This is a genomic window from Mesorhizobium sp. L103C105A0, from assembly GCF_000502215.1.
Taxonomy (GTDB): Bacteria; Pseudomonadota; Alphaproteobacteria; order Rhizobiales; family Rhizobiaceae; genus Mesorhizobium.
Genome location: NZ_AYXF01000010.1, coordinates 285889 through 340484 on the forward strand (window position 1 = coordinate 285889; position 54596 = coordinate 340484).

Annotated in this window: 51 protein-coding genes and 2 pseudogenes (1 of these 53 running past the window's edge); 27 read left to right on the forward strand and 26 right to left on the reverse strand. The window is 61.4% G+C overall.

The genetic code is table 11. The features are described 5' to 3' along the window. The 4 genes in view from X727_RS141195 to X727_RS141180 are tightly spaced (at most 43 nt apart) and all read left to right on the forward strand, a layout consistent with a single transcriptional unit that may run on beyond the window. Positions 1–956, forward strand: partial view of an NAD(P)/FAD-dependent oxidoreductase gene (locus X727_RS141195; protein WP_023834930.1) — the 3' portion only. 616 nt of this gene lie to the left of the window's left edge; the window shows 956 of its 1572 coding nt (coding positions 617–1572); its start codon lies off the left edge, out of view; its stop codon occupies positions 954–956. Beyond that, positions 956–1438, forward strand: coding sequence for a MarR family transcriptional regulator (locus X727_RS141190; protein ID WP_023834931.1), 483 nt, complete (start codon positions 956–958; stop codon positions 1436–1438). The genes X727_RS141195 and X727_RS141190 overlap by 1 nt, the downstream gene beginning before the upstream one ends. Before the next feature lie 43 nt (positions 1439–1481). Next, positions 1482–3635, forward strand: coding sequence for an indolepyruvate ferredoxin oxidoreductase subunit alpha (locus X727_RS141185; RefSeq protein ID WP_023834932.1), 2154 nt, complete (start codon positions 1482–1484; stop codon positions 3633–3635). After that, the gene (locus X727_RS141180; protein ID WP_023834933.1) at positions 3628–5220 is read left to right on the forward strand and encodes an indolepyruvate oxidoreductase subunit beta family protein; all 1593 of its coding nucleotides are present in this window, start codon (positions 3628–3630) and stop codon (positions 5218–5220) included. Before X727_RS141185 ends, X727_RS141180 begins: the two co-directional genes overlap by 8 nt. Positions 5221–5353: 133 nt before the next feature. On the opposite strand, the gene X727_RS141175 is transcribed toward X727_RS141180, so the two are convergent. Further along, a complete protein-coding gene (locus X727_RS141175) occupies positions 5354–6250 on the reverse strand; it encodes a LysR family transcriptional regulator (RefSeq protein WP_023834934.1) in 897 nt (298 codons plus the stop codon). A 228-nt stretch (positions 6251–6478) separates the two neighbouring features. Between X727_RS141175 and X727_RS141170 the strand changes: the two genes are divergently transcribed. The 4 genes from X727_RS141170 to X727_RS141155 all read left to right on the forward strand — a co-directional run bounded on the left by X727_RS141170 (position 6479) and on the right by X727_RS141155 (position 9412). Next, positions 6479–7213, forward strand: coding sequence for an SDR family oxidoreductase (locus X727_RS141170; RefSeq protein ID WP_031204609.1), 735 nt, complete (start codon positions 6479–6481; stop codon positions 7211–7213). Positions 7214–7263: 50 nt separating this feature from the next. Further along, entirely contained in the window at positions 7264–8016 is a 753-nt protein-coding gene (locus X727_RS141165) for a glucose 1-dehydrogenase (RefSeq protein ID WP_023834936.1), read from the forward strand. A gap of 33 nt (positions 8017–8049) precedes the next feature. Then, positions 8050–8649 (forward strand): NADPH-dependent F420 reductase, encoded by a 600-nt coding sequence (locus X727_RS141160; protein WP_023823598.1) that lies wholly within the window; start codon positions 8050–8052, stop codon positions 8647–8649. Positions 8650–8782: 133 nt separating this feature from the next. Beyond that, the gene (locus X727_RS141155) at positions 8783–9412 is read left to right on the forward strand and encodes a class I SAM-dependent methyltransferase (RefSeq protein ID WP_023823599.1); all 630 of its coding nucleotides are present in this window, start codon (positions 8783–8785) and stop codon (positions 9410–9412) included. A 268-nt stretch (positions 9413–9680) separates the two neighbouring features. Here the strand turns inward: X727_RS141155 and X727_RS141150 are convergent, their stop codons facing one another. Both X727_RS141150 and X727_RS141145 read right to left on the reverse strand, forming a co-directional pair. Next, positions 9681–10274, reverse strand: coding sequence for a DJ-1/PfpI family protein (locus tag X727_RS141150; RefSeq protein ID WP_023686902.1), 594 nt, complete (start codon positions 10272–10274; stop codon positions 9681–9683). A gap of 160 nt (positions 10275–10434) precedes the next feature. Continuing rightward, entirely contained in the window at positions 10435–11133 is a 699-nt protein-coding gene (locus tag X727_RS141145) for a GntR family transcriptional regulator (RefSeq protein ID WP_023729141.1), read from the reverse strand. Between the two features lie 174 nt (positions 11134–11307). On the opposite strand from X727_RS141145, the gene X727_RS141140 reads away from it, so the two are divergent. From X727_RS141140 to X727_RS141130, 3 genes are read left to right on the forward strand one after another with little or no spacing between them, the layout of a single operon-like run. Next, positions 11308–12534, forward strand: coding sequence for an iron-containing alcohol dehydrogenase (locus X727_RS141140; RefSeq protein ID WP_023834937.1), 1227 nt, complete (start codon positions 11308–11310; stop codon positions 12532–12534). Between the two features lie 58 nt (positions 12535–12592). Then, a complete protein-coding gene (locus X727_RS141135; protein ID WP_245271347.1) occupies positions 12593–14041 on the forward strand; it encodes an NAD-dependent succinate-semialdehyde dehydrogenase in 1449 nt (482 codons plus the stop codon). A 41-nt stretch (positions 14042–14082) separates the two neighbouring features. Beyond that, on the forward strand, positions 14083–14901 hold the full coding sequence (locus tag X727_RS141130; RefSeq protein WP_245274197.1) for an alpha/beta hydrolase: 819 nt from the start codon (positions 14083–14085) through the stop codon (positions 14899–14901). Positions 14902–15178: 277 nt separating this feature from the next. Here the strand turns inward: X727_RS141130 and X727_RS141125 are convergent, their stop codons facing one another. Then, positions 15179–16075, reverse strand: a complete 897-nt coding sequence (locus tag X727_RS141125; RefSeq protein WP_023745682.1) for an NAD(P)/FAD-dependent oxidoreductase — start codon at positions 16073–16075, stop codon at positions 15179–15181. 129 nt (positions 16076–16204) lie between these two features. On the opposite strand from X727_RS141125, the gene X727_RS141120 reads away from it, so the two are divergent. The 3 genes from X727_RS141120 (at position 16205) to X727_RS141110 (ending at position 19107) form a co-directional block, all read left to right on the forward strand. Next, positions 16205–16834: a TetR/AcrR family transcriptional regulator gene (locus tag X727_RS141120; RefSeq protein ID WP_023745683.1), complete on the forward strand. Its 630-nt coding sequence runs from the start codon at positions 16205–16207 to the stop codon at positions 16832–16834. Between the two features lie 538 nt (positions 16835–17372). Then, a complete protein-coding gene (locus X727_RS141115) occupies positions 17373–18548 on the forward strand; it encodes a zinc-dependent alcohol dehydrogenase (protein WP_023834939.1) in 1176 nt (391 codons plus the stop codon). Between the two features lie 10 nt (positions 18549–18558). Next, complete coding sequence (locus X727_RS141110) at positions 18559–19107, forward strand: hypothetical protein (protein ID WP_023834940.1); 549 nt, start codon at positions 18559–18561, stop codon at positions 19105–19107. A 255-nt stretch (positions 19108–19362) separates the two neighbouring features. On the opposite strand, the gene X727_RS141105 is transcribed toward X727_RS141110, so the two are convergent. Continuing rightward, positions 19363–19587, reverse strand: coding sequence for a hypothetical protein (locus tag X727_RS141105; RefSeq protein ID WP_155923607.1), 225 nt, complete (start codon positions 19585–19587; stop codon positions 19363–19365). A 996-nt stretch (positions 19588–20583) separates the two neighbouring features. On the opposite strand from X727_RS141105, the gene X727_RS141095 reads away from it, so the two are divergent. Then, positions 20584–20841: a hypothetical protein gene (locus X727_RS141095; RefSeq protein ID WP_245274198.1), complete on the forward strand. Its 258-nt coding sequence runs from the start codon at positions 20584–20586 to the stop codon at positions 20839–20841. A 289-nt stretch (positions 20842–21130) separates the two neighbouring features. Here the strand turns inward: X727_RS141095 and X727_RS141090 are convergent, their stop codons facing one another. Continuing rightward, on the reverse strand, positions 21131–21598 hold the full coding sequence (locus tag X727_RS141090) for a hypothetical protein (protein WP_023753939.1): 468 nt from the start codon (positions 21596–21598) through the stop codon (positions 21131–21133). Positions 21599–22012: 414 nt separating this feature from the next. Between X727_RS141090 and X727_RS0134460 the strand changes: the two genes are divergently transcribed. Further along, positions 22013–22612 carry an EF-hand domain-containing protein gene (locus X727_RS0134460; protein ID WP_031204614.1) on the forward strand — a complete coding sequence of 200 codons (600 nt, stop codon included), beginning with the start codon at positions 22013–22015 and terminating at the stop codon, positions 22610–22612. A gap of 209 nt (positions 22613–22821) precedes the next feature. On the opposite strand, the gene X727_RS0134465 is transcribed toward X727_RS0134460, so the two are convergent. Beyond that, entirely contained in the window at positions 22822–22986 is a 165-nt protein-coding gene (locus tag X727_RS0134465; protein ID WP_023667766.1) for a hypothetical protein, read from the reverse strand. A gap of 1011 nt (positions 22987–23997) precedes the next feature. Between X727_RS0134465 and X727_RS141085 the strand changes: the two genes are divergently transcribed. Together X727_RS141085 and X727_RS141080 are read left to right on the forward strand one after the other, a co-directional pair. Continuing rightward, positions 23998–24657, forward strand: a complete 660-nt coding sequence (locus X727_RS141085; protein ID WP_023682764.1) for a L,D-transpeptidase — start codon at positions 23998–24000, stop codon at positions 24655–24657. 10 nt (positions 24658–24667) lie between these two features. Next, the gene (locus X727_RS141080) at positions 24668–25180 is read left to right on the forward strand and encodes an OmpA family protein (protein WP_023667764.1); all 513 of its coding nucleotides are present in this window, start codon (positions 24668–24670) and stop codon (positions 25178–25180) included. Between the two features lie 305 nt (positions 25181–25485). On the opposite strand, the gene X727_RS141075 is transcribed toward X727_RS141080, so the two are convergent. From X727_RS141075 to X727_RS141040, 9 genes are all read right to left on the reverse strand, one after another. After that, positions 25486–26355 (reverse strand): SDR family oxidoreductase, encoded by an 870-nt coding sequence (locus X727_RS141075; RefSeq protein WP_023707232.1) that lies wholly within the window; start codon positions 26353–26355, stop codon positions 25486–25488. 1 nt (position 26356) lies between these two features. Next, positions 26357–26521, reverse strand: a complete 165-nt coding sequence (locus tag X727_RS1000000168625; protein WP_023834944.1) for a hypothetical protein — start codon at positions 26519–26521, stop codon at positions 26357–26359. A 23-nt stretch (positions 26522–26544) separates the two neighbouring features. Beyond that, positions 26545–28311: a thiamine pyrophosphate-dependent enzyme gene (locus X727_RS141065; RefSeq protein WP_023834945.1), complete on the reverse strand. Its 1767-nt coding sequence runs from the start codon at positions 28309–28311 to the stop codon at positions 26545–26547. Positions 28312–28320: 9 nt separating this feature from the next. Further along, the gene (locus X727_RS1000000168630; protein WP_023751762.1) at positions 28321–28464 is read right to left on the reverse strand and encodes a hypothetical protein; all 144 of its coding nucleotides are present in this window, start codon (positions 28462–28464) and stop codon (positions 28321–28323) included. 493 nt (positions 28465–28957) lie between these two features. Then, positions 28958–29203, reverse strand: coding sequence for a hypothetical protein (locus X727_RS141060; RefSeq protein WP_023699894.1), 246 nt, complete (start codon positions 29201–29203; stop codon positions 28958–28960). Between the two features lie 13 nt (positions 29204–29216). Beyond that, positions 29217–29432 carry a hypothetical protein gene (locus tag X727_RS141055; RefSeq protein ID WP_023667757.1) on the reverse strand — a complete coding sequence of 72 codons (216 nt, stop codon included), beginning with the start codon at positions 29430–29432 and terminating at the stop codon, positions 29217–29219. A 187-nt stretch (positions 29433–29619) separates the two neighbouring features. Next, positions 29620–30747 carry an FAD-binding oxidoreductase gene (locus X727_RS141050; RefSeq protein WP_023834947.1) on the reverse strand — a complete coding sequence of 376 codons (1128 nt, stop codon included), beginning with the start codon at positions 30745–30747 and terminating at the stop codon, positions 29620–29622. A 60-nt stretch (positions 30748–30807) separates the two neighbouring features. Then, positions 30808–32349 (reverse strand): amino acid ABC transporter permease/ATP-binding protein, encoded by a 1542-nt coding sequence (locus X727_RS1000000169650; protein WP_023695154.1) that lies wholly within the window; start codon positions 32347–32349, stop codon positions 30808–30810. Positions 32350–32443: 94 nt separating this feature from the next. Continuing rightward, complete coding sequence (locus tag X727_RS141040; RefSeq protein ID WP_023834948.1) at positions 32444–33286, reverse strand: ABC transporter substrate-binding protein; 843 nt, start codon at positions 33284–33286, stop codon at positions 32444–32446. A gap of 213 nt (positions 33287–33499) precedes the next feature. On the opposite strand from X727_RS141040, the gene X727_RS141035 reads away from it, so the two are divergent. Further along, on the forward strand, positions 33500–34594 hold the full coding sequence (locus tag X727_RS141035; RefSeq protein WP_023834949.1) for a LacI family DNA-binding transcriptional regulator: 1095 nt from the start codon (positions 33500–33502) through the stop codon (positions 34592–34594). Between the two features lie 186 nt (positions 34595–34780). Here X727_RS141035 and X727_RS141030 read toward each other — a convergent pair whose 3' ends face one another. The 8 genes from X727_RS141030 to X727_RS140995 all read right to left on the reverse strand — a co-directional run bounded on the left by X727_RS141030 (position 34781) and on the right by X727_RS140995 (position 43320). After that, the gene (locus X727_RS141030; protein ID WP_031204616.1) at positions 34781–36199 is read right to left on the reverse strand and encodes an FAD-binding oxidoreductase; all 1419 of its coding nucleotides are present in this window, start codon (positions 36197–36199) and stop codon (positions 34781–34783) included. After that, positions 36196–37059 (reverse strand): PfkB family carbohydrate kinase, encoded by an 864-nt coding sequence (locus X727_RS141025; protein ID WP_023834951.1) that lies wholly within the window; start codon positions 37057–37059, stop codon positions 36196–36198. Before X727_RS141025 ends, X727_RS141030 begins: the two co-directional genes overlap by 4 nt. Further along, a complete protein-coding gene (locus tag X727_RS141020) occupies positions 37056–37910 on the reverse strand; it encodes a sugar phosphate isomerase/epimerase family protein (protein WP_023699901.1) in 855 nt (284 codons plus the stop codon). Before X727_RS141020 ends, X727_RS141025 begins: the two co-directional genes overlap by 4 nt. Before the next feature lie 21 nt (positions 37911–37931). Next, a complete protein-coding gene (locus tag X727_RS141015; protein ID WP_023834952.1) occupies positions 37932–38792 on the reverse strand; it encodes a carbohydrate ABC transporter permease in 861 nt (286 codons plus the stop codon). Beyond that, positions 38789–39748, reverse strand: a complete 960-nt coding sequence (locus X727_RS141010; RefSeq protein WP_023682778.1) for a sugar ABC transporter permease — start codon at positions 39746–39748, stop codon at positions 38789–38791. Before X727_RS141010 ends, X727_RS141015 begins: the two co-directional genes overlap by 4 nt. A gap of 11 nt (positions 39749–39759) precedes the next feature. Further along, complete coding sequence (locus X727_RS141005; protein ID WP_023834953.1) at positions 39760–41082, reverse strand: extracellular solute-binding protein; 1323 nt, start codon at positions 41080–41082, stop codon at positions 39760–39762. 28 nt (positions 41083–41110) lie between these two features. Beyond that, positions 41111–42124, reverse strand: a complete 1014-nt coding sequence (locus X727_RS141000) for an SIS domain-containing protein (protein ID WP_023686869.1) — start codon at positions 42122–42124, stop codon at positions 41111–41113. Positions 42125–42297: 173 nt separating this feature from the next. Further along, a complete protein-coding gene (locus tag X727_RS140995) occupies positions 42298–43320 on the reverse strand; it encodes a LacI family DNA-binding transcriptional regulator (protein WP_023686868.1) in 1023 nt (340 codons plus the stop codon). Between the two features lie 1013 nt (positions 43321–44333). Between X727_RS140995 and X727_RS140990 the strand changes: the two genes are divergently transcribed. The 6 genes from X727_RS140990 to X727_RS140965 all read left to right on the forward strand — a co-directional run bounded on the left by X727_RS140990 (position 44334) and on the right by X727_RS140965 (position 51236). Beyond that, complete coding sequence (locus X727_RS140990) at positions 44334–45413, forward strand: LacI family DNA-binding transcriptional regulator (RefSeq protein ID WP_023667744.1); 1080 nt, start codon at positions 44334–44336, stop codon at positions 45411–45413. 365 nt (positions 45414–45778) lie between these two features. Continuing rightward, a complete protein-coding gene (locus X727_RS140985) occupies positions 45779–46771 on the forward strand; it encodes a substrate-binding domain-containing protein (protein ID WP_031204618.1) in 993 nt (330 codons plus the stop codon). A gap of 80 nt (positions 46772–46851) precedes the next feature. Further along, positions 46852–48366: a sugar ABC transporter ATP-binding protein gene (locus tag X727_RS140980; RefSeq protein WP_050591314.1), complete on the forward strand. Its 1515-nt coding sequence runs from the start codon at positions 46852–46854 to the stop codon at positions 48364–48366. Then, complete coding sequence (locus tag X727_RS140975; protein ID WP_023667741.1) at positions 48359–49366, forward strand: ABC transporter permease; 1008 nt, start codon at positions 48359–48361, stop codon at positions 49364–49366. Before X727_RS140980 ends, X727_RS140975 begins: the two co-directional genes overlap by 8 nt. After that, positions 49363–50388, forward strand: a complete 1026-nt coding sequence (locus X727_RS140970) for an ABC transporter permease (protein WP_023667740.1) — start codon at positions 49363–49365, stop codon at positions 50386–50388. The genes X727_RS140975 and X727_RS140970 overlap by 4 nt, the downstream gene beginning before the upstream one ends. After that, positions 50385–51236 carry a sugar phosphate isomerase/epimerase family protein gene (locus tag X727_RS140965; protein ID WP_031204621.1) on the forward strand — a complete coding sequence of 284 codons (852 nt, stop codon included), beginning with the start codon at positions 50385–50387 and terminating at the stop codon, positions 51234–51236. Before X727_RS140970 ends, X727_RS140965 begins: the two co-directional genes overlap by 4 nt. Positions 51237–51440: 204 nt before the next feature. On the opposite strand, the pseudogene X727_RS140960 reads toward X727_RS140965, so the two are convergent. Next, a pseudogene (locus X727_RS140960) lies at positions 51441–51722 on the reverse strand (ABC transporter permease); the annotation flags it as partial. 246 nt (positions 51723–51968) lie between these two features. Here X727_RS140960 and X727_RS140955 point away from each other — a divergent pair. Both X727_RS140955 and X727_RS1000000169155 read left to right on the forward strand, forming a co-directional pair. Next, the gene (locus X727_RS140955; RefSeq protein WP_023834958.1) at positions 51969–53315 is read left to right on the forward strand and encodes a family 1 glycosylhydrolase; all 1347 of its coding nucleotides are present in this window, start codon (positions 51969–51971) and stop codon (positions 53313–53315) included. A 454-nt stretch (positions 53316–53769) separates the two neighbouring features. Then, positions 53770–53895: pseudogene (locus X727_RS1000000169155) on the forward strand (MucR family transcriptional regulator); the annotation flags it as partial. A 197-nt stretch (positions 53896–54092) separates the two neighbouring features. Here X727_RS1000000169155 and X727_RS1000000169160 read toward each other — a convergent pair. Then, positions 54093–54596, reverse strand: a 504-nt coding sequence (locus X727_RS1000000169160; RefSeq protein ID WP_245274199.1) for a hypothetical protein, incomplete at its 5' end; no start/stop codon positions are given.

Here is a 54596-nt window from a genome sequence, read left to right on the forward strand (position 1 = left end):
GACCGGAAGACGCCTTCTCAGGGCAGATCGCCAAGGTCATTGCCTTCGCGCTGGAAGCGGCCGGGGCGCCGATCGTCAAGGGTGGAGCGAAGACCCTGCTCACCGCCTTCGAAGCTCTGATAAGGGAACGTGGTGGCGACATCCGCACCGCCGCCGATGTCGCCTCGATCGTCCAGAGCGGTGGCCGCGCGACCGGCGTACGGCTCGCCTCGGGCGAAACGATCACTGCCAACAAGAGCGTCATCTGTTCGGTCACGCCGACGCAGCTTTACGGCCGGCTGGTCGGCAGCGAAGCTCCCGAAGCCGATGTCGAGGCGACACAGAAATACCGCTACGGCAAAGGCAATTTCCAGATCCACTATGCGCTGAACAAGCCGCCGGCATGGCGCGGCGAAGGCCTGGACCAGGTGGCATTGTTGCACCTGACGCCGGGGCTCGATGGCGTCTCGAAAGCCTGCAACGAGGCGGCGCGCGGCATGCTGCCCGAAGTGCCGACCATCTGCGTCGGCCAGCCGCATGCGCTCGATCCGTCGCGCTGCCCGGAGGGCAAGGCGATCCTGTGGCTGCAACTGCCCGAGGCGCCCCGTCACATCAAGGGCGATGCTGCCGGCACGCTCCAGGCACCCACCGACGGGCAATGGACCGAGGCGTTGCGCGAAGCCTATGCTGATCGTGCCGAAGCCATCCTGGCCAACCACATCGATGGTTTCAAGGACAGCGTGATTGCGCGGCGCGCCTATTCGCCGGCCGATCTCGAAGCGATGAATATCAATCTGGTCGGCGGCGACCCCTATGGCGGGTCTTCGACCATCGACCAGTCGTTCCTGTGGCGGCCGTTCAAGACCAGCCGCAACCATCAGACCGGCATCAAAAACCTCTATCACATCGGCGCGTCCACCCATCCGGGCGCGGGCCTCGGTGGCGGTTCCGGCTTTCTGCTGGCGGGGAGGCTTTGATGGAGCAGAAGGTTCCGGAAAAGCGCCAGCGCATTTCGACGCTTGGCCAGATCGGCCTGCAGCAATTCGCGCCCTATCTGATGAACCGCATCATGGGGCGCTACAACGCCACCTTGCGCGACGATTTCCGCAAGCAGGGCCTGACCATTCCGCAGGTCCGCACGCTGGCCGTGCTGTCGGTCACCGACGGCGTCACCGTCAACGACCTCTCGGTCTACACCGTCATCGAGCAGTCGACATTGAGCCGCACGCTCGACACGCTGGAAGGGCAAGGTTTCGTGCGGCGCGAGCAGGGCGTTACCGACAGCCGCATCCGCCATGTGTTCCTGACCGATGACGGCCGCGCCGAGTTCACCCGCGCCTGGCCGGCCATGCATGATGCGTTCGAGGCGATGTTCAACGGTGTCGACGACGCCGAATACGCGGCTCTGATCGCCACATTGCAGAAGATGCTGAAGAACATTCGCAAGCACGACATCTAGACGCAGGCGCCGGCCGCACCGCCGGCAACGGAAGGTTGGAAAAATGGCCGAACGGTCTTTTGCCAAGGAAGTCGAAAAGCTCCGGCTCGGCGCCGGCGAGGAGTTTGCGGGCGAAGGCATTCTCGCCATCACCAAGGCGCTGCTGCAATGCGGCGTCGGCTATGTCGGCGGATACCAGGGCGCGCCGATCAGCCATCTGATGGACGTGCTGGCCGACGCACAGGAGATTCTGGGCGAACTCGGGGTGCATTTCGAGGCGAGCGCCTCGGAAGCCACCGCCACCGCCATGCTGGCGGCCTCGGTGCATTACCCCATTCGCGGTGCGGCGACCTTCAAGTCGACCGTCGGCACCAATGTCGCGTCCGACGCACTGGCCAACCTCGCCTCCGGCGGCGTCACCGGCGGCGCGCTGATCATCGTCGGCGAAGACTATGGCGAAGGCTCCTCGATCATGCAGGAGCGCAGCCATGCCTTCGCCATGAAGAGCCAGGTCTGGCTACTCGACCCGCGCCCCAATTTGCCGTCGATCGTCAAGGCGGTGGAGGATGGTTTCGAGCTGTCCGAGGCATCCAACACGCCGGTGATGCTGCAGGTGCGCATCCGCTGCTGCCATGTGCATGGCCATTTCATCGCCAAGGACAACAAGCGCCCGCCGATGACGGTGGCCGATGCGCTCGACGCGCCGCGCCGCGACACCGGCCGCATCGTGTTGCCGCCCGCCTCCTTCCTGCACGAGAAGGAGAAGGTGCAGAAGCGCTGGCCGGCGGCGGTGGAGTTCATCGCCAAGAACAAGATCAACGAATTCTTCGGTTCGGACCATGGCTCGGTCGGCATCGTCATGCAGGGCGGCATGTACAATTCGGTCATCCGCGCCTTGCAGCGGCTCGGCCTTGCCGACACCTATGGCGAGACGGATGTGCCGCTCTACGTTCTCAACGCCGTCTATCCCCTGATCGATGACGAGTTCCTCACCTTCTGCGAAGGCAAGCAGGCGGTGCTCGTGGTCGAGGAGGGCCAGCCCAACTACATCGAGCAGGCCTTTGCCGCCATGCTGCACAAGGCCGGGCGCGGCACCAGGCTGGTCGGCAAGGAGTATCTGCCGATGGCCGGCGAATATACCGGCCAGGTCATGCTGGACGGCATCGGCGCCTTCCTGCGCGCCGAGGCCCCGCATCTCTTGCCGGGTGAGGTGCGCGCGCCCAACAAGGTCGGCGACGGCGTTGACGCCGCGGACCTGATCAACGTCGTGCCGGGACGTCCGCCAGGCTTCTGCATCGGTTGCCCGGAGCGGCCGATTTTTGCCGCGACAAAGCTGGTCGAGCAGGAACTCGGGAACCACCACATCGCATCCGACATCGGCTGCCATTTGTTCTCGATCATGCCGCCTTTCGAGCTCGGCGCCACCACCATGGGCTACGGGCTGGGGCCGGCATCGGCATCGGCGTTCAATTCGCCCGACGCCAAACGGCGGTCGATCTCTTTCGTCGGCGATGGCGGCTTCTGGCACAATGGCCTGACCTCCTCGATCGGCAACGCGGTCTTCAACAAGAACGACGGCGTCATCGTCATCGTCGACAATTTTTACTCCGCCGCCACCGGTGGGCAGGACATCCTGTCGTCGCGTGCGGGCAACAAGACCAAGTCGACCAAGCATCCGATCACCGAGGCGGTGAAGGGCATGGGCGTCAAATGGCTGCGCCATGTCGACCGCACCTATGACATCACCAAGATGCAGGACACGTTACGTGAGGCGCTGACGACGGACGAAAAGGGTCCCAAGGTCATCGTTGCCTCGTCTGAATGCATGCTCAATCGCCAGCGCCGCGAAAAGCCGCTGGTCGACAAGGCGATCAAGGATGGGACTCGCGTCGTCAAGCCGAAGTTCGGCGTCGATGAGGATATCTGCACCGGCGACCATGCCTGTATGCGGCTGTCCGGCTGCCCGTCGCTGTCGGTAAAGTCGCTCGACGATCCGTTGCGCGACGATCCGGTGGCATCGATCGACCAGAGCTGCGTCGGCTGCGGCAATTGCGGTGAAGTGGCGGATGCAGCGGTGCTGTGCCCTTCCTTCTACCGCGCCGATGTCGTGCACAATCCCCGCCGCTGGGATCGTTTTCTGGAAGGCACGCGCCGCGCCGTGATCGGCCTGCTGCAGCGGCGCCGTGAAAGCCGCAGGTTGACGTTCGCCGATGCTTGACCAGGCTTCGCCCTTGCGCCCGAAATCCGATGCCGCCGATACCGAGCCGGTGATCAAACTCGCTTTGCTCGCGGTCGGCGGCCAGGGCGGCGGCGTGCTCGCCGACTGGATCACCGATGTCGCCGAGCGCAATTCCTATGTCGCGCAATCGACCTCGGTCGCCGGCGTCGCCCAGCGCACCGGCGCTACGATCTATTACGTCGAGATGGCCCGCGACACCGGCCGGCTGCCGGTCTTTGCCCTTTCGCCTTCGCAAGGCGATGTCGACATATTGATCGCCGCCGAGCTGATGGAAGCCGGCCGCGCCATCATCAGGGGCTTCGTCACGCCCGATCGCACCACGCTGATCACCTCCTCGCACCGTATCGCCGCGGTGTCGGAAAAGATCGAGCCGGGTGACGGCCGGGCCTCGTCTTCCAAGGTACGCGCGACGGCGGAAGCTGCATCGAAACGCTTCATCGCCTTCGACATGGAAAAGATCGCCGCGGACAATGGCTCAATGATCTCGGCCAGTCTGCTTGGCGCGCTGGCCGGCTCCGACGCATTGCCGTTCACGCGTGAAAGCTATGAGCAAGCGATCGGCGCCGGCGGCCGGGGTGCGAAAGCCAGCCTTGCTGCCTTCGCCGTCGCCTACGACCGCGCGCGCGGTACGACGGCCCCCGCGCCACAGCCGGCAGAACCGGCCACGGTCGACCCCGCTCCGGGTTCAGGGCGCGTGAGCGGTCCGCCGAACCTGCTGCAGGGTTGGCAGGCGCTGGCCGCCCGCATCGACCTGATGCCCGCGGCGGTGCGCGACATGGCGCTCCGGGGCCTGAGAAAGGTCGTCGACTACCAGGACATCTCCTATGGCGGCGAGTATCTCGACCGGCTCGACCAGGCGGTCGCGCTGGATAGCGCTGAACATGCCCATGCATTGTCCATCGCTGCCGCCAAGCATCTGGCCAACGCGCTGTGCTACGACGACATGATCCGCGTCGCCGATCTCAAGACACGTTCGACGCGTGACCGGCGGGTGCGCAAGGAGGTGGGCGTCAAGGACGGCTCCATCCTGCAAGTGACCGAATATTTCCATCCGCGCATCGAGGAGTTCTGCGGCACCTTGCCGGCGGGGTTTGGCAGCTACATCGAGAACCGGCCGAAACTTGCCGGCTTTCTCGACCGGCGCATCAATCGCGGCCGGCGCATCCGCACCGACAGCTTTGCCGGCTTTGCGGTCCTCTGGTTGATTGGCGGCCTGCGCCGCTGGCGGCGGCGCCTGTTGCGCCACAAGGTCGAGACGGCGCATCTGGAGCGCTGGTTTGCGCTGGCGCTCAGCCACGCGCCTCAGGACTACGCGCTCGCCGTCGAAATCTTGAACTGCCGCCGGCTGATCAAGGGCTACAGCGACACCCACCTCCGCGCCCAGTCCAAATTCGATCGCGTGCTGTCGGCGCTCGATCTGGTCAGGAGCCGCGATGACGCTGCCGACTGGATCAGGCGGTTGCGCGAAGCTGCGCTGAAAGACGAGAAAGGCGACATGCTCGATGGCGCGCTGAAGACGGTGGCATCGTTGTCTGATCATGGTGTGGGAAGAGGTCGAGCTTAGGCTGGTACCTCTACGCTACTGCCGCCGTTTCCCTACTCCCACTGGATTCGCGGATTGAACACGCCGCTTCAAGCGATCGCAGCTCGGCTTCCACCCGGATTGCGGGAAGCGTTGCCGGCGGATCTGCCGGGCGTCAGTCGCGCGATATGGACAGCCCCGAGAGAAGCGGAGCGTACGCGGCGAGCCTGCGGGATACGAACTCTGTGAAGAGCCGCACCCGCTTCGTCTTGCGTGTCTCGCCTTGCGTGAGAAGCCAGAGTGTCCCATGCATGGGCACGTCGATCCCCGGCACCCTCACCAGCAGGGGGTCGGTATCTCCGACGAAGCACGGCAGTTTCGTTATCCCAATCCCCTGGTGCGCCGCGATGATCTGCGTCTCGGCGTCAGGTGTCCTGAACGGTACTCCCGTGACGTGAACTTCTCCCTCGCGCGCCCAGTCCGGAATTCCATGATTGTCTATGCCTATCCATCGGATAGGATCAGGCGTGCCCGCACGCCACGCGGCTAGTCGATCGCGAGACATGTAGACGCCGCTGAACAGCTCCGGTCCCTTCAGGCCGTGAAGATTGAGCGGCAGGGTCTTGCGGTCGGCGACAATGCGGATCGCGACGTCGGCCTCTCGGTTGGTCAGATTTGCCAGCTCACCGGACGACAAGATTTCCATCTCGATGTCGCGATGCAAACGCGCGAAGTCGGCGAGATCCGGCATGAGCAGGTGTGTGGCGAGGAACGGTGGAAGCGTCACCCGCAAAAGTCCGCGCGCGCTCTGGTCACGACCGAAGACGCGCGTCTCCAGCAGGTGCGACGACGCTTCCATCTGGGTCGCGAGATCGAGGACCTCTTCGCCCGCAGCCGTCAGGCGGTAGCCGGAAGGCAGCTTTTCGAACATCTGCGCCCCGAGGCGTTCCTCGAGCTGAGCGATGCGTCGCAGCACGGTCGAGTGGTTCACACCGAGGCGCGCGGCGGCGGCACGCACCGAGCCTCCGCGCGCGGCGGCAAGAAAGTAGCGAACGTCATCCCAGTCGATCATGGTGCATTCCTGCGCAGCGCAGTGCGGCTTGCAAAGCCCATACTAACACGATCAGCCGTAGTTCGTGCGGTCATCGTGGCCTTCAATCATCTAGCTGGATCGTTTTCGCACCAGCGATGTGCGCGATTGCGCACTCACCGCCCGACTTCGGCGAACCCATCTTGAGGCTCTCGCGGGACTTTCCCGTACAGCCAAAGATACGAGACGGCGAAACGAAGGATGCATGACATGAACAGACTGAATGGAAAGACCGCTGTGATAACCGGCGGCGCTACGGGCATCGGCCGCGCCGCAGCCAAGCGCTTTATCGAGGAGGGCGCCTTCGTCTTCATCTTCGGCCGCCGGCAGGAAGCGCTCGACGCAGCCGTGGCCGACCTTGGGCCTAGTGCCCGCGCGGTTAAGGGCTCGGTCTCGGATGAGGCCGACCTGGACCGACTCTACGCTGCGGTGAAGGCCGAGCGCGGAAGCCTCGATATCGTCTTCGCCAATGCCGGGGCAGGAAGCCCGCTTCCGCTCGGCCAGATCACCGCCAGGCACATTGACGAAACCTTCGACACCAATGTGAAGGGTACGATCTTCACGGTCCAGAAGGCGCTGCCGCTGATGAGCCAGGGCGGTTCGATCATCCTGACCGGGTCGAGCGCCGGCACCACGGGCGCTCCGGGGTTCACTGCCTATAGCGCGAGCAAGGCGGCAGTGCGCAACCTGGCGCGGACCTGGGCGGAAGACCTGAAGGGCACCGGCATCCGCGTAAACGTGCTGTCGCCCGGAGCGACGGCGACCGAACTCGCGAAGGAGGCGTTAGGCGAGGAAGGCCAGAAGGCCTACGGCGCGATGACCCCGCTCCAGCGCATGGCCGATCCGGCGGAGATCGGCGCCGCGGCCGCCTTCCTCGCGTCGCCGGACAGCAGCTTCATGACCGCCAGCGAGGTCGCCGTCGACGGCGGCCTGGCTCAACTCTGACCCCCAGCGCGGTCCGTACCTGGCCCGTGCGCAACGAAAGACAAAGAATTATGAAAAAACTCGAAGGCAAGATCGCAGTCATCACGGGCGGAAGCAGCGGGATCGGATTGGCCACAGCCAAGCGCTTCGTAGAAGAAGGAGCGCACGTCGTGATTACCGGGCGAAGAGAGAAGGAGCTGAAGGAGGCCGCAGCCTTCATCATGAAAAACGTTACGACGGTCGTGGGTGACGTGTCGCTCCTGGAAGATCTGGATCGCCTCTATGCCGTCGTGAAGGAGAAACATGGTCATATCGACATTCTCTTCGCCAACGCCGGCGCGGGGACGATCGCACCGCTCGCCGTCGCTACCGAGGCACATTTTGATCAGACCTTCGATGTGAACGTGAAGGGTCTGTTCTTTACGGTGCAGAAGGCCCTTCCCCTGTTCAAAGACGGCGGTTCGATCATCCTGAATTCTTCAGTGTCGAACGTGTTGGGGCTTCCAGGGTTTAGTACCTACGCCGCGAGCAAGGCGGCTGTACGCAACTTCGCGCGCGCTTGGACACTGGAATTCAAAGACCGCAAAATCCGCGTCAATGCAATGAGTCCGGGACCAATCGAAACGCCGGCCTTGGAGACAACGGCTGGCCTTACGCCTGAGCAAGCCGAGCAAGCGGCCGCCCAGTTTGCGTCACAGATCCCAATGGGCCGCAGGGGCAAACCAGAGGAAATCGCTGCTGCCGTCACGTTCCTCGCCTCCGATGAAAGTTCTTTCGTCACCGGCGTGGATCTCGCCGTCGACGGAGGCATGGCGCAAGTCTGATCCCGGCATTAGCACCAAGATCGGAGAAGCACTATGAACTATGCAATCGTAGGATTCGGCAATATCGGACAGGCCCTTGCCAAGGCGTTTGCCCGAAACGGCATCGAAGTTTCCGTTGCAACCACACGCGACCCGGAAAGCTTTGCCGCCGATGCGGCCGCGATCGGACCCACGATCATCCCCAAAAAACTGGCGGAAGCCATCAAGGCAGACATCATCTTTTTGGCTGTCCGCTTCGAGGCGCACCCGGATGTCGCGAAGGCGCTCCCCACCTGGCAGGGGAAGACGATCATCGATGTGACCAATGCCTATGGCGTGCCCCCGGAGGAACTGGGAGGACAACCTTCTTCCAAGTTCATCGCGCAGGCCTTCTCTCGCGCAAAACTGGTCAAGGGCTTCAACCATTTGGTCGCCCCGGTGCTTGATCAGGATCCGGCCGTACATGGTGGCCGGAGGGTCGTGTTCCTGGCAAGCGACGATGACGCTGCCGCAACACAGATTGGGGAGCTTGCGGAAAATCTCGGTTTCGCGCCGATCAAGCTTGGCGGGGTGTCGGAAGGTGGCCTGCTGGTCCAGGCGCGCGGAAACAGCTGGGGTCATCTGATCTTCAAGGACCTGGTCAAATTCGACTGACGAGCGCGACGTCCTCGGCAAAGAGACGACGCACGCGATCGGAACTCGGATCGGATCAAGCCCGATCCGATCCGAGCAAATGGAGAAATCACTATGAGCACCGAGAAGAATATCCACTCCTAAGGAGATTTCGATGTACGACCAATCCAAGGTGTCCGAATTAATCCGGTTCGCACGAATCGAGGCGGGCTCCACCGTGATCGACGTCTACCCTGGCGACGGAGACTGGACGCGCCTCTTCTCCGACATCGTCGGATCAGAGGGGCGGGTCTACAGCTTCGTGCCGGCCGAAGTCGCCCACTTCAAGAACGATCCGGTCGGCCTCATGCGGACGCTCGCGAAGGAGCCGGGCCGAGAGAACGTCGAAGCCGCCTCGGCGGACCTCGTCGCGATGCCGGAGGTCACGCAGGCAGCCGATGTCCTATGGCTGCACCTGTTTTACCACGATCTTCACACCGCCCTGATCCAGAAGAAAGGTGCGACGGCGGCCGACTTCAATCGAGCTGTCTACAAGCGGCTGAAACCCGGTGGGTCCTACGTCATCGTTGACCACGCCGCCGCCGCTGGGTCGGGCACGAGCGACCTCAGTCGCTGCATCGGATCGACTGCATTCGTCCGCGAGGAGGTGGAGGCGGCCGGCTTCGTACTGGACGCGGAAAGCACCGTGCTGGTGAATAATGATGACCCGCACTCGATCAAGGTGTTCGATCCCGCGACCAAGGGCGAGACCGATCGCTTCGCGTTTCGGTTCGTGAAGCCCTGACAGCTCCCGGGCGCCGACTTCATGTCGACCTCCCATTGAGTCCATCAACTCGGGTTCGCACCCGTCAAGCTGGGAAAGCTCAACGAGGATGGCGCGCTGTGCACGCACGCGATGCGGCAGCGCCTTGAAGGCGTCCGAGGTGATGATGGCCACAGGTTCTGGAGCACACCTGCCGCAGGTTCCTGATCTGAACCTGATGAAATGACGGAAGTCGCCGCGCCGTTTAGGGAGCCGGCGCATCCCCTCAGGATGCGCCGGGACAAACGGTTCAAGAATGGTGGATTTCCGTTCCCAGCACCTTCAGGCATTCACGGATGAATGCCGCAAGCGCGGTCCAGCCTTTGGCTGAAACCATGGTCCCATCGACATAGGCGTCGGTGGGAGACAAATCGATATAAGTGCCGCCGGCAAGCGTCACCTCCGGCTCGCAAGCGGCGAGCGCCGCCACCTTCTTGCCGCGCACGACGCCGTCCACCGCGATCAGAATCTGGACGCCATGGCAGATCGTGAAGATCGGCTTTTTTGCCTCGTGGAAATGGCGCACCATCGCTTGTATCCGCTTGTCGGTGCGGATGTATTCGGGGCCACGACCGCCGGCGCAATACACAGCGTCGTACTGGCTCAGCTGCCTCTCGGCGTCGGCGAAGGTCTTGTTGATCAGCGCATTGTGGCCGGGCTTTTCGGTGTAGGTCTGATCGCCCTCGAAATCGTGCAGCGACGTCTTGATCATGTCTCCGGCGCTTTTGTCGGGGCACACGACATGAACGGTGTGTCCCACCGCTTCCATCGCCTGCTGATAGACGAAGATTTCATACTCCTCGGTGAAATCACCGGTCAGCATCAGGATTTTTTTGGCTGGCATGTCTTTTCCTCTCGGCTTGTTTCAGGGGCGAGGTGCACTGCGCGCCTCCTTCCCGGTATCGAAATCGGCTCAGAACGGGGAGTAGAATTCGTAGGCGGCAGGCTGGGCGAACAGCGGCGCGCCGCGCTTGAGGGTGCCTCGGGCAAGCAGCATCGCCAGGCTACTCGAACGCAGGCAGGAGCCTGTCCCGCGAATTTTCGATGTGCGCACGCATGGCTTTTTCGGCGGCGTCCGGATCGCCCGCGGCAAAGGCAGCGAGAATAGCCTCGTGCTCGTCGAGCGCCTCTTCGGTCACCCTGGAGTGATACATCAGCCGGAAGATATGGAAGTGGGTATGCTGGTGATTCAGTGTCTCGCGAATGAGTTCGTTTTGGGCGAACTCGACGATCTTGTCGTGGAAGATCGCATCCTGACGGGCGAAGTTCGAATAGCGCAGGCGTTCGTCTTTCCCCACCCGTCGGGCCATGACGCCAGCCGCCTCCTGCAGCGCGGCAAGGCGCTCGCCGTCCATTGTTGCGGTGGCTTTGGCCGCGGCGGCAGGTTCAAGCAATAGACGCAGCTCGTAAAGTTCGTCGAAGCGCCGGCGGGTGATTTGTGGGGCGGCGCGATAGCCGATCAGGTGGGTTTTCAGAACCAGCCCTTCCCCCTCCAGCCTGCCAAGCGCTTCACGAATGGGGGTATGTGAGACGTTGAATTCCTTGACGAGATTGTCGACGGTGATGCGCGATCCCGGAGCAATCCTCAAGGACATGAGCTGCGCGAAGATTGCTTCGTAAACGTCGCCGGCCAGACTGTTGGCGCGCTGGATACGACCCCTGGCACGGGCTTCATTGTCAACCGTCAGGTCCGTGTTCTGCATCGTTTGCCTCTTGACAGAACCACCCACTAACACGATGCTCCGCGAAACTCAATCCTATATCCTATACGATTTTATTAGAGGGCATCGCATGATTATGACCTGCAGCGCCGAGGTCGGCCTCTGGCACGAAGCCAAGCCTGTCGGCTTCCAACCCGTCTTCGCAGGATCTTGTGCATGAGCTTGTTTGCAGCGGCGCGCCTGCCGAGCGAGATTCTGTTCGGCAAAGGCCAGCGCCATGTCCTGCCTGCCATCGCCGCCAAATATGGGCGCCGCGCGTTCGTCTGTACCGATGTGCGCTTCGCGGCGACGTCGCAGTTCGCCGAGATTCTCGCTGGCTTGCACAACGCGGCGATCGAGACGTTGGTCTTCGACCGAACGCTGCCGGATGTGCCGCGCGACAGCGTCGCCGCCTGCATTGCGGAGGCGAAGGGTTTCAAGCCCGACGTGGTGATCGGAATCGGGGGCGGCAGCTGCCTCGACATGGCCAAATGCGCTGCACTTCTGCTCAGCCATGGCGGCAAGCTCGAGGACTACTATGGCGAGTTCAAGGTACCCGGCCCTACCCTTCCGGTAATCGCAGTGCCGACGACGGCTGGAACAGGCTCCGAGGTGACCCCCGTCGCCGTGATCTCCGACCCGGATCGGACGCTGAAAGTGGGTATCGCCAGTCCGCATCTCATCGCGGCAGTGGCGCTTTGCGATCCGGATCTGACGGTGACCTGTCCACCGTCCTTGACGGCGATCGCCGGCGCCGACGCGCTGACGCACGCAATCGAGGCCTATACAGCGGCCAAACGCGGCGTCGACCCTCATTTGCCGCAACAGCACGTGTTCATCGGCAAGAGCGCTCTGACCGACCATTTCGCGCTTCTGGCCATCAGGCTGCTCGGCCGCAGTCTGGAAAAGGCATATCGCGACGGATCGGACGAGGATGCGCGCGCCGACGTCATGATGGGAGCGCTGGCCGCCGGTTGCGCCTTCGGTACGGCGGGAACGGCCGCCGCCCATGCGGTGCAGTATCCCGTTGGCGCGCTTACCCACACCCCGCATGGCCTGGGAGTGGCCACGATGCTGCCCTATGTGATGGCCTACAACCTGGCCGCAGCAGCCGCGGAGATTGCGGAAGTCGGCACTGCTCTTGGCCTTTCCCTTCAGGGCGGCGGCGCCGATGCCTTGGCGCACGCCACCATCCGGGAGGTGAGCCGGCTGTTTGGCGCCATCGGCATCACGCCGACATTGGCCGAACTGGGTCTTCCCGAAGACAAGATCGACTGGACGGCCGAGCAGGCGCTGGGCATCGACCGGTTGATCAAGAACAATCCCCGCCGGTTCGACCTTGCCGCGATGCGACGGCTGGTCAGGGCTGCTTATGACGGCGACATGTCCGCCACCATGATGTGACCGACCAGGAGTTCATCCAATGAACATTGCCGCAGGCATATCCGACGAGGATCAAGATATGTTCGACTACGCCACGGTCTCGCACGGTCTCTACATTGGCGGACGCTGGCGGCCTTCATCGGAGGGTCGCGTGATCGAAGTGGTCGATCCCTCGACTGAAGCCGTGATCGCTGCGGTTCCCGATGCAACGCTCACTGATGCCGCCGCCGCCGTCGACGCTGCCGCGAAGGCGGCGGCCGGCTGGCGCGAGACCCCGCCACGCAGGCGATCGGAAATCCTGCGGCGCTGCTTCGAACTGATGACCGAACGGATGGAGACGTTGGCTGCGCTGATCTCGCTGGAGAACGGCAAGGCGCTGCGCGATGCGCGCGGTGAAGTCGCCTACGCCGCTGAGTTTTTCCGCTGGAACGCCGAGGAGGCGGTCCGCATCAGCGGCGAGTTCGGCCTTGCACCCTCGGGCGCGAACCGGATCATTGTCGACTACCAGCCCATCGGCATTTGCGTGCTCATCACGCCATGGAATTTCCCAGCCGCCATGGCGACACGTAAAATCGCTCCGGCGCTGGCGGCCGGCTGTACGGTGATCCTGAAGCCCGCCAGCGAGACACCGCTGACGGCCTATGCGCTTGCGGCGCTCTACGAGGAAGCCGGCGTGCCGCCCGGCGTCGTCAACGTCCTGACGACCTCGACCCCCGGACCGGTGACGGCGGCCATGCTGGCCGATCCGCGCGTGCGAAAGCTGTCCTTCACCGGCTCGACCGGCGTCGGGCGCGTGCTGCTGGCCGAAGCCGCAAAGCACGTCATTTCCTGTTCCATGGAGCTTGGCGGCAACGCACCCTTCATCGTCTTCGACGACGCCGACCTGGAAGCCGCCCTCGACGGTGCGATGGTTGCCAAGATGCGCAACGCCGGCGAAGCCTGCACGGCCGCCAACCGGCTTTACGTCCAGGCCGGCATCCATGATGCCTTCGCGGAAGGCTTGAGCAAACGCATGGCGGCACTCAACCTGGGCCCGGGCACAGACTCAGACACAGAATGCGGGCCGATGATCACCAGGAAGGCTGTGCACAAGATCGACCGGCTTGTGCAGGACGCCGTTGCCCGCGGCGCCAAAATCCTGTGTGGCGGCGGCGTATCTGAAGGCAGAGGCTTTTTCTATCCGCCAACGGTGCTCAAGGACGTGCCGGCCGACGTTGCCATGGCTCACGAGGAGATCTTCGGTCCCGTGGCGCCGATCAGTCGCTTCGACAGCGAGGCGGAGGTCATCGCCAAGGCCAACGACACAGAATACGGTCTCGCGGCCTACATCTACACGCGCGACCTGGCCAGAGGAATGCGCGTGGCATCAAAGATCGAGTCGGGCATGATCGCGCTCAACCGCGGCCTGATGTCGGATCCGGCGGCGCCCTTCGGCGGAGTCAAGCAAAGCGGGTTGGGGCGAGAAGGCGGCCAGAAGCATGGCGTTGCCGAGTTCATGGAGGCCAAGTACATCGCCGTGACCCTGTGAGCGGACATCACGCCAAAGATCCGTTTCGCATTCGCGATCATGTGGTCGAGTTCGACGACATGGTCGCCGAGATCGTTCGCAGAAGCGAGGACACCAGGGCGAATGTTCCCATGGTCGCCGATGTCGCCTACGGGGCTGACGCCACCGAAACCGTGGATCTGTTCTTTCCCGAGGGCAAACGGGACCGCCTGCCGGTGCACATGTTCATCCACGGGGGCTATTGGCGCATGTTCTCCAAGCGCGACTATTCCTACGTCGCCGAGACCGTTACGAACGCAGGTGCGATCGCGGTCATTGTCGACTACGCGCTGATGCCGACCGTCAGGATGGCCAGGATCGTCGACCAGGTGCGCCGCGCCAAGCGATGGGTATTTGACAATGTCGCACACCATGGCGGCAATCCCGGCCTGCTGACCGTTAGCGGTCATTCCGCCGGTGCGCATCTGGCAACAATGCTTTTCGACGGTGACGAGCGGGCTTCCGGCATCAAAGCTGCGCTGCTGCTTGGCGGCCTTTACGACCTGAAGCCATTGCAGATGTCGTTCCTTGCCGCCGAGATCGCGATCACCGACGAGGAGGCCCGCCGATTCTCGCCCATCGATCACAGTTTCGATCCATCCGTGGGCGTAGATATCTTGGTCGGCGCCGATGAAACGCCGCCGTTCCACAGCCAGGCCGCACTCTTCACCGACCACCTTGACACACAGGGACTGACTGTTTCGCGCACGACCCTTGGCGGGGCCAATCACATGAGCAGCGTCCGTGACCTTGGCTTGGCTGGTACCGACTGCTGGCCCGCGTCGTGGCCGCCTGAGACTTCCGCCAGAAGCGCTGCTGGACGCGACCGTTCAGCAAAGTAGCGTCGCAGCATCGGGTACCGACAGCGGTGGCCAATCTCCCGCCACCGGTCCCCATACCGTAAGCCCGCCGTCGATGTCGACGTCGACGTGGTTCATGCTTTCCAGCGTGATTGAGCTTGATAACCGATGTCGGCGATCGCCGCCATGCCGGCAGCGCAGTTGAGTTCTCAAAGCCAACCGGCCAAAGATGCCCCTCAGGGGAGAGCGGGCCGGCGTTCCGTAACCTCGCCTTCAGAATATGATAGCCCGCGGCACCCGGAGAAGGGAATCTGCGCTCTCAAACCAGCATCGACTGCTGGGCGGAGATCCCAGCCGTCGCGCCGTGCGATATTGCCAGGGTGACCGATGGCGGCGTGAGGGGGTTGGCGAGGTCGCCCGCGGCGTAGATGCCGGGCATGCTGGTTTCGCGGCGCTCGTCGACCTTGAGGATTACGCCGAGGGGCGTATCGACCGTGGCGAGGCCCAGTGATTCGTGCAGGCTTGCGGACGGCTTGTTGCGCGGATGCGCGAACAGGATGTCGACCGCGACATTGGGGCCGGTATCGAGCTTGACGGTGGCGTTATGCCCCCCGTGATGGGCGATCTCGCTGATCCGGCCGTCGACGACAGGTATGTTGCGGCGCGCCAGACCGGCCCGGATATCGGGCGGAATGTCGTGACCATCAGCGAAGACCGTCAACCTGTCGGTCCAATCGTGGAACAGCCTGACCTGACTCATCGACTGTGGGCCGGACCAGACGAGGCCCCAATGCTGGCCGGCGACTTCAAAGCCGTCGCAATAGGGGCAGGGCACGATGGACGTGCCCCAACCTTCGGCAAAGCCCGGAACATCAGGCATCTGGTCGGCGACGCCATAGCTCAGGATCAGGCGGCGCGCGCCGAGGCTTCCGCCATCGCCAGTGAGGACGGAGAAATCGTCGATGGCCCCGGAGAGGCTGTCGGCCCGGGCATTGACCAGCTTGATCGTGGGATAGCGCGCCAGCTGCCGCCGCGCCTCGGCCAGGATGTCCAGCGGTGGCTTGTGATCGTGGCCGAGCAGGCCATGCGAGTGGCCGGCGAAGCGGTTGCGCGGCAGGCCGGTATCGAGAACGGTGACCTTACGGCGGGCACGGCCGAGTTGCAGGGCGCCGGCGAGACCGGCAAAGCTGCCGCCGATGATGATGACGTTATCCATGATGGGCTCCGTGTTGTGGATGAGGGGCTGGTTGGACCTGGTTGAAACCTACCCATCGGCTTGCGCATTTCAGAAACTACATGGTATCGTAATCCGATAATTAGGATACTGTCAAGGACTGGAATTGTCGTGACCGAAAATAGCCAGGGCCGGCGCGGCCGGCCCGCCAACGAGGCGCTTGGCCAAACGATACTCGACGCTGCGTCCGAACTCTTTGTGGAATTGGGTTTTCAAGCGACCACATTGGACAAGGTCGCCCAGCGGGCGAAGATATCCAAACTCAGCATCTATCGGCACTTCGAGAACAAGGAGGCGCTGTTCAGCGCGGCCATCGCGTCCGGCTGCCATCAGTTGTTTGCACCACAGGCCCTTCTTGAAGGCGTCGGCGGTTCGGTCGAAGATCAGCTCATGGCGGTGGGATCATCCCTGCTTCGGACGCTGTTGAGATCAGACGTCCGCAGTGTCGAAGCCATGGTCATGGCCGACCAGACGAATCCAAGGTCGTTAAGCAAGCTCTATTTCGAAGCCGGCCCCGCCCATGTCATCGCCCAAATCGAGGTCCTGTTGCGTCAGTTGCACGCGAAGGCGGTTCTGAACGTGCCCGATCCTCTCCGGTCCGCCCGCTTGTTTGCCGCGCTTTTCAAAGGATCCGATCTTTTGATTATCGCACGCTTCGATGAGGCGAGAGCGGCGGACGACAACGAAATCGAATCCTATTGCCGGTCGGCCGTCGCCATGTTCATGGCTGCGCACGGCTAGCAGTCTGCCCTGCCCGCTAATCGTTGTATTTCTGCGAAATACTCCGCTAGAGCCGCCGTCGCGATGGCGCCCATCCACCTCGTGTCGATCGCGTCGGGGTCGGACTGCGCGCCCGCCGGTGATCGGCATCTCCTACCTGCTCCGGTCACACAGCGCTGACCCTTGAGCGCCTCGGCCGACCTGTGAGGGAGAGGAAGAGAATGCCGGTTATGGCCGCGAGAATCGAGCAGATGAGGTGTCGATCGCCGCGAAGGGACACCTGCGGACGGACCTTCTTTGGTACACTTGAGTACGTCCATTCGTGGGTGGGGCTCCAGCGGTTCGTGCCCCGACGCGCCCGCGAAGGCCGCTGGTGCCCGCGACAGATCCTTCCAAGGTGCGGGTCTGGAATGGCCCAAAAATTCTCTCGAGCTCCCGGAACATCGGTCCGCCCCTGTGGTTCGACAAGCAGCGGCACAGTCGATCCAACCAGGCATCGGCCCGCTTAGGACAGGCGCGAGGTCCCTACCCACAGATCTTGCGAAAATAGGAGCAAGCTATGCGAGCGTTGGTCTGGCACGGCAAGGAAGACATACGCTGCGATCAGGTTTCGGACCCGGAAATTGAGGATGAACGTGACGCGATCATCAAGGTGACGAGTTGTGCCATATGCGGCTCCGACCTTCACCTCTACCACAACTATGTGCCAGCCATGCTGCCTGGCGACATCATGGGCCACGAGATGATGGGAGAGGTCGTTGAGGTCGGCAAGGGCGTCAACGGCGCTCTGAAGGAGGGAGACCGCATCGTCGTGCCGTTCACCATAATCTGCGGTGAGTGCGACCAGTGCAAGCGACAGAACTTTTCGGTTTGCGAACGCACAAACCGCAAGAAGAATCTCGGTGACAAGGTGTTCGGGCACACCACCGCGGGTCTGTTCGGCTACACTCATTTGACCGGCGGCTATCCCGGGGGACAGGCGGAATACATGCGTGTGCCGTTCGCCGATGCCACGCACGTAAAGGTGCCCGACAGCCTTACCGACGAGCAGGTCCTCTTCCTCGGCGATATTTTTCCTACCGGATGGCAGGCGGCGGCACAGTGCGACATTGAGCCCACCGATACGGTTGCGGTGTGGGGCTGTGGCCCAGTCGGGCAGATGGCCATACGCAGCGCCCTGCTGCTCGGCGCGAAACAGGTGGTGGCGATCGATTGCCTGCCGGAGCGGCTTTCCATGGCCGCGGCCGGCGGCGCCATCGCCATCAATTTCGCCGAGGAAAGTGTCGTCGAACGACTGCGGGAACTCACCGGCGGAAAGGGCCCGGAGAAGTGCATCGATTGCGTCGGCATGGAAAGCCACGTCTCGCTGGCCCAGCCCGATACCGTCTACGATCGCGCAAAGCAGTTGATGCTGATGGAAAATGATCGACCGCACGTTTTGCGTGAGATGATCTATGTCTGCCGGCCGGCCGGCGTGATCTCGATCCCCGGCGTCTACAGCGGGCTGGTCGACAAAATTCCGATGGGACAGGCAATGAACAAGGGGCTCGCCTTCCGAATGGGGCAGACCCATGTCAACCGTTGGACCGAGGATCTGTTGCGCCGCATCGAAGATGGCCAGATCGACCCATCCTTCGTCATCACCCATACCGTGGGGCTCGAGCAGGGACCCGAGATGTACAAGGTGTTTCGCGACAAGCAGGACAGCTGCATCAAGGTTGTACTGAAACCGTAGGGAAATCGTCATGAACGTGATTGCCAAACTTACCAACATCACCCGATCGCCTGGCGATCCCAAAGTGCTGAAGACTGGGCAGAGTGCGGTCGCGGCCTCCGATGGCCTTGCCCGCAAGCTCGGCTGGTTCAGCATCGCGCTTGGCGTCGCCGAGCTGGTTGGCGCCGAGCGGATTGCCGGCGCGCTCGGCATGCGCGGCAAGGAAGACCTGATCCGCGCTTATGGGGCGCGGGAAATAAGCAGCGGCATACTCTCGCTTTCAGTGGACAAGCAGGCCGGGCTTTGGAGCCGGGTGGCCGGCGACGGCCTGGATATCGCGACATTGCTGACAGCATATCGGCATGGCAACCCAAAGCGCGATAATGTAGGCCTTGCGCTTGCCATGGTCGTCGGCATCACATTGCTCGACATCATCGGTGCGAAAAGCGTGACCGCGCGCCACTCTCGGAGGGGGACCAAGCCACGCGACTACAGCGATCGAAGCGGCTTTCCCGGAGGCACTGCCGCAGCCCGCGACCGTGCCCGCTCGCAGCGCAGCCAGAAGGCCGGCGCAGCCTGATAGAGATTGCGGAACCCTGGCGGCATGCGACCTGAACAGGTGGCATCTCGTCAGGCCCTAACGCCAGAGGTGGTAGCTCTCGGCGAGCCGAGTTTGCTGGAACAGAGTGGACCGTCGCGCGGCCGTTCTCGCCGTCTCCTGGGTGACCGCCGCGCATGGGTTGTGTGGCCGGTGCGTTAAAGGCACGAAGCAAGCAGCGATCCGACCGGCATCGAGCCTTCCATGTCTCTTGCCTTGGCAAGGTTCCGGCGATCCTCAGGCCGAGCGGCGTTCGGGAAGCTCGGTCTCTTCCGCCACCCCTTTCCGCAGGTCTCGGCGCAAGCGTTCCGCTTCGTCGGAATTATTATCGTCGTCTGTCCGCTCGAGTTCGCGATCGATTGTCTCGCGCGACCCCTCTGCCGGATCCTGTTGCGGAGATGTGTTCGGGCCGGTTTCGATCTTGCCGTCGCCGGGAACGGTGCGGTCGCGAGACTTCGTCATCTTCAGCTTCCCTTTCATCTGTCATCTGCCTCGGCATCTCCGATGGCATGAATTTTGGCCGCTTCCCTGCCGAACCGGATCGTCGACGCTTTGTTCCGGGAAAGCCCCCGCAGGTTCGTGCTGGTCGGCCCCGGGGCATTGGTCGATGCCCTTGCCGGGAAGCATCCTATGCCAACGAGGTCGGCGGCAGCCTCATCGATGTCGTATCAACATGTGGGCTGTGAAGGCGTTTTCGGCCCGGACACGCGAGCACGCCAGGCTCGCGGCGAGTTTTCGAACCGAAGCAGATGCGCAGCGTAACAGCTGGATGTATACGGAAAAGGCTGCCTCATCCACGACATCGCGCTTTCGGTAATGGCCGGCGGCATGCTCGCCTGGGCGGTCCGGCAGCTGGTAGCGAACTGGTCATAGGCCTTTGCAAAGCCGCGTCGATGAAGCGGGTGCGGTAGCGCTGGTCGGTGTAGCGTCGAGGCATCTGTCAACCGGAGACAAGCGCGACCGCTTTTGGGACCTCACTGTTTTTTCCACCGGGACTCGACATCTCACTATCATAGTTGATTGTGGCTGCCGGTGACCCTGCGTAATGGATAGCCATTCCAACTCTCCAACAGGAAAACGGTATGTTGTATCCGGGTCGGTTTTTGGGGCCAAGCGAGATTGAGATGCTCGCCCAGGTTTGTCACACGGTCTGCAAAGAGCGCGCCCTACCTCTTGCTTCGCAGAACGGAGAGCGCATAGCTGCGCATATACTCAGGCTGTTTATGAATGGCTTGATTGAGCAGAATGAACTGCTCGATGCTGAGAGGAACTGGGCTCTTCGGCTTGACCGTTCGGTCCAGCAGACGATGTCAACTACACGCACATGAGAGGCCGCGGGACCCAGTTTGGTAGTCGGAAAGCCGCCAAGGCCGGTTGGGAACAAACCTGACATTTGAGCGTTTGTAGAGCCCTTTCACCGGGCAACTCACCGAAATGCTTCTTGCCGTGCATGATGCGATGTCTACGGCCGTTTTGGCGGGCAGGAGCGCCAATGCGGAAGTATTCGGTGTGGTCGACCTCACCAACAAGGCTGAGGTCGACATCGGCATCACCAGCTTGGGAAGAGCCATCCAGTTCGTGGCCAACGCCTCGGTGCTTGGCTATGACATTCGCGGCGCCATGGTCTTCTATGGCTCGCCCGGCACCCCGAGCCTAAGGGCGAGAGAGTGCGAGCGCTTGTGGGCGCAGTTTGGCGGCGCGCTTCTACAGCCGTAGCTCTATCAGGACGTTCGCCCCACCCGTTTCATGGTATGAACGCGTACGGAGCTGAGGCGCTACCCAGCCAGAGCGGGAATGGCTCAGTGCTAGGTCTAGCGCGCGACCGCACCAAGCAGCTTTTCGGTGAACGGCTTTGAGCGGTTGGGCCAGCGTGAGAGCGTCCGGCCGCATACCTGCCGCTGCCTGCTTTCATGTGACTGGGCGGGGCTATCGGGGAGCCCGGTTTACCGCTGGGTCGGGCCCTTAGCCGAGGGAAGCACAGTACGGCAACCCCGCTCTTTGCTGGCTAACATCCTTCCGCTCTCAGGGACCGGACCATGCGCACAACAACAGGGTCATACGGTTTCTTTTCGGATTTCCGATAATTCATTGTGAAAAGCGCGGCACGCCGGTTGCAGACCATAATTGCACGGACGTAGCGAATCTCGCCATTCTTGACCCCGGAGTAGCTGGCCCATTTCGGGGCTAGGCGCCGATAGGTCAGTCGCCAACCGGCCTTTTCGTCCTCGATCATGCGATGTTCAATCTCGGCGCGAAAACTTGCTTTGCCCAGTCGCGCGCCCCAAACGACCAGAAACGCGTCTCTTGGGCCCTGAAAAGCCGCGCCCTGCTCCGAATTCTGGGTCAGGACGAAATTCGGAGGAATATCGAAACTAAAGCCAAGCTGTCGGACGCCGAAGGGCTGCCACGCCTCGGCCTGAAGCAACGTGGTCCAAAAGAGAAAAACTGTAAGTCCCAGCAGGAGGCGTCGCATTGCTCTGATTTAGCGCTGGCTACCATGGTGTCCAGACGACAGAGGTCCGTGACATAAAAGATATGCATCATGGCCGCGCAGCATATGGACGCGGGATTCGCGATTGACGGCGTGCGGTCGAAACGGCTTCCGTCCCACGAAAGGAGAGGACGCAGAGGGAATTGGTGCGTCGGTATGATCGACTGGCAGAAAATTGGCGAGGCCGAATGTCCAACGTTCATTGCCCGCAAAATGGGCGCCGGCTTCCTCTTGTGCCTAGGGAAGAAGAGCCGAAATTATTCCCTGGCGAAGACCCTGATCTACCTCAGACGGGGGGCATGCCCTGTAACTTCGCCGTGACCTGATCCCCTTCGGGGAACAATCAGATCGAGCTCCAGTTTGGCCTTCCAAGCGAAGGCACTGATGGAGCATGCCATGAGATTTCCACACAGCACGACGGCCGCGGCCGCCGTTTTCATTGCCCTGACCTCCCCCGCGCTCGCCCAGAAAAGCGGAACACCATCACCCTCGACACCTGCACCCGCTCCGGCAACCGAACCGCCGGCCGCCGGACAGTTGCCGGATGCGACCGGACAAGCGGATGCACCAACACGCGAAATGATCCGCCAGATGGTTGAGCAAGCTGTCCGGGAGAGAATGCAGCAGGATCGCGGTTCCGAAGAAGGTTTCCGCGAGGAAGATAGTCGCAACTATCAAGGCGATCGCAACGAGGGTGCTGACCGCCACGATGAAGATGGCGGCCGTTGGCAGAACCACGGTGGCCGCGATCGTGGACACAGAATGGCTGGACGCTGGCATCATCAGCTGATGCGCGGTGCCGGCATGCGACTGATGTTCGGGCTGTTGGACACCGATGGCGACGGATCGGTTTCCGAGGACGAGGTTCAACGCGCGGTGGGCAGGATGTTCAGTAGCATTGACGAGAATGGTGACGGCAAGATCGATGCGGACGAGATCCAGTCCTTCATGCATGGCTCCAGCATGCATGGCACTGATAGCGAGGACACGCCGTAGCTGCCTTCAAAGTGAATGCCCTCCCTCGGACAAAGCGGGCGAGCGCCTGGCGGTCGAATTCGAAGCGGTGTCTCTTGGCTATAGGCGCGGCGGCCCTAACAGCACCCTCCAGCCTTGCGTTATTCCCGCAGTCCCGCGAGACGCCAGCCGTGACAAAAAAAGGCTGCGCAGTGCTGATCAAGGAACGATCGAAGCCGACCAACGCAGGGTCACTCGGGCGCCCGGTCCTCCAGCAGAACGAAGGATGCGGCGATCAAGTCGTCGCCATTGATACGTCCTTGGCTGTCCTCCAACATAGTTGCAACCTTGTGGAAGGCCATCATTTCACCCGCGTCAATCTGCGCTTCACGCATCTTGGCTGTGAGATCAGCCACGCGATTTCCTAACGAATGTGATTTTGCAGTCTCGCAATTCGACATGATTAGTCATCCTTTGCCTTGGGGTTTCACGCTGCCGAACGCAATGCTTCAGCGGATGTTCCGAATTTGGCCATCAGTCTTATGGGATAGGACTTGCGTCTGATGGCGGTTGGAAGAAGCCCGAACGGCGGAACACGCAGCCGGACGCCGAATTGGAAACCCACCGTCGATCGAAGTCCCTTGTCGCCGGTTGAGATCCCGCCATCTTCACTGTCGAGAGGGTGGCGGGATCGCCTTCCGAGGAGCGAGCGCATATGAGGTAATAGATATTTGGCAGATGTACTCACGGCCATCCTGCTCGCTTCTTTTGTCTGCGCATGTTCATTCTTTTCGGGAAACCCCATCTCTCCAACAACACGCAACAACCGCGTTGCTACCCACGATTGATGCGATGACAACTGCATCAACAAAGCAAAGCCTCTTCGCCTAAGGTGCGATTGCCGCGGGCTTTTTCGACTTGAAGGTCGTCCAACGCGCCCGGTGGTCAGGCCATGGCGTTCAGCGGGAGCCAGGTAGACTCATCGCGAAAATCCCGCAGCGAGGCATGTCGCAAGTCCTCCTCGCCGCGTGCGGATACTGGAATCCGCCTGGCTCGTTGTGACAGGCATGCGAAGATGAGTGTCGGCGCATGGACGCGGAAAAACCCGCCAGCGTGAGCCAGCGGGCCTTGTGATGGGATGGCCCGCGCGTGCGGTCAAGGCTGCGCGGGCCGACCATGATGAATGAGGGGACATCTTGGTCACCGGCACGACCGATGAAGAACGAGCCGGGTGTGACAGAACACCCTTGGAGCGAGGATGTTCCCGTCCGCACAAAAAAGCTCGCCGGCGTGAGCCGGCGGGCAGTCGCTATTTTGCCGTCAAGCGGACAGACCGCTTGCGGCCCACCCACTGCAGCATTTTTCCACTTTGAGCCGAAATCATTCTCAACTATGGTTCGCCAGGCTTAAGGCATGGGGGATTGCCGATGGTTTTATCACGCAGGGGTGTCGTGCTCGGCGGTCTGGCGCTGGTCGCGGTCGGCGGAACCAGCAATATTGTTCAAGCCGCGGGGGCAAAATCCTTTTTCGCCGGTACCGCCAGCGATAACGATTTCGTCTATCGCAAGACCAACTTCGCCAAGATCGACAAGAGATGGCATCGCCAGATCGTCAAGTATTTCAGCAGCGAGCCGGTCGGCACCGTCGTGGTCGATACCCGCCACCACTTCCTCTACCTCATCATGGAAAATAAGACTGCCATCCGCTACGGCGTCGGCGTCGGCAAGGAAGGCTTCAAATGGTACGGCCGCGCGACGATCGATCGCCGCGCGCTGTGGCCGCAATGGGTCCCGCCCCCCGAAATGCGCGAGCGCAAGCCGGACCTGCCGCCCATGATCGCGGGCGGCGCGTCCAACAATCCGCTCGGGCCGCGAGCGCTCTATCTGTACCGCGACGGCGCCGACATCGGCTACCGCTTGCATGGCACGCTGGAGCCATGGAGCATCGGCACCGACGCTTCCAGCGGCTGCATCCGCATGTTCCCCGAAGACATCATCGACCTCTACCAGCGGTGCCCGATCGGCACCGCGGTGGAGGTCCTGCCGCACATCGCCGACCAGGCGCCCGCTTCCACCACTGTCGAATGATTGGCGCATCATGAACCGCATGATTGAAAACACGCGCCGGCTGCTCGCCGCCGGCCTGCTGGTTGTGGCCACATCCTGCTCGACCAGCAACACGCTGGCCCCGTCGACGCCCGACGTCACCAACGCCGAGATTGCCGGCTTCCAGAACGTGCAGCCGGGCAGCGAGGAGGATTTTATCCTCAATGTCGGCCGCCGCACCTACTTCACGAAAGGTTCGGCCGCGCTCGATTCTGTCGCCAAGGCCACCCTCGACACCCAGATCGCCTGGTTGACAAAGCATCCGCGCTGGCTGCTCAAGCTGCAGGGTTTCGCCGACGATCCCGGCGCAAGCGAAACGGCGCTGTCACAGCAGCGCGCCGATGCGGTGATGGACTACCTCGCCGCCGGCGGCATAGACCGGAACCGCATGTGGGCCAAGGGCTACGGCAAGGACAGGCTGGTCCGCGACTGCCCCGACTCCGCCTGCAGGTCGCAGAACCGCCGCGTTGTGTCTAATTTGCGCGATGAGAGGGACGAGTCGTAGAGGCTGCTGTTTTGCTGGTCGCCAAATCAGTCTCACAACGCGACGGCGGCATGGCTGCAATGCGCCTATCGGGGACATTCACCCAGCGTTTGCCCCTCCCCGAAAGCTGACGCTCCGGTTGAACCCGGAATGAAGTCAGCTTCCCGTCTACCAACCTCCGGTTCAGGGTCTGGTGGGAGGCTTCGGCATCCGCCTCGACCAGTTTGCGGACGTGGCGGTTGTCCGCGATCCTGATCGGCATGAGCCTCGCCACATGTCGGTGTGCTACGGGGAGTGGGCGCCGTGGAGCTGGCAGGTACGCTCGCTCAAAGCATCGGCCGTCCGCCGGTGACCTCGTAGAGTGCGCCGGTGGTGTAGCTCGATCCTTCCGAGGCAAGCAGCACATAGGTCGCTGCAAGCTCTGCCGGTTGCCCGGGACGCTTGAGCGGCGTGTTCTTGCCGAACTCCTTGACCTTCTCAGAGGGCATTGTCGACGGGATCAGCGGCGTCCAAATCGGCCCGGGAGCGACCGCGTTTACCCGAATGCCGCGTTCAGCTACCAGTCCTGCTAGTCCGGCGGTGAAGTTGGCGATCGCTCCTTTGGTAGTGGCGTAGGCAAGCAGTGCCGGCGATGGACTGGTCGCGTTGATCGAGGATGTGTTGATGATGGTCGAGCCGGGTTCCATGTGCTTCACTGCTTCCTGGGACAGATAGAACATCGCATAGACATTGGTGCGAAAGGTGAGATCCCATTCCTCCGCGCTGATGTCCTCCAGCTTCTCGAACGACGCCTGGTGGGCTGCATTGTTGACGAGGATGTCCAGGCGCCCGCATTCATCGATAGCTCGCTGCACAAGCGACCGCGCGAAGATTTCGTCCGAGATGTCGCCGCGTGCGAGCACCGCCTTGCGCCCCGCTTCCTCGACCAAGCGCGCCGTCTCCTGCGCATCTTCGTCCTCTTCAAGGTAGGAGATGATGACGTCGGCGCCTTCGCGTGCAAACGCGATAGCCACCGCCCGGCCGATGCCCGAGTCCGCGCCGGTGATCAGCGCGACGCGGTCCGTCAGCTTACCGCTGCCGCGATAGCTCTCCTCTCCGTGGTCGGGCCGTGGATCCATCTCGTCGGTGTAGCCGGGCATGTCCTGCTGCTGTTCGGGAAGCGGCGGCTGAGGATATTTCTGCTGGGCATCCTGCATGTCAGGTCCTTTTTTGGCTGGAGTTGCGGTTGTGTCGATCCGGTTCCGTGATCGGTCCCTTGGCGGCTTTCGAGCCACCGCCCCATTCCTCGGCCTTGCACGCTTGGTCGCCGCCCATGAGGTCCGGCGAACTGCGATTTGCGGTGCCGCTGTCGGTCTTGTTCAACTCGTGCTCCTTCTTGCGTGTGGTCAGTCTTTGTCGCCGGCGGTAATCATCGACCTCAGCGGCTCTTGCGCCACATTCGCCTCGATTTCCGCGCGTCCGGGGGTATCCGGTAGCGCCTTGCGGAAATTTCTCGCATAATCCGGTGGCATCTTCGGTGGCATCATCGGTTCGTACGGATCGACCACGGCCTCGATGACCACCGGACCCTCAGCAGCCAGGGCAGCGTCGAGAACGCCTTCCACCTCCTCGGCGCGAGAGACGCTGTAGCCGATGCCGCCCATGGCTTCGGCGGCCATGGCGAAGTCGATGGGCTGGAGTTCGCAGGCGAATTGCGGGTTACCGAGGAACATCATCTGCTCCCAGGCGATCTGATTGAGCATGCCGTTCTTGAGCACGAGCACCTTGAGTGGGACCCGGTACCGAACTGCCGTCGAGAACTCGCCGAGTTGCATCGCGAGACCGCCGTCGCCGACGACCGCGAAGACCGGCCGGCCGGGAAAGGCCAGGCCCGCGGCGATCGTATAGGGCAGTCCGCATGCCATCGAGGCCAGCGCGCCCGAGACGCCGAAGGCCTGCCCGTCACGCAGCTCGATATGGCGGGCCGCCATCTCGGTGTTCTGGCCGGAATCGGCAACCAGGATCGCATCATCGGGCAATCGTTTCCCAAATGCGCGTGTAACCACCTGGGGCTTGAGCGAAGTGGCGGCCTTTTGCTCCGACTGCGCCATCATCTCGCGCCAGCGTCGCATGCCCGCCTGCGCCTTCTCGAGGAAGCTGCGATCATCCTTGCGCTTCAGGCGCTTGTTCAGCAATCGCAGCGTCACGGCGGCATCGCCGGCAAGGCCGGCCTCAACGGGATAGCGCAGGCCGATGCGCTGCGGGTCGCGCTCGATCTGCACCCCGCGCGCCTGTCCCGGCTTCGGGTAGTATTCGATGTAGGGAAAGGTCGAGCCGACGACGAGCAGCGCGTCACATTCCTCCATGATTTCCTGCGACGGCAGCGTGCCGAGAATTCCGATGCCGCCAGTCGTCAGCGGGTGATCGTCGGGCAAGGCAGCCTTACCGAGCAAGGCCTTTGCGACGGGGGCACCAACCAGCTCCGCCGTCTCTTCCAACTCGTGCCTGGCACCAAGCGCGCCCCGACCGGCGAGGATCGCGACCTTCGTCGCCCCGTTCAGGATCTCGGCGGCTTTCGCAAGTTGTTCTTCGTCGGGAAGCCTGCTTCCTTCGAACCAACGATCCGGCGTATGCGACGGTTTGTTGCGCTTCGAGCGCTTGGCCTGGTCGAGCGTGTGCTCCTGCACATCGCTGGCGATCGACAGATGCGCAACGCCGCGACGTGCCAGCGCCGACCTGCAGGCGAGACCGGCCAGGCTTTCCATATGCGCCGCGTCGGAGACCTGCGCGTTGAAGACGGCGACATCGCTGAAGACGCGCGTCAAGTCGACATCCTGCTGGGTGAAGGTCTCGATGAGGTCGTGGAACTGCATGCCGGTAATGGCGAGCACCGGCGCTTGGTCGAGCTTGGCATCGTAGAGTCCCGTCAGGAGGTGTGTGCCGCCAGGGCCGGAAGTTGCGAGGCAGACACCGAGCTTGCCTGTCCATTTTGAGTAGGCGCACGCCATGAACGCCGCGGATTCCTCGTGCCGCACCTGAATGAAGCGGATGCGGTCCTGCCGCCTGCGCAGCGCCTCCATGATGCCATTGATGCCGTCGCCCGGCAGGCCAAAGATGATATCGACGTTCCAGTCGATCAGCGTCTCGATGAGGATGTCCGCGGCGGTCGCCATGTCTCAGTCCTACCGCGATGCGGATCCCGCCGCCTGGCTGCTCTTGTTCGCGGTCTTGTCAGTCTTACGCTGGTCCTTGTCGCCGCCGCGATTGCCGCCATGCAACTCGTCGGAAGATTGAGCGGTCTTGCCGTCTTCCAAATTAGTGGCCATGCGCAAAGCTCCCTTCATCCGGCCTGCCTAACCAGAAAGTCGGTGAGATGTTCCGTGCCCGAAGGCAAGGCCGCCTAGTCAGGTGCCGAAGGCAAACTTGTCAGTACCACCCGATGAGGCGCTGTTCGGCAGTCAGCGGCTGAACAGGCGAGGTGCGATCGAACAGACCAAGGCATCGAACTGCTGCGAGGCCGAGCTTGCATGTAGTGGCTGAGGCTGCCTGATCGCCAAAAGCGCTCGCGGCAGAGCTGGCCGATGTTCAGGTCGCGTCTTCGCAGGTCCCTATAGCCAGAGCGCAACGCCGCCCGGACCGTCCCCATAGGCGAACTCCTCGCACCCCTCGTTGACGAATTTCCCGCGCGGGATTCCGCCTCAGTGGCGAAAGGACTCGTTCGTCGCGCACACCGCGGCGGGCGATGTGCGCTTCGACCATGCGGTGCCTGGCGTGCCGGTAGTCTGGCATGGCTCCTCGATAGCCTTAAAGACGACAGGCTTAGTCGTCCTGCCTGCGCTTGTGGTGCTCGCTCTCCTGGTTTTCGCCGCGGATCATCTGGCGATCATCCTTGTCGGTCAATTCCACGCCCTCGTCGCGTAGATTGGCGCCGCCTTGCCGCGCCTCGCGCTCCTGCTTGGTTCTCTTCAGCTCATCCTCGGCATTGAAATCGTCGCCGGCATTGCTGGTGTTCTCGCGCTTTTCGATGATGCGCAGCTGCTGCTCGTGGGTCTTCCGGCCGGCCATGGCAAGGCGCCTCCTACTTGTTCGTGCGTCCGGTCTGGTCAGGATTGATGCCGCCCTGAGGCGTGACATCGTTCTCGACATCGCCTTCGAACGTATTGTCCCCATCGAGAGCATCGTTCTCGTCGAGCATATCGCCGCCCTTGACCGCGCCCTTCGAGGTGCCGATTCCCGGGTTGTCTCGCAGATCCTTGTCCGTGGGCTGTTTAGTCTTGGGGTGTTGGTTGGTCATGGAATTTCTCAGCGCTGGTTGAGCTTGAACGAACGACGGTCCTGGCGCTGTCCAACTTCAACGTGGAGAAAATGTTCCGGAACATATTCGCTTGTCAGGTGCGCGTAAGCGGCCAGGCGGCCGCCGTCTCGGCTAGCGAAACTTCAGGCATGCCACATTACATCCCATTCCGAGGCGAATTGGCAGGCTAAAGTGAAAATCGAGACGGTCGAAAGCTTGCAAGGAGTGGGTGCTCTGTTCCGGTGGCGATCTCGGTTGCAAGCAGTTCGCCGGCAATCAAGCCAAGTGTTGCGCCGCTGTGGCTGAAGGCGACGTAATACCCCTCGATGTCCCGCAACTGGCCGAAGACCGGCTCGCCGTCTCCGGGGATCGGCTTGGGCCCGACACCGTAGCTCTCCAATTCCAATTTCGGATGACCGTCGAGAACATTCGACGCTTCGTCGAGAAGCCCCTGGATGGTCGATGCTTTTACGCGATAAGTCCCGTCCGGATTGACTACCACCTCTTCTTCCGACCAGGCAGAATCGAGCGCGAGGGCGCCATCAGGCGTCGGCCGGATGGCGACGCGCGGCGTGTTGAGCACGGCGCGTAGCGGCAAGTCGACTGGCTTGGTCCTGACCAGCAGCGCGATTGGTGTCCCATCGGCAATACGCTGACCGGCCACGGCGACCATTCGCGGCACATCCGCACCGGTCGCCAGAAGCACCGCGTTGGCGGCGAAGCTGATCCCGCTGGTGGTGGTGACGCCGGTGGCGCGGCCGTTGGCGACGGTGACGGTAGCGCTTCCGGCCTCGGTGACCACCTGGCCGCCCCGCTCCACGAATTCCGCGATCAATATTTCGATCAGCGACGGCAGGTCGACCCAGCCCTCACCCGCGTTGAAGATCGCGCCTTGAGGCGTGACAGCGCTTGCGCAGACACCCGGCGTGACCAACCTTATGGCGTCCGCGGACAGATGCTGCGCATCATAGCCGAGACGTTTTTCGTGAGCGAAGACATCGGCGATCTCGTTTGAGGCATCGTCCGCATCCCACGTCAGGCCACCGTCGAAACGCAGCCAGGCGGCATCCGGGCATCGCGCCGACAAACTGCGGTAGCGGTCGATACCGATCATGCGCAGGCGATGATATTCAGCCGAGCGCCTGCGCGCCGAATTGATCCAGGCGAGCGAGCGGCCGGAAGCTCCCTTGGCGAGCGGTCCATCATTGACCAGCACGGTCTCGATGCCGAGCCTTGCAAGATGAACGGCCGAGGAGACGCCAAAAATGCCGCCGCCGACAACAACGACCTTGGAAACCTGATGTGATGCAGCCATGAGATATCTTTCACTGGTGGAGGTTGGTTTGGGCGGCCGTCTTGAAGGGCTCATGCGTGATCAAAGCACTTCGGCAAGGAAGTGCTTCAGACGCGGGCTTTTCGGCGTGTCGAAAATCGCGGCAGGCGTGCCGGCCTCGATGATGCGGCCTTCATCCATGAAGACGACCTGATCGGCGACCTTGCGGGCGAAGCCCATTTCATGCGTCACCACGACCATTGTCATGCCGCGCCGGCCGAGATCCGCCATGAGGTTGAGCACACCCTTCACCAGTTCTGGATCGAGTGCGCTCGTTACCTCATCGAACAAGATGACCTCCGGGTCCATCGCCAATGCACGAGCGATTGCCACACGCTGCTGCTGGCCACCGGAAAGGCTCCCTGGACGATGGTGTTTGCGGGTCGCAAGCCCGACGTCGGCAAGGCGCGCCTCGGCGATGCGCTCAGCTTCCTGTACAGGGAGCCCCTTTACCTTGGTCAGCGACAGCATGACGTTTTCGAGCGCGGTGTGGTCGGGGAACAGATTGAACTGCTGGAAAACCATGCCGACACGCCGGCGCAGTTTTTCAGGCTTCATCGCCAGGATGCTCGCACCATCGAGCAACACCTCACCGCCCTTGGGCTCGACCAGGCGGTTGAGGCAGCGCAGCAGGGTCGACTTGCCCGAACCTGATGGGCCGATCACGCATGTGACCGTGCCAGGCTTGACTGCCAGGCTGACGCCTTTGAGAACATCGAGGTCGCCATAGGCCATGTCGAGATCGGTAATGGCGAGACTGCCGCCCTTGAAGCGGGGCAGCGCTGAGCGGGCATCAGAGCCGGCCTCCGAAAGTGCACTGCCGGTGGCGCCCTCCAGTTCGCTCACTTCGGCCAGGCCGCTGATGACGAGGCCGGCCTTTTGCTTTCCGACCCGCAGCGAGTTGTCGATGTAGTTGACCACATGGGTCAACGGCACGGTGATGACGAGATAGAACACGCCGGCCAGAAGCAATGGCGAGAGGTTTCCAGTGACCACTGCCTGGTCCTGACCGACACGGAAGATCTCGCGCTCCGAGGCGAGCAGACCGAGGAAGTAGACAAGGCTTGAATCCTTGACGTTGCCGATGAACTGGTTGACGAGGGCCGGCAAGACGCGGCGGATGCCTTGCGGGATCACGATCAGGCGCATGCCTTGGCCGTAGCTCATGCTGAGCGCCCTGCAGGCCTCCATCTGCCCGCGCTCGACGCTCTGGATGCCCGAGCGAAAGATTTCGCCGATATAGGCGCCGGCGATCAGGCTCAGCGCAAGAATGCCGAGCGGAAAGGGCGAAGGCCCGAAGATTTCACGGCCGATGCGGGCAAAGCCCTGGCCGATCAGCAGGATGGTGACGATCGCCGGCAGGCCACGGAAAATATCCGTGTAGACCCGCGCCGGAATGCGCAGCCAGCGCGATTGCGAGATGCCCATGACCGCCAGGATCATGCCGAGGATGACACCCAGTACCGTCGACGCGGCGGCGAGGATCAAGGTGTTCTTCAATCCGATGGTGATCATGCTGGGCAGCACGTCCGCCATTGCCTGCCAGTCGAGGAAACTGCGCCGCAGGTTTTCGAGCCAGTTCATTCGCCCCCCTTTTGGTTGCGCTATTTACATCGTCCGCATCAAGGACGGCGGCGTAATCCGGCCGCCGGCATGAAAGCCAGCGGCCGGGTACGGTCTACTTCTTGGGAAGATACTGGTCGGGCATCGGCGAGCCGGGGAACCACTTTTCATAAAGCGTCTTCCAGGTGCCGTCCTGCATGGCCGCGTGAAGGGCGGTGTTCAGCGCATTGCGGAGCTTGTCGTTGCCCTTGCGCAGGACGAAGCCGGCCGGCGCGTCAAAGGAAGGAATATTGACCGCGATCTTCAGGTTCGGATAGCGAACGCCATAGTCCTTGGCAGCCTCGTAATCGAGGAAGTGGGCATCTACGGTTCCGTTGTTAAGCGCCGAAACGGCGGAGTTGTTGTCGGGGAATTTGACGAGATCGGTTCCGACAAAATTCTTCGCCGCGTAGATTTCCTGGAGCGTGCCTTGCACGACGCCGAGACGTTTGCCCTTGAGCCCGTCCGCCGACGTGATCGCCTTGTCGGCGGTAAGCACGGACAGATAGCCTGCGATATACCCGTCGGAAAAGTCGACGGTCTTTTTGCGTGCTTCCGTCGTGCCGATTGCCGCGACCGCGACATCGAAGCGCTCGTTTGCAACGGAAGGCATCAGCGCCGAGAATTCCTGGCCGGTGAAGATCACCTGGTCGGGCTTGAATCCAAGGCGGCTCGCGACGTTGCGGAACAATTCGATGTCGAAGCCGGTGAACGACCCATCGGCCTGGGTGAAAGCGTAGGGTTTGGCATCGCCCATGGTCCCGACGCTGATGACCTTCGCATCAATGAGGCCATAGGGATTGTCATCCGCGGCGGCCACTCCTGAAACCAGCCCAGCGCCGACGCACATCGCCATAAGAGCCATTGCGCCGGTTCTGACCGGGCACATCAACGACTTGAGAATTTCTTTCCTGCTCATGTCTTTCTCCACTCTGAAGGTCTGTTCTTCTTGGTATTTGCGTCGAGCCGCCATCTGGCGCCCCGACATGCCCTTGACGAGATTACGGTCCGTCACGCCTCTCGGCTCCACTCCTTCTAAAGAGACCGGTCTCATATTGCATGAGACCGGTCTCTTTGATAATCGTTATCGCCACATTGACCTCCCGTCAACAACTCTTGTAGTCGTCATCCAATGAAAAGAACCGCCCCCAAGACCCCGTCGATAACGGTCAGCGACGTCGCCCGTGCGGCCAATGTTTCGAAAGCGACAGCCGCGCGCGTGCTCGGCGGATACGGCGTCGTCAGCGACATGATCCGCGCGGAAGTCATGGCCGCGGCCAAGGCCTTGGACTATCGTGCGAACGAGTTGGCCCGCAGCATGACGACCGGCCGCTCCGGCATCATCGGCGTGGTCGTCGGCGACATCGAGAACCCGTTCTTCAGCCTCGCGGTACGCGGCATCAGCGACGCGGCAAAGGCAGCCGGGTTCAACGTCATCCTGGCCAATTCCGGCGAGAAGATCGAGGCGGAAAAGGCGGCCGTGAAACTGCTCATCGGCAAGCGCGTCGACGGGCTGATCGTCACGCCGTCGGAATCGCGCGACATCGCGCACCTGCGCGATATCCACCGCTCGGGCCGACCGCTTGCCCTGCTGGATAGGGCGCTGGCAGATCTGGATGTCGATACGGTCACGACCGACGATCGCGGCATCGCCATGCTGGCGACCCGCTTTCTAGCCGATGCCGGCCACCGTAACATCGCCTATGTAACCGCGGTCGACGCCGAAGGGCACGAGTACCGGGATCTCGGGCAGATCTACACCTCGTCGGTCCGTGAGCGCATCGACGGTTTCCTCACCGTGTGCCGAGAGGCCGGACTTGATCGGCCAGAACGCTATGTCCGCCTTGGCGCCACAAGCCCCACCGAAACGCGCAGGGTTGCCGGCGAGATGCTGTCGGCGCCGGATCGGCCGACGGCGATCCTCGCCTCCGACAGCGTCATTGCGCTGGAGATCTTCAAGGTGACCCGCGAGCGCGGCCTGCGGGTTCCCGACGACATTTCGCTCATCACTTTCCATGATGCGGACTGGACGAGCGTCACCACGCCGCCCATCACCGTTATCGACCAGCCCGTCTACGCGCTTGGCAAGAGCGTCGCGGAATTGCTCATCCGGCGATTGAAGGGAGATTCCCGCCCGGCGGAAAAGCTCGTTTTGCCGACCGCCATCATTGCACGCGGATCCGTTGGCCCGCCCTTGAATGGAAAGCCGCAAGTGCGCCAAGCATAGGTGTGACGGCGATACGGCCCACATTGAATACGCTAGGGAGCCAAGGTCGACGCACCCCCGCTTTAAGACTGATACGGGTCAATGAAGCCCAGCAAACACCCTGATCGCAATGCCACGTCCACCGCCATCGGGACGGCACGTGCCGGCTCATGGTTTGAAGAGCGTGACGATGAGCCAGATGCCCGGCTACTTCTTGCGCCTGCCTGGCTTCAGGGCCGCCAAAAGACTGCTGATCTTGCCGGCCTTGCGGTTGCGGATCTCGGCCTCGTTCTTGCGGCGCACCGCGGCGCGGACAAGCCTGGCGCCGAGATAACGCAAAGGCTCGGGCGGCAGCGACATGCGCCGCTCGATGCCGACCAGACCACTTTCGCTCCAGCGATCCTTTCGCTCGAGCACCAGGCTCGCCAGAATGCGTCCGGCTATCGGCGTCTGCGCGATGCCGGTGCCGTTAAATCCCATGCCGTAGAAGATATTGGGATGATCGCGCAGGTGGTCGAAGACAGGAACGTGTTCAGGCACGCAGTCGATCGGCCCCGACCAGTCATATTCGATCGCCACACCGCGCAGCGACGGGTAGACCCGATGCAGCTCTCGCATATTGTCGCGGCCGTGCTCCGGGCTGCGGTTGAAGCTGGCGCCGAAATTTCCACTGAAGGCGACGTTGCCGCTGCCACGACCGAAGACCACCCTGCCCCCCATGGTGCGCTGGTAGTAGAGCACCTGGGCCTGGGAATCGCAGATCGAGGCACCGTCGCGCCAGCCGATGCTGTCGAGCAGTTCGGGAATGGCAGCAGTGGCAATCACCTCGCTGCCGACCACATAAAGATGCCGCCGCAGTTCCGGCAGCGCCGAAAGCCAGGCGTTGGCGGCAAGCACGATTTTGTCAGCCCGTACCGCGCCATGCCCCGTGCGCACCGTGCATGTCATGCCGGGTTCGATGGCGAGGACCGGGCTGCGCTCGTGGATGATGACGCCGCGTGCCAGTGCCAGCTTGCGCAATCCGATGGCAAGTTTGGCGGGATGGACCGTGCCGGCGGTGGTCTCGACGACGCCGACATAGGAGGCCGATGAACCGGTGCGGCGTTGAATGTCCTCGGCCGTCAGCGGGCTGAAACGGTTTTCTCCAACAGCCGCCGTCAAGGCCACGGCGGTCTCCCAGGCGCCTTCCTGCGCAATGGAGCTTGCGGTCCACAACCATCCGTCCAGCCTCAGGTCCATGTCTATGGTGCCGTTTTGCTGCAGCGCCTTCAGCTCCGCGATCGATGCCACCGTGTCGGCGCACAGCAGGCGCGCTTCCTCGAGACCGACGACCGCACTGATCTGGTCGATTTCGGCGAACCATGAATGGACCTGACCGCCGTTGCGCCCCGAGGCCCCCGATCCGCACAGATCGGCTTCAAGGATGACCACCCGCGTTTGCGGCGCCAGTTCAAGGATCCGCAGCGCGGTCCACAGACCGGTATAGCCGCCACCGACGATCACCACGTCGGCGCGCTCGTCGCCTCGCAATGGCTCGGTCGCAGGGGCGGCGGTAATGTCCTGCAGCCAAAACGACCGGTCAGATGCAAGCGCGACCGCAGGCTGCCGCAAACGAAGTGTACTCACGCTTGGGCTCCCTGCGCATCGACAATGAAGCTGGCATATTTGGCTCGCAGCCAATCGGGTATCGGACGCGGTCTCTGAGGAAACCCGCCGAGATGGGTGCAGGTCTGTGCCGCCGCGATCGACGCCCTGTGCAATGCCTCCAGGGCGCCAAGGCCGCCGAAATGGAAGCCGGCGAGGAAGGTGGCAATAAAACTGTCGCCGGCGCCACACGTATCCACGACATCGACAAGCGTCGCCGGCGCATGCACGACATTCGTGCCATCGTCGAAGTACGAGCCGCGTCGACCACAGGTCAAAACCACCTGCCTTGCGCCGGCCTTCCTGAGCGCGCCCAGCGACGGCTCGATGGGAACATCGACATCGTCCGGTCCGGACGCAAACAAAAGCGGGACACCGTCGAGCGGCAGCGCCATATGGGCGGTTGATAGATCGACGCTGAACGGCACATGGTCCGCTACCAATCGTTGGACGAGGTGCTTGTTGGCGTTGGTGCCGAGATGCACCCAGTCGGCCGCGGCGATGACCGCATAATGCGCGGGCGCCGGCATGAAGTTTTCGCCCACACCGAAGGATTCGTGCAGGAACTTCCGGTCGCCGGATTCATCGCGCAGCAAGGTGACGGCCGTATCGCCGGGACGCCGTTCGACGTCGTCCGGGGATAGGCCGGCACCTGCCAGCTCGGCAAGCACCACGTCGCCTTCGGGATCGTTCCCGACGGCGCCGAAATAGCGCGCGGACCAGCCGTTGCGCCGCCATTGCGCCGCGACATTCAAGGCATTGCCGCCCACCGTCATCAAGTTGTTGGTCAAATAGGCATCAAGGCAATTGTCCCCGACCGCGATAAGCTTCTTCGACCTCATGCCGGCACCGTTGCGCGATTGAGGTATGGCGCGATGGCGCCAAGGCAGCGTGTCCAGGCTTTTACCGGATCGAGCGCGTAGGAGCCGTTGCCGAACGGCTCGAAGGTGAACTTTCCGGCATAGCCCAGGCGCGCGAGCTCGCTGACATAGTGGCCGAGCGGCAGCGTACCATCCCCCCACACCAGATGCCCGCCTGGTGTGCCGTCGACCAGATGGACATGCGCCAGCCGCGAGCCGAACAGGTCGACATAGCCGGCCACGGTGTCGCCGGCCGTGGCCATGGCGACAGTGTCCAGCACGACGTCGATGTTTTCAGCGCCCACCTCGTCCAGCATTTGGCGCAGGCCTGCCGCATCATTGACGAGGTTGCTCTCGAACCGCTGCAACGGCTCGAGCAGGCAGCGCACCCCGTTTGCGGCGGCGCGCCGGGCGATCTCGCCGATCGAACCGACCGCGCGGTCCCATGCCGGTTGCCGGGGTTCGCTCTCGTAGCCCCGGCCGGGCGTCAGGAAGAGATAGCGGGCGCCAAGCGCCGCGCAGATGTCGGCTGCACGGCAAAACCGCTCGATGCTGTCCTGGCGCAGTGCGGCGTCGCCGGAGGCAATGTTGATTGGATACAACACCTGCTCAGGCGTAAAGCACCAGGCCGACAGCTCGTTGTCGGCGAGTACCCGGCGAACGGATTCGACACGTGCGTCCGTGGCGTGGAACAGGTCCAGATGCTGGGCAATCCCCCACAGCTCGATCTCGCGCAGGCCAAAGCCTCGGATCGTCCTGGCGACCTCATCGAAGGGGAAGTGCTGGAAGCTGAAATTGGCTCCGATCAGCTGATGAGCAGCGAGCTGCGGCATGAAGGCTCCTTTCGGGAATTGTTATTTGCCGATGCCTTCGGCCAAGCCACGGATGAAGTAGCGTTGCGCGCCAAAGAACACGATCACGATAGGCAGCGCCGAGATCGTCATGGCCGCGAACACCACGGCATAGTTGGTCCCGTGGGTTGCCATGATCGACGTCAGTCCGACCGGCAGCGTCTGCACATCCGAGCCGCTCGTGAAGATCATCGCGAAGAGATATTCGTTCCAGGCGAACAGGACGTGCAGGATGACGCAGGAAATGATGATCGGCCGGCACAGCGGCAAGGTGATGCGCCAGAAGATCTGACCCTCGCTGGCGCCATCCATCGTCGCCGCCTCGTCGATGTCTTCAGGCAGATCCAGCATGTAGGCGCGGATGAGGAAGGTGGTGAACGGCACCCGGAACGCCGTGTAGAGAATGATCAGCGCCCAGTAGGTGTTGTAGAGACCGAGCGCCTGCAACATCTTCACCAGTGGAATGATCGCCACCGTGGGGCTCAGCATCAAGCCGCCCAGAACGATGGCGATAACCAGCGGCTTTGCCGGCATCTTCGTGCGGGTCAGGCCGAAGGCCGTCCAGGCGCTGATCAGCACGGTGCATATGGCCGAAGCGATGGTCACCAGCACCGAGACTGTCACGTAGCCACGCACGCCCTGGTTCCATGCCTGCACGTAATTGTTCCACGACCAATGGGTGGGCAGGGCGAAGGGATCGTCGAAGATCTGCGCATTGTCCTTGAAGCCGCTCAGCGCCATCCAGATCAGCGGATAGATGACGACGACACCAAGGCAGACCAGGAATGAATAGAGCAACGTCCTGGCGATGACCGACCACACATTGACGTGCCGGCTGCGACCGGCTGCGACCATCGCACTCATAGCTGCACCCGGCGGCGCTTGGTGTACCAGAGCTGTGCCGCACCTGTGAGCATGGTCAACATGAAGATGACGGCGGCGATCGCCGCGCCATAGCCGAAATTGTCCTCGATGAAGGCCTTCTGGTAGAGCCACGTGCCCAGCACCTGGCTGCTGTTGTTGGGCCCGCCTGCGGTCATCACCATAACCTCGTTGAACACCTGGAACGCGCCCGTGATGGTGACGATGATCATCAATCCCGTCATTTCCCGGGTGAGCGGAAAAGTGATGCTCCACAGGCGGCGAAGCGGACCCGCGCCGTCGATCGTTGCGGCATCGTAGAGGTCGCGCGGGATCTTCTGGATGGCAATGGCGAACAGCAGCGTCGAATAGCCAAAACCCTGCCATTGGCTCATGGCGATGATGGCATAGATGGCGGTGTGCTCATTGCCGAGCCAAGGCATGACGAGCTGGCTCAGTCCAACACGGCTGAGCGCGGCATCCAGCAAGCCGATCTGCGGCTGGTAGATGAAATAAAACAGCAGGCCGGTCACTGTGATCGAGATTGCCGACGGCACGAAATAGACGGCGCGCCACAGCCGGCGCCAGCTTTCGCTTTTCAGGTCCTCGATAATGGCCGCCAGCAGGAACGCGCCGAAGACCTGGAAGATGACGGAGATGAGAGCGTAGAGGCAGTTGTTCCACAGCGCCAGCAGCACGACCGGGTCATGCAGCAGCCGGTCGTAGTTGGCGAGGCCGACATTGGTGACCTCGCCGGTGTAGATGTCCTGGTCGGTGGTGCTGACGATGAAATTGTCGACGATCGGATAATAGACGAACCAGCCGATGAGGATGAGCGCGATCGCCGCCCATCGCAACGATAACAGGTTGGCGAAGCAGGCCCGCCGGCTCTTTGGCCGTTGCGGCCTGGCGACTCCGATGTCGGCGCCGCTGTCCACTGTGTCCGAGGCCCTTGCCATGCTCGCCTGCTTTATTTGGCCGCGGATGCGGCTTTGCGCACCTCGTCCATCACTTGCTCGGGCGTCATCGAGCCGCCCGCCAGCGCCTGCAGGCTGGACAGCCAGACGGCGGCGACGCGCGGTGGGTTGGCCGTATCCAGCCAGGGCATGAGGTATGAGGCGGCGTTGATATCCCTGAGGCCATCGACCACAGCCGCGCTCATGTTCGATTCCGAGGCGCCGCCGATGGTGGCGCTCGGCTGGCCATAGGGTGGCGCAGACAGCACCTGCGCATTTTCCTTCGAAGTCACGAACTTCATGAAATCGATCGCCAGCGGGATGTTCTTCGATGCCGCATTGATCATGTAGCCCTCCGGCGCGCCCTCGATCGACCTGGCGTCACCCTTGGCGCCGGCGGGCACCGGCAGCCGGAAGAATCCGAAATCGGCGGGCTTTAACGCCGACTCCGGCGTGGCGGCCTGATCGAACTCGATGATCTCCTGGTAGTACATGGCCGACTGCGCGTTGGTGAAGGCCTGGAGAGCCGAGGCATAGGATGTGCCGTTGACGCCGGCGCCATCGGTGCAGCGCTCGACAAGCTGGCTGAACTGCTTGAGTGCTGCGACATAGCCTGGATCGCTGTATTGGGCGGTGGCCGGATCGAAGTCGCGTTCCAGCGTTGCCTGCGGCACGTTGTAGGCGAGCAGCTGGCCTGCAAAGTGGATCGCCGGCCAAGCCTCCTTGTTGCCGAAGGAGATCGGTGTCACGCCGGATTTGCGGATGGCGTCGCAGCTGGTCAGCAAGTCCTCGAAAGTGGCGGGTGCCTTGAGGCTGAGCTTGGCGAAGATCTGCTTGTTGTAGCCCATGAACTTGGCATCCTGGTAAAGCGGAATGCCATAGAACTTGCCGTTGTACTGGAACGCCTTGACGGCGGCTGGAGACAGCGACTTGCCCCACTCGGTATCGGCAGCAATGACGGGCGTGAGATCAACGGCGCGATTGCCGCGCACGAAATTGCCACCCCAACTGCCTGTCCAGGAGAAATAGATATCGGGCAGCGAGTTGGAAGCGACCAGCGTCTTGGTCTTGCCCTTCACGCTGTCGTCGCTCTCCTGGATAAGTTCGACCTTCACATCCGGATGGAGCTTCTCATAGGCCTGTGCCAGGTTGACGAAATAGGGCGACAGCTGTTGCAGCCCGAACTTGGTCAGGACCGAAAGCGTGCCGGTGTATTCCACCTTGGCGTTTGGGTCGGCCGTGACAGCCGGCGAAGCGGCGGAACTGCCGCTTATCGACAACCCCAATGATGATACCGCGGCCACCGTGACCGCCACGACTTGCAGCGAACGTTTCATGGATAGCTCCTTCAGAGGTAAGAGGGGATCAATATTCCACGCGTTTGTAGTAGCGACGGGTGGTCAGCGGGTGGTTGCGCAGCACCTCGAGATGGGCGCTCAGCCGCTCGAGCAAGGTGGCGAGCAGAACCGGCGAGATCATGCCGCGGACCTTTGCGGAGATGCCCGGCAACTTGACCGAGGCCGCGTCCAGCGTGCGAACGCGGTCCGTGTAGCGCCTGGCGAAGTTCTCGACCCGGTCGGCCAGGGGCCGAAGGGCATCTTCGCCCTTGAACACGAAAACGCTGACGCCCGGCTCGACCAACTCGAGCGTACCGTGGAAGAAGTCGGCGGCGTGCACCGGGCGGGTGCGAATCCACTGCATCTCTTCGAGGATGCACATGCCGTAATAGTGTGCCTCCGGCCACACCGAGCCGGCGCCGGTGAAGATGTGATAGGTATCGTCCTTGATTGTCTGGGCCAGTTCGGCCGCCCTGTCCTCAAAGGCAGCCTTGGCGTCGGCAAGCAGATCCGGCAGCAGTTTGAGTTCGGCGACAGTGCCATCAAAATCATCATATTCGCCGCGCTCTTCCAGCAGGGCCAGGACGATCAGCAGCGTCTGCAGGTAGAAGGATTCCGACGAGGTGTCGTCTTCGGCGAAGTTCGTGAAATTGTGGTCAGCCTCCCGTGCGATTGGCGTATCCGAATGGCCGGTGAGCGAAATCGTGCGCACACCACGTTTTTTCAGAAAGGCCATGAGCTCGACGCCTTCCTTGGTCGTGCCCGACAAGGACGGGATGACCACCACGGCCTTGCTGTCGAGACCGGCGGGCGGATCGATCACGACCTGCGCCGGATAGGCACCGCTCACCGGGAAGGTAGAACAGCGCTGCGCCAACTCGATCGCGGGCAAGGTTAGAAGCTGCACGCCGCCGGTGCCCATGAAAAACAGCCGCTCGACGCCATCTGCCAGCAGTGTGCGCATGAGTGAGCGAACCTCACCTGCGACGGCGACGGCCCCGCTTTGGATCTTCACGAAGCGGTCCCTATCGAAGTTCAGCATGACGTTTTCCTTGTATTTCGCATGTGACAGGCCTCTAGCCCGCCTTAGGCGTCGGTGGGCCGTCTAGCTCGTTTTTCCGATGTGAGATCGATCTCACAAGCAATAATGGGCACGCAATTTCGCCAATGGCAAGTCCTTTAGACGAAATTCTCCGAAATCGAGGGGTTTGCTCTTTAGCGCACAGCGCGCCGGGCAACCGATCCGCGTACGATCAAGCGGGTCTGAAATCGGGTACGGCGCGGTGCAACCTTTTTGCCGGCAAGCCGCTCCAGCAGATATCTGGCGGCGAGCGGTCCGATCTCGGAGATGGGTTGCGCCACGACCGTTATCTGCGGATCGGTGAACGTGGCGAGGTTGAAGTCATCGAAGCCAACCACCGACACATCATGCGGAATCGAGAGCCCCATTGAACGCAGGCCAAGAAGCGCGCCTTGCGTCATGAGGCTGTCCACCGTGAACAGTGCGGTCGGGCGATTGCGCCGGCTGAACAGGCGGATCGTGGCTTCGATGGCGTGCTCCACGGTCGAGCGCGATACGCCGATGAGCGCTTCATCGATTGCGATCCCATGCGAGTGGAGCGAGTTTTGGTAGCCAGCCAAGCGTTCCTGTGCCGTAAAGATGCGTGACTCGTCGCGCAAAAGACCGATCCGGTGGTGACCGTTGCCAACCAGATAGTCCACTGCCTCGCGTGCCCCGCCCTCGTTGTCGACGACGACGCTGTCGCATTGCAGGTCCTTTACCACGCGGTCGATGAGCACGATCGGTGCGCCTTCGCGGGCCAGTTGCACAATATGCTGGCTGTCGGTTGCAGACGTTGGGGCAAGGATGAAGCCGCGAATGCTGAGCGAGCGAAGGCTCTCAAGCAGTTCTTTCTCCTGTTCTACATTCTCCTCGCTGCTGGCAATCAGAAGATTGTGGCGGTGCTTGCGCAGTTCCACCTCTATGTCGTGCGCGATTCGGGCGAAGAACGGATTCTGGATATCGCCGGGCACGAAGCCTATGATCGGCAATTGTCCGCTGCGCAGCGCCTGCGCGACGAGGTTGGCCCGATAGCCCAGCCTTTCGGCTGCCTCAACCACGCGGAGCGCCGTCTCGTCGCCAACGTAACCATAGCTGTTGAGCGCCCGGGCGGCCGTGGCGCGCGACACCTTAGCCGCTGCGGCAACGTCCTTTAGTGTGATTCCTTTCTGGGCCACAGGTAACCGTCCTTCTTGGATCTGAACATTGCGTCAGATCATTCTCGGCTCGTCTTGCCGGCATCGTTGTGCGGCATATCGGACGATTCTCAAACTGCGAACATAGCTTTCGCAACTCCTTGCCACCTAATCGAGATACGCGCGCTGCTTGGCTATCTGGAAATTTGATCCACGAATGCACCTACATGTTGTGCAGTCAGTTCATTGCCTTGCACTGCCAGCATACGGCAATGAGTTCACGCCATGGTCCAGGCGGCCTCCCTGGCATCGATCATAACACCGATGGAGACGACTAGCCTTGCCGCCAAACTCGTCCACCGATTGGAGGCGAGCTTTCAAAAAGGTCGAGCCAGACGCTCAAGGCCTGCTGCACGGAGAGCCACAGGCTGGGAGACTCTGAGCAAATCGGGAATCTGAGTCGCTTGCTCTGAACCGTCGGCATCATGCTGCTAACCGGTTTTGATCCTCCGGGGCTCCGCATTGGCAATAGCGACGAAAATGCTGTCGAGCAGACCCTTGTCGCGGAAGGAACTTGCCAAGCAAGGGCACCTCGGCCAAGTACGCAAACAACGCCCGGAGACGAAGGCGCATCCGGCAGCACCCTTTTGGGGCCAGATAGAGACTCAGAAACCCAAAGCTTCATCTTCCCGCTATTGAAACGGAGGACTCGATCGTGACGCGTGCGCCCGACCATCGCCAACGGTGGGCTCCAAACTGATCGAAACTTCTCGTCGACCTTTGCAAGGTGATTGATCATCGGGGAGACCAAAGCCGAAACACTGGGGTTGGTGTCTCCAGGGACGCTGAACGAAAGCTTCAGGGAAAATCCCAAATCTGCCGATTTCCCTGGCGCTGTCATTGCAACGATCGAGACAATCAGGGAGACCGGACCGGAGGCACGAGAGGCCGCGTCCTTCCGTGGGGTCGCTCCTCCAAACCGTTTGACGCAATTTAGAGATGTTGCCTTGACCCCGCACTAGCGTCTACTGCATCTGCTAGTAGGAGCGTCACGAATGGCGAGAAAGTCTGTCCGGCGCAAGTCAACGATTTATGACATCGCGGTGGCGGCAAAGTTGTCCCCGACAGCGGTTAGTCTCGTCCTCAATGGCTCGTGGCAACAGCACCGGATCAAGGCGGAAACCGCAGCGACCATCCTCGATTGGGCTGAGCGGCTTGGCTATGCTGTCAACCTCAAGGCACGAGGATTGCGGCTTTCCCGATCCGGGCTCGCTGGAATGATCTTGCCACATTACCGCAATCGCTTCTTCGCCGGATTGGCCGAAGCCTTTGAAGCGGAATCCCGCGTCCACCGCTTGTGCCCGATCGTCGTCAGCACCCATCGCAATCCTGATAACGAGTTGAGTGTGACGGAAACCCTGCTGGCCCAGCAGGTGGAATTTCTCTTCCTTGCGGGCGTTCGTGACCCCGATCCGCTGAATGATCTGTGCCGGGCAGCGGGCGTCCGGTGCATCAACATCGATCTGCCAGGCCGCCGGGCTCCCTCAGTTGTTTCTGACAACTACGGGGGCGCCAAGGCGCTCACAGAGATCATTGTTCAGAAATTGAAAGAACGAGGGGGCTCCACCGAAGATCTCTTCTTCTTTGGCGGGGTCAGCGATGATGACGCAACACGTAGCCGTTTGCTGGGTTTTCACGATGCGCTGGCAGCGCATGGGATTGTTACGGGCCCGGGCACGATTGACTGCTGCGGATACGCACCGACCAACGCTGCTCGGTCTCTCGCTGCACGATACGCTCAGCTTGGGCATCTGCCCTCAGGTATGTTCGTCAACGGCGTGACCGCACTTGAAGGAACATTGCGGTTCACTTCGACGCTAGCCTCAAGTGAGCTTGGACGGGTTGTTGTCGGAAGCTTCGACTGGGATCCATTCGCGGCGCATTTGCCCTTCGATGTGACCATGGTCCGACAGAATGTCGAGGTGATGATTGCTGAAGGATTTTCGCTTCTGGAGAATTATTCGATAGACCACTTTCCGCTGGTGACCGTACCGACCAGCTTTGGGCGAACCGGAGAGCATGACGGCGCCCAGGAAGATTGGGATTCGGCATCCAAATCGAGCATCGACCACTAGCAATTCTTTGTCACGAGACATCGTTGCAGAAGTTCAACTCCGTTCATCAGCACCTCGGATCTGGGTAGCACCGCCTCCACCCAAGGCTCGCGGGGGATCGCATGTCCTTTCTACGGGTGCAGCCTGAGTGCGAAAGGGCGGATCGTTTACATCAATCGAGAAATGTTTTTAGACGCTGGTGGCGTGACCGCCTTGCTAAATCTATTTAGCACCTTGACCGGCCGGCATTCAAAGTCTTTTATGGCGCGTTCTGGGAGGAATGCGGCGCCGAGTGCGTCAATGCCGTCGGGCACAAAGGGGTGGGCCAAACAAAGCCGACATGGGCAATAGGCAACTCAAAAACTCGTCAATCAGGGAGGAATTAAATGTTAGCAAGAACTATACTCGCGGCAGCGTTCGGCGCAGCCCTTTCGGTCGCCACAATGAATGCTGCGCTGGCAAAGGACGTCAAGGTTGGAGTCGTCGTGAAGATCGGCGGCATTCCCTGGTTCAATGCCATGGAAACGGGAATAAAGGAAAAGTCGAAAGAGCTTGGCGACGACGGCTTCATGGTCGGGCCGACCAGCGCCGACCCGGCACTTCAGGTCCGCGCGATCGAAGACCTGATAGCTCAGGGCGTCAGCGTAATTGGCGTCGTGCCGAATGATGCAAACGTTCTCGAGCCGGTTCTAAAAAAGGCGCGCGACACGGGCATCAAGGTCATAACCCATGAATCGCCAGACCAGGTGAACGCTGATTGGGACTTCGAAATGGTCTCGGCCGTTGGTTTCGGTGAGGCCCATGCCAAGCTATTTGCCGAGAAAATGGGCGGCAAAGGCAAGTACGTGGTGTACGTAGGTTCTCTTACTGTGCCCGCACACAATGCCTGGGCCGATGCTGCAATCGCCTACCTGAAGAAGAACTTTCCCGACATGCAGATGGTTGGCGACAGATATGGCGTCGCCGAGAGCGCCGATGACAGCCGAAAGACGGCTCTGGATGTGCTTGCCGCCAATCCTGACCTCGGCGGCTTCCTGACGTTCGGCAGTCAGGGACCGATCGGCGCCGGACGCGCGATCGAGGAGCAGAAGCTTGGTGACAAGGTGGTTCTTGTCGGTTCATTCTCGCCTAGCCAAGGCAGCGCAATGCTCAAATCCGGCATTATTGACGGCGGCTATATGTGGAATCCTCTGGAAGCGGGCAAAGTATTCGTAACGATGGCTGATTTTCTGGCGGGCGGCGGTGAAATCACCGACGGCATGACGATCGAAGGTCTGGGTGTCGTTCACCCTGACTTCAAAACCGGCACCATCATCGTGGACGCTGTGCAGCCTATCACGGTCGAAACGGTCGATGGTCTTGCAGCCCTAGGGCTTTAGATGGCGGACCATGGCTGGCGTGCCGGGGTGGCAGATCAATCCCGGCACGCCCCATCCTTGTCATTTCAGAAGGGCCCGCCGTGAACCTCGTCGCGTCTACGACGCAGGACCTCCCATCGGTTCTGTCGTTTAGCAACATAAGCGTCACATTTGGTGGCGTTAGAGCCCTCCAGGATGTCGCCTTCGAGGTTCTCCCGGGTGAAGTGCAATGCATCGCCGGTGAGAACGGCAGCGGCAAGAGCACCCTGATCAAGGTAATCACCGGCGTTTGTCAGCCACTAGCCGGCGCAAACATGTCGATCGCCGGAAAGTCTGTCGACATCATGTCGCCGGCTGCGGCGCGCAGCGCCGGGGTGGAAGTCATCTGGCAGGACCTCGCACTGTTTCCTGAAATGACAGTCGCGGAAAATATCGGGATCAGAACTGTCCTCGGCAACATGCCTCGGCTCGTCGATCATTCGCGCATTCGCGAGGTGGCGCGAGGGCTGTTGGCGCGGCTTGGCGCCGACCTCGATGTCGACGCGCCTCTGCGTAGCTTTGCAATCGCCCAACGTCAGATCGTCGCCATCGCCCGGGCGCTCGCCGGCGATGCGAAGGTTATTTTCATGGACGAGCCCACATCGTCGCTTACTCAATCGGAAACAGACCGGTTGCTCGCGATCGTTCGAACACTCTCGAATGAAGGCATGGCCATCGTCTTCGTCAGCCATCGCCTTGCAGAAGTTCTGGAGATCTCAAGTCGCGTCACCGTTCTGCGCGACGGTAAGGTCGTTGGGGTGTTCCCGACCGCCGGAATGACCCAATCACGCCTCACCGAACTAATGACCGGCAAGACTTTCGACCAAACCGTGAGCACGAGAAACCTTAGTGGATCACCCGTCGTGTTGAAGATCGACCGATTGACCCGCGCAGGCGACTATGACGACGTTTCGCTGACAATACGGCGCGGTGAAACGCTTGGCCTGACCGGGCTACTCGGCGCCGGTCGCACAGAACTCGCGCTTTCGATTTTCGGCATGCTGCGCCCAGACCGCGGCAGCATCGCACTCAACGGGACGGTTCTTCATCTGAACTCCAACCGCGACGCAATCCGCGCGGGTATTGGATATCTCTCCGAAGACCGCTTGTCCCTTGGTCTCATACAAGCTCAATCCATCGCCGACAACGCCGTTATCCCGGTGCTCGACAAGATCCTTGATCGAGGGCTGATCTCCTCGGAGAAGAAGGATGCGCTCGTCAATCATTGGATCGAGGAATTGGCGATAAAAGTCGGGCGGCAGACCGATGCGATTTCCACGCTCTCAGGCGGCAACCAGCAAAGGGTGGCCATCGCCAAATGGCTGGCGGTCGGACTGAAACTGATCATTCTTGATTCGCCAACCGTGGGGGTGGACGTTGGCGCGCGGGCCGGCATCTTCGAGATTGTCGCCAAGCTTGCTGCCGAAGGCCTGGCGATTCTGCTGATATCCGATGAAGTGCCGGAGGTCTATTTCAACGCCGACCGCATCCTCCATATGGCCGCGGGCAAGATGGTCGCCGAATACGACCCGCACGCCATCTCGCTCGGCGACCTGGAAGCTGCCGTCTATGCGTAACCGCGGCAAGCTCTTCCGGGCTCATCCCACCGAGACATGGCTCGTTGTGGTTCTTCTCATCATGAGCGCAGGTCTCTCCGTTGCGAGCGACAAATTCTTCACCATTGCCAATCTCTTCAATCTGCTCAACACAAGCTCGACAAATCTGATCTTCGCGGTTGGGCTGCTGGTGGTGTTGATCGCTGGGGGCATCGACATCTCCTTCGCCGTGGCCGCGTCAGTGGTTCAATACGTTGTGGCGCTGGCTCTAGCCCAAATGGGAGGTGGTGATTGGTTCATCGGCCTCACCTTGGCGGCAATCGTCGGGATCGCCCTGGGTGCGGTGAACGCCGGCCTCATCTACTATTTCCAGATCATTTCAATCGTTGTCACCATCGCCACCTTCAATATTTTTTTCGGCCTGCTGATGTTCTTCACGCACGGTGTATCGATCTACAATCTGCCTGCCTGGTGGACGCATCGCACTGTGCTTTTCGAGTTCCAACAGGCGAATGGCAATTGGGCCGAGCTAACACTGCCGGTTGCGATCATGGCGGTCTGTGTCGCCGCCACCTGGGGGCTTATCCGGTATACCACCACGGGACGGCAGCTATACGCTTTTGGCGATAACCCGGAGGGCGCCCGTCGCCTCGGTATCAACATCGCGGCGATGCACTTCATTGCCTTCGGCTGGCTTGGTTTGATGGCCGGGATCGCGGGACTTGTGCAGGTGCACTATTCCCAGGAAGTCGTGCCCAACGCATTGGTGGGGCGCGAGCTGGACGTGCTGGCAGCTGTTGTCCTTGGCGGTGCCAGGCTGGGTGGCGGGCGCGGCACCGTGCTCGGTTGCATCCTTGGCGTGTTTCTTGTGTCGGTGACGCAAAACGGGCTGAACCTCCTCGGCATCTCTCCCTATGCTTTCAAGATGATCGTCGGGGCGATCATCTTGATTGCCATCACGCTGTCCAACGCGCCGCTCGGGCATATCCTCGCGGGCTTGCGGCAGAGGATGGGTACATGACGCAGCGCGTGCTCGAAACTGGAGCGCTACGGCACGGATTCTTGCGCCGTCTTGCCGGCACGTTGGGCGCCGAGAATATCGGACTTTTGCTGGCATTGATTTTGGTGATTGCATTCTTCGGATCTCTCTCGCCGCGATTCCTGTCCAAAGCTACCTTTGAATCGGTGGCCTTCCAGTTGCCTGAACTTGGACTGCTTACACTCGCGATGTTGATGCCGATCATCTCGGGCGGCATCAATCTCGCCGTGACGTTCACGGCCAATCTCTGCGGCCTCACGCTCGCCTGGGTTCTTCAGGCCAACGGAGGACCGGACGCAAGCATCTATGCCTTTCTACTCGGTTCCGTTCTTGCGGTCGGCGTTGGCACGGCAAGCGGCTTGGTCATGGGCCCGGTGATAGCCTATACCGGCGCGCACCCCATCCTCGTCTCGCTCTCGGTGATGATTTTCCTGCGCGGCCTTGGCGAGTTTCTGACCCGCGGCGCCGATATTTCGGGCTTTCCCGAATTCATCCAGCCGCTCGGCCACGGCAGCATCGTCGGCATTCCTGTCCCGCTGCTGATACTGCTCGGCGCAGTCATCGTCTGGCATGTCTTGATGACCCGAACCAGGCTTGGCTTTTCAAACTATATGGTCGGCTCCAACATCGAGGCGACGCGCTATTCCGGCATCTCGACGCGACGCGTGATCATTCTGATCTACGCGCTGTCTGGCGCCATGTGTGCGTTGGCCGGCATTATCATGATGGCACGATTCAATTCCGTCCGTGTCGGCCATGGCGAGTCCTATGTGCTGATTACGGTGCTTGCCTGCTTCTTGGGCGGGGTGAATCCGTTTGGCGGCTTCGGCAAGGTCGTTTCGGTCTTCCTAGCCCTCATCGTTTTGCAGTTGCTTTCTTCGGGACTGAATCTCTTGGGCGCCAGCCAGCACCTGGCCACAGCCATTTGGGGCATCATGCTGATCGGCGTCATGATCTTGCGGTGGGCTGCCGGGCAGCTCAATTTCATGAGGATAACACGATGAAGGGTTTTGGCGTTCATACGAGCATGTGGACGAGTGGTTGGTCCGTAGAGGGCGCCGAGCACACTGTAGCGGCGGTGAAAAAATACGATCTCGATTTCATTGAAATTTCGCTGGCCGATCCATTTTCTTGCGATGCCGATCACACCCGCAAGCTGCTGGCGGCAAATGGCATGCAGGCGGTGTGCTCGCTAGGGTTGCCCGAATATGCGTGGGCATCGCGCCACCCACAGGAGGCGATTGACTTTCTCAAGGTGGCTATCGACAAGACGTCCGACATCGGAGCCCAGGCGCTATGCGGCGTAATCTATGGCGGCATCGGCGAGCGTACTGGCGTGCCACCTACGCAGGACGAACTTGATAACATTGCGAAAGTGATGACGTCCGCCGCCGCGCAAGCCAAGTCTCGCGGCATCGAACTCGGTGTTGAAGCCGTGAACCGCTACGAGAACCACATCATCAACACCGCGGCTCAGGCGGTGGCACTAATCGAGAGAGTCGGCGCCGACAATATGTTCGTGCACCTTGATACCTACCACATGAATATCGAGGAGAAAGGTATGGGCAACGGTATTATCGTCGCCCGCGATTACCTCAAATATATCCACCTCTCCGAGTCTGATCGCGGCACCCCAGGCGAGGGCAATTGCAATTGGGATGAGACGTTCGCGACGCTGGCCGCGATCGGCTTCAAGGGCGGGCTCGCGATGGAGAGCTTCATCAACATGGATCCGCGTCTGGCGTTTGGCCTCAGCGTGTGGCGTCCGGTGGCCGAGAGTGAAGCGGTTGTAATGGGCAACGGTCTGCCGTTCTTGCGCAACAAGGCACGGCAGTACGGGCTGATCGCATAAGTTACATCGCCATGCGAGATCGAAACTCGGCACATCATGAGCCGACTGCATCGACATTGCGGCGACTGCCTTCGAAGCAGGAGCCGCTCGAGAGGCAATATTGCGGCGTTTTAGATCCCGGCCTTCGGCTGCCCCCCGGGCGCAAGCAGCCAACCGGTCGGCGATCGAAACTGCCGCGAACAACCTATTTCACCGGCTCGGGCATCACAGCCTACCTTCGGCGGTTGCGAGCCGGCCCCGCATCAATTCGCGGCGCTTTCGAAACTCTGTGTATTCCTGGTCGGCCAGTACCCCGATCTGGATCACCGATCCACTCACGGCAAAGTTGAGTGAGGAGGGAATGCCTAGAAGATTGACAAGGTTCTGAAGCACCTGCAGCAAGATCGTTCCAAGCACCACACCAATGATTGAGCCTTCCCCGCCCCGCAACGAGAACCCTCCAAGGACGGCGGCGGCGATCGCGTAGAGCTCGTAGAAATTGCCGTACCGCTTTCACTCGCAAAGACCCGTTTGACGCCAACTGGTCTGGCCCGAAGCCGACATCTCCGTCCAGCATAGTCCGACCATGTTCGGCGCAAGCTGCTCGCTTGAACCGTGGGATAGAATTCCGCCAATTTCAGGCACGTGGTTGTCAGGCGCCTACCGAACTTGACAAGCAGTCTTGCAGGAACTGCGTCGAGCACTGAACGTTTGACCAAGCGCGGGCATCTCCGCCTTGGCTAAGGACCATCAATGTTCACGTTCATGTTTGCCACCGGCATCGAGAACAGCACCCCCACCATTCGACAAGGCCGGGAGCGCGTCGACGAAATGGAAAAATGCCGCTTCTACGAACGATGGCGCACCGACTTCGAACTGGTCCAGGATCTCGGGGTGCATTTCCTCCGCTACGGACCTCCCATCCACAAAACATGGCTGGGTGACGGACGTTATGATTGGGCATTCGCCGATGAGACCTTCGCGGACCTGAAGGCGAAAGACATTCTTCCGATCGTCGACCTTTGCCATTTTGGCGTGCCGGACTGGATTGGCAACTTCCAGAACCCGGACTTTCCGACACTATTCGAGCACTACGCCAGGGATTTCGCGATGCGCTATCCGTGGATCCAGCTCTTCACCCCAATAAATGAGATGTTCATCTGCGCCACCTTTTCGGCCCGCTGGGGATGGTGGAACGAACAACTGAGCAGCGACACTGCTTTCGTCACCGCCCTCAAGCACATCGTGAAGGCGAACGTGCTTGCCATGCGGGCGATTCTCGAGGTGCGGCCGGACGCCATCTTCATTCAGAGCGAATCCTCGGAATACTTCCACGCCGATTCTCCCGAGGCGGTCGGCAGAGCGGAACGGTTCAACAGCGAGCGTTTCCTGTCGCTTGACCTCAACTACGGTCATGACGTCGACGCGCACACCTATCGCTATCTTCTCGAAAACGGGATGACGGCCGAAGAATACAGTTTCTTCCTGGAAAGCCATCTGCGCAGGCATTGCGTGATGGGCACCGACTATTACCAGACCAACGAACATCGGGTTTGGGCAGACGGAACGACGTCCGGGTCCGGCGAGGTGTTTGGCTATGACGAGATCACGCGGCAGTACTTCAACCGCTACCGGCTTCCCGTAATGCATACGGAGACCAACATCAGCGAAGGCCCCAATGGAGACGAGGCCGTCTATTGGCTGTGGAAAGAGTGGGCCAACGTGCTGCGGATCCGCAACGATGGCATCCCCATCGTAGGCTTCACCTGGTACTCGCTGACGGATCAGGTGGACTGGGACAGTGCGCTTCGGGAGAACAACGGACGGATCAATCCGCTCGGCCTCTATGACCTCGACCGAAATCCGAGGGCGGTGGGGCGCGCTTTCAAGGCGCTGATCGCGAACTGGAACAAGCTGTTGGCCACACAAAGTGTCTGCCTTGCTTTGCCGGTCTTTCTTCCCTCACAGCAAGACGATGCCATTGTTCGCGCGCAACAGGATTATGCGCGAAGCCTGCTGAGCGTGGATCGGGTCGCTGAAGGCTCGACTGAACCACTTGCTGCTCCCCAGAAAGAGGTCGAACCCGATGCGCCTGGATAACAAGACTGCATTGTAACCGGTGCTGCAAGCGGCATTGGACTGGCCATCGCCATGCGGTTGGGCACCGAAGGTGCACGGGTGAGCCGACGTGGGTGGAGGCAAGGTCGAGAAGGCGCGCATCGGTTCGACAAAGGGGCGCGCCGGGGAGGCCGCTATCACGGTGCTGTCGACTTGCGCTCACGCGTTCGGCAGGTTGGTAATAATCGTCAACAACGCGCCGGCCTGGTAATCTTTAACCATTGAGGCATTCACTAGAGCGGGCTGGCTGAAGGTGCTGAGCGTCGACCTGCTGGGAGCAATTTATTTCGCCGGAAAGGCATTCGCTCATATGACATCTGGGGGCGTCATCGTAAAACATATTGAGTGTGCGCGGTCGAGACGAGCTCCGCATGTCGAGCTATACGCCGCGGCAAAGGCCACCCTCCTGTCTCTAACCGAGACCCGACGCAGTTCGCACCTTGGCCGACTGGGCATGAATCCGGACGATTACCGAACCAAATGGAACCTGCCTCGCAATTACCCGATGGTGGCACCCAACTATTCGGGAAGCGTTCCGCATATCGCCTCTAACACCCAGTAGCGGACAGCTCTCGCCTGAGGCGTCAGTCGTCGTTGAAGCGCTCCGGCATCGCATTCGAGGCCAAGGCTGGTGCACAAGGATCATGACATCGAATTCCACTCTTTACAGGAACAAGTGCCTTTCCTCGGGATTAGGATTCGACGCCGCAACGCGTCGAACCCCAAAGGAGACTCACATGAAACGTAAGATTTTGACAGCTACAGCGATCTCTCTCTGTCTCGCCACCGCGGCCTTGGCGCAGTCGTCGGGAACATCCAGCGGCACGAACGGAACGTCCGGCTCATCGGCCGGGTCNCTCTCTGTCTCGCCACCGCGGCCTTGGCGCAGTCGTCGGGAACATCCAGCGGCACGAACGGAACGTCCGGCTCATCGGCCGGGTCCAGTATGAGCTCTACGTCCGGCTCCGGCCAAAGCGGTATCCCGAGCGGCTGGGACAGCAAGCTCTCCGGCTCATTCTTCAGCGACGCCAATTCGGGAAGACTTCTGTCGCAGGATGAGATCCGCAAGAACTGGTCGTCCCTGAGCTCTGAACAGCAGGCACAGGTTCGCTCCGACTGCTCGAGAATGACGGCCAGTAACGGCACTGGCTCTGGCACAATGACCGGCACGTCAGGTAGCTCGGCTTCTACCGGCAGTGATACAACGGCGAGTATCGGCACCGGCTCTGGCACAGCCACCGGCACTTCAGGCAGCTCTGGTTC

Bases quoted from the DNA above. Each gene is read 5' to 3' on its own strand.
- X727_RS141190 (WP_023834931.1), top strand. From the start codon at position 956: ATGGAGCAGAAGGTTCCGGAAAAGCGCCAGCGCATTTCGACGCTTGGC.
- X727_RS141185 (WP_023834932.1), top strand. From the start codon at position 1,482: ATGGCCGAACGGTCTTTTGCCAAGGAAGTCGAAAAGCTCCGGCTCGGC.
- X727_RS141180 (WP_023834933.1), top strand. From the start codon at position 3,628: ATGCTTGACCAGGCTTCGCCCTTGCGCCCGAAATCCGATGCCGCCGAT.
- X727_RS141175 (WP_023834934.1), bottom strand. From the start codon at position 6,250: ATGATCGACTGGGATGACGTTCGCTACTTTCTTGCCGCCGCGCGCGGA.
- X727_RS141170 (WP_031204609.1), top strand. From the start codon at position 6,479: ATGAACAGACTGAATGGAAAGACCGCTGTGATAACCGGCGGCGCTACG.
- X727_RS141165 (WP_023834936.1), top strand. From the start codon at position 7,264: ATGAAAAAACTCGAAGGCAAGATCGCAGTCATCACGGGCGGAAGCAGC.
- X727_RS141160 (WP_023823598.1), top strand. From the start codon at position 8,050: ATGAACTATGCAATCGTAGGATTCGGCAATATCGGACAGGCCCTTGCC.
- X727_RS141155 (WP_023823599.1), top strand. From the start codon at position 8,783: ATGTACGACCAATCCAAGGTGTCCGAATTAATCCGGTTCGCACGAATC.
- X727_RS141150 (WP_023686902.1), bottom strand. From the start codon at position 10,274: ATGCCAGCCAAAAAAATCCTGATGCTGACCGGTGATTTCACCGAGGAG.
- X727_RS141145 (WP_023729141.1), bottom strand. From the start codon at position 11,133: ATGCAGAACACGGACCTGACGGTTGACAATGAAGCCCGTGCCAGGGGT.
- X727_RS141140 (WP_023834937.1), top strand. From the start codon at position 11,308: ATGAGCTTGTTTGCAGCGGCGCGCCTGCCGAGCGAGATTCTGTTCGGC.
- X727_RS141135 (WP_245271347.1), top strand. From the start codon at position 12,593: ATGTTCGACTACGCCACGGTCTCGCACGGTCTCTACATTGGCGGACGC.
- X727_RS141125 (WP_023745682.1), bottom strand. From the start codon at position 16,075: ATGGATAACGTCATCATCATCGGCGGCAGCTTTGCCGGTCTCGCCGGC.
- X727_RS141115 (WP_023834939.1), top strand. From the start codon at position 17,373: ATGCGAGCGTTGGTCTGGCACGGCAAGGAAGACATACGCTGCGATCAG.
- X727_RS141110 (WP_023834940.1), top strand. From the start codon at position 18,559: ATGAACGTGATTGCCAAACTTACCAACATCACCCGATCGCCTGGCGAT.
- X727_RS141105 (WP_155923607.1), bottom strand. From the start codon at position 19,587: ATGACGAAGTCTCGCGACCGCACCGTTCCCGGCGACGGCAAGATCGAA.
- X727_RS141095 (WP_245274198.1), top strand. From the start codon at position 20,584: ATGTCTACGGCCGTTTTGGCGGGCAGGAGCGCCAATGCGGAAGTATTC.
- X727_RS141090 (WP_023753939.1), bottom strand. From the start codon at position 21,598: ATGCGACGCCTCCTGCTGGGACTTACAGTTTTTCTCTTTTGGACCACG.
- X727_RS0134460 (WP_031204614.1), top strand. From the start codon at position 22,013: ATGAGATTTCCACACAGCACGACGGCCGCGGCCGCCGTTTTCATTGCC.
- X727_RS141085 (WP_023682764.1), top strand. From the start codon at position 23,998: ATGGTTTTATCACGCAGGGGTGTCGTGCTCGGCGGTCTGGCGCTGGTC.
- X727_RS141080 (WP_023667764.1), top strand. From the start codon at position 24,668: ATGAACCGCATGATTGAAAACACGCGCCGGCTGCTCGCCGCCGGCCTG.
- X727_RS141075 (WP_023707232.1), bottom strand. From the start codon at position 26,355: ATGCAGGATGCCCAGCAGAAATATCCTCAGCCGCCGCTTCCCGAACAG.
- X727_RS141065 (WP_023834945.1), bottom strand. From the start codon at position 28,311: ATGGCGACCGCCGCGGACATCCTCATCGAGACGCTGATCGACTGGAAC.
- X727_RS1000000168630 (WP_023751762.1), bottom strand. From the start codon at position 28,464: ATGGCCACTAATTTGGAAGACGGCAAGACCGCTCAATCTTCCGACGAG.
- X727_RS141060 (WP_023699894.1), bottom strand. From the start codon at position 29,203: ATGGCCGGCCGGAAGACCCACGAGCAGCAGCTGCGCATCATCGAAAAG.
- X727_RS141055 (WP_023667757.1), bottom strand. From the start codon at position 29,432: ATGACCAACCAACACCCCAAGACTAAACAGCCCACGGACAAGGATCTG.
- X727_RS141050 (WP_023834947.1), bottom strand. From the start codon at position 30,747: ATGGCTGCATCACATCAGGTTTCCAAGGTCGTTGTTGTCGGCGGCGGC.
- X727_RS1000000169650 (WP_023695154.1), bottom strand. From the start codon at position 32,349: ATGAACTGGCTCGAAAACCTGCGGCGCAGTTTCCTCGACTGGCAGGCA.
- X727_RS141040 (WP_023834948.1), bottom strand. From the start codon at position 33,286: ATGAGCAGGAAAGAAATTCTCAAGTCGTTGATGTGCCCGGTCAGAACC.
- X727_RS141035 (WP_023834949.1), top strand. From the start codon at position 33,500: ATGAAAAGAACCGCCCCCAAGACCCCGTCGATAACGGTCAGCGACGTC.
- X727_RS141025 (WP_023834951.1), bottom strand. From the start codon at position 37,059: ATGAGGTCGAAGAAGCTTATCGCGGTCGGGGACAATTGCCTTGATGCC.
- X727_RS141020 (WP_023699901.1), bottom strand. From the start codon at position 37,910: ATGCCGCAGCTCGCTGCTCATCAGCTGATCGGAGCCAATTTCAGCTTC.
- X727_RS141015 (WP_023834952.1), bottom strand. From the start codon at position 38,792: ATGAGTGCGATGGTCGCAGCCGGTCGCAGCCGGCACGTCAATGTGTGG.
- X727_RS141010 (WP_023682778.1), bottom strand. From the start codon at position 39,748: ATGGCAAGGGCCTCGGACACAGTGGACAGCGGCGCCGACATCGGAGTC.
- X727_RS141005 (WP_023834953.1), bottom strand. From the start codon at position 41,082: ATGAAACGTTCGCTGCAAGTCGTGGCGGTCACGGTGGCCGCGGTATCA.
- X727_RS141000 (WP_023686869.1), bottom strand. From the start codon at position 42,124: ATGCTGAACTTCGATAGGGACCGCTTCGTGAAGATCCAAAGCGGGGCC.
- X727_RS140990 (WP_023667744.1), top strand. From the start codon at position 44,334: ATGGCGAGAAAGTCTGTCCGGCGCAAGTCAACGATTTATGACATCGCG.
- X727_RS140985 (WP_031204618.1), top strand. From the start codon at position 45,779: ATGTTAGCAAGAACTATACTCGCGGCAGCGTTCGGCGCAGCCCTTTCG.
- X727_RS140975 (WP_023667741.1), top strand. From the start codon at position 48,359: ATGCGTAACCGCGGCAAGCTCTTCCGGGCTCATCCCACCGAGACATGG.
- X727_RS140970 (WP_023667740.1), top strand. From the start codon at position 49,363: ATGACGCAGCGCGTGCTCGAAACTGGAGCGCTACGGCACGGATTCTTG.
- X727_RS140965 (WP_031204621.1), top strand. From the start codon at position 50,385: ATGAAGGGTTTTGGCGTTCATACGAGCATGTGGACGAGTGGTTGGTCC.
- X727_RS140955 (WP_023834958.1), top strand. From the start codon at position 51,969: ATGTTCACGTTCATGTTTGCCACCGGCATCGAGAACAGCACCCCCACC.